We start from the raw sequence: 57,671 nt of genomic DNA, 5'->3' as shown, positions 1-57,671 counted from the left end.
AACCGCCAAGCGGTTTAACTCAGAAACGGAGATAAGTTGATGAGTGAAAAATTACAAAAAATCCTAGCCCAAGTAGGCATAGGTTCCCGTCGTGAGATGGAGCGTTGGATTGAACAAGGTCGCATACAGCTTAACGGTGAAGTGGCTAAGTTGGGTGAGCGCGCTACGGATAAAGACGAAATTCGAGTAGACAATAAAGTCATAGATCACGCACAAAAAGCCCCAAGACGTGTATTGGCTTACAATAAACCAGAAGGGGAAGTGTGCACACGAAATGACCCAGAAGGCCGCCCTACGGTATTTGATAACTTGCCGACATTAAAAGGTGAGCGCTGGATTGCAGTAGGTCGTTTGGATATTAATACAGCGGGTTTGTTGTTATTTACGACAGATGGCGAACTGGCTAATAAATTAATGCACCCGAGCACACAAACGGTAGACCGTGAATATGCCGTTAGGGTTGCTGGTGAAGTGACACCTGAAATTATTGATACCTTAAAGAAAGGGGTGATGTTAGATGACGGAATGGCAAAATTCACCGATGTGCAATTTTTCGATGGCGATGGGTTCAATCAATGGTATCATGTTTGCATAATGGAAGGCCGAAACCGTGAAGTACGTCGCTTATGGGAAAGCCAAGAGCTAAAAGTTTCTCGGCTAAAACGTGTAAGATATGGTTGTGTATTTTTACCAAAAAAAGTATCTGTGGGTCGCTGGGTTGAGTTAAATCAAAAAGATACGGATGAATTAGCGAAGTTGGTTGATTTACCATCAAAGCCTATTGCGATACTAGACCCTAAAGAATTAAAAAAATATGAGCGTGAGGCTAATCGCCAGAGAACACGTCAAAAAGCAGGGCCTAAAAATAAAGGCCCAAAAAGAAAAGTTAGGATTGATTCTTAATTTAAAGAAAAAATAACGAAAGTCAGCAAGGACGCTCTCAAATATAAGACCGCCTTTAGAACATTCGTTCAACTATAAATTCATACAAAGATTTAACACATATTATGAAAATCCTAGTAACCGGTGGTGCAGGCTATATTGGTAGTCATACCTGTGTAGAGTTATTGAACTCTGGCTTTGACGTTGTTGTGCTAGATAACCTAGTAAATAGCAGTCTAGAGTCGCTCAATCGAGTAAAAAAAATTACAGGTAAAAGTGTAGATTTTGTTCAGGGTGATGTACGTGACCGTGAATGCCTGCAAACAATTTTAAAAGAACACACAATTGATGCAGCTATTCATTTTGCAGGATTAAAAGCAGTCGGTGAATCTTGTGAAATGCCATTAAATTATTACGATAATAATGTGTTCGGCTCCATAGTATTAGCACAAGAACTTGAACAAGCTGGCATTAAAAAAATTGTGTTTAGTTCTTCTGCCACCGTTTATGGTGACCCTGAACAGTTACCACTTACAGAAGACATGCCACTTTCTACAACAAACCCATACGGCGCAAGTAAATTAATGGTAGAAAATATTTACCGTGATTTGGAGCAGGCCGATGAATTATCCAAAACTAATAACCCATGGTCAATTTGCTTACTTCGTTATTTTAACCCGGTAGGTGCTCACCAAAGTGGATTAATCGGCGAAGACCCATCAGGTATACCAAATAACCTAATGCCTTATATCTCACAAGTAGCGGTTGGAAAACTAAAACAGTTAAGTGTGTTTGGTAGCGACTATCCAACAATAGATGGCACTGGTGTACGCGATTACATTCATGTTGTTGATTTGGCTAAAGGTCATGTAAAAGCAGTTGAGGCTCTTACGGAAAATGAGATTGAAGGTGTGCAAGCTATAAACCTTGGTACAGGTAATGGCTTGTCAGTTATTCAGCTTGTAAAGGCATTTGAAGAGCAAAATGAAATCAAAGTGCCTTACCAGCTAGTAGATAGAAGACCTGGTGATGTTGCGGCTTGTTATGCCGATGCAACTAAAGCAAAAGAACTGCTTGGTTGGGATGCTGAATTAAATGTGGATGACATGGTGAAAGATACGTGGAATTGGCAGAGTGGTAATCCAGGTGGCTATCAATAATATGAAAAAGATATTAACTGTTTTTGGAACAAGACCCGAAGCTATTAAGATGGCACCGCTTGTTCAGGCGCTTGCTGAAGATGATCGCTTTGAGGCTAAAGTATGCGTAACTGCACAGCATCGTGAAATGCTTGACCAAGTTTTAGAATTGTTTGAAATTACACCCGACTATGACCTAAATCTAATGAAGGCAGGTCAAACTTTAAATGATGTGACCTCTCGTATTCTTTTAGGTTTAAAGCCAGTGTTGCAAGAATTTAAGCCAGATGTTGTTTTGGTGCATGGCGATACAGCAACTACATTTGCAGCAAGTCTAGCAGCTTATTATGAGAAAAAACCAGTGGGGCATGTAGAGGCAGGTTTACGCACGGGAGATATTTATTCCCCTTGGCCAGAAGAGGCAAATCGCAGATTAACGGGTTCTTTAACTAAATATCATTTTGCACCTACAGATACCTCCAAGCAAAACTTATTGAAAGAAAACTACTCTGAAAATGATATTCATATTACTGGCAATACCGTAATTGATGCATTATTAAAGGTAGTTGAAAAAATTGAAGTTGATTTAGAGCTTCAAAAAAGTTTAAAGCAACACTATAGTTTTCTTGAAGAATCAAAAGACTTGGTAGTTATAACTGGACATCGTCGTGAAAACTTTGGCAGTGGTTTTGAAAATATCTGTACAGCCATTGCTGAATCAGCAAGGAATAACCCAGATGTTCAATATGTATATCCAGTGCATTTGAATCCAAATGTGCAAGAGCCTGTTAATAGGCTGTTAAACGGATTGAATAATGTGTATTTAATTGATCCTTTAGAGTATCTACCATTTGTAAATTTGATGCGGCTATCAACCGTTATATTAACCGATTCTGGTGGAATACAAGAAGAGGCACCAAGTTTAGGTAAGCCGGTATTGGTGATGCGTGATACTACCGAAAGACCAGAAGCAGTAGAAGCAGGTACAGTAAAACTAGTAGGTACAAATACAGAAATAATAGTTAAATCATTGGCAGAACTACTAAAAAAAGAAGATGAATATCAAAAAATGAGCAAAGCCCATAACCCATATGGGGATGGCACAGCTTGCGCAAATATTTTAAACGTATTAGATAGATGAAGAATTATAAAATATGGCATTTGAAATAATATCAGTAATTGGCTTGGGTTATATTGGCTTACCAACAGCAGCAATGTTTGCATCTTGCAAAAAGAATGTTATCGGTGTTGATGTAAATGAAAATGCGGTTAATATCATCAATCGCGGTGAAATTCATATAGTAGAGCCTGAATTAGATGTTCTTGTACAAAATGCAGTGCGTGATGGATATTTAAAAGCGACTATAACCCCCGAGCCTGCTGATGCATTTATAATTGCAGTACCAACTCCATTTAAACCATGTCCTCGCGGAGTGATTCCAGAGCCAGATTTAAAATATATAGAGGCAGCAGCAAAAAGTATTGCACCTGTATTGAAAAAAGGTGACTTAGTGATTCTTGAATCAACATCTCCAGTAGGTGCGACGGAACAAATGGCCGAATGGATGGCTGAGGCAAGAAAAGATTTAACCTTTCCTCAGCAAAATGGTGAAAAATCAGATATTCGTATTGCTCATTGTCCTGAACGTGTATTGCCTGGGCATGTGGTAAGGGAGTTGGTTGAAAATGACAGAGTAATAGGTGGGTTGACAGCTAAGTGTTCAGAATTAGCGGTAGAACTCTATAAAATATTTGTAAGAGCAGAGTGTGTCATTACAAATGCTCGCACGGCAGAGATGGCAAAATTAACAGAGAATAGCTGTCGTGATGTTCAAATTGCTTTTGCCAATGAACTTTCGATAATTTGTGATGAGCTTGATATAGATGTGTGGGGGCTTATTAGTCTAGCTAATCGCCATCCTCGAATTAATATTCTACAACCCGGTCCTGGCGTTGGGGGGCATTGTATAGCAGTAGACCCTTGGTTTATCGTTTCAAAAACACCTGAGCAAGCTCAGTTAATACACACAGCCAGAAAAGTAAATGATGCGAAGCCAGAATGGGTTATTAATAAAGTAAAAATTGCTATAGCTGATTTTTTACAGGCGAACCCAGATAAAACTTCTAAAGATGTAACAATAGCTTGTTATGGATTAGCTTTTAAACCAGACATAGATGATTTACGTGAAAGCCCTGCATTAGATATAACGAAAATGATATCTGAATTTCATGCTGGGGAGGTACTAGCGGTTGAACCTAATATTTCTGAATTGCCTCAAAGTTTAAAGGGTGTTCAATTATCAACGTTGAGTGAAGCTTTAAAAGCGGGCGATATACATGTTTTATTACTTGACCATAAAGACTTTAAGCTAGTTCGTCCAGAAAATGGCTTGTTAATTGATACGAAAGGGATATGGAGAAAGAAATGAATTCAATTTTGTCGTTAATTGGTCGTACTCAAGAATTGTTTGCAAATGATATATCAAATCACGAAGAAGAATTATGTCAAATAATAGCTAAATCAACTTTCTTGGTGCTGGGTGGGGCTGGCTCTATCGGTCAAGCAGTGACTAAGGAGATATTTAAGCGAAATCCTGAAAAGTTACATGTTGTGGATATTAGTGAAAATAACATGGTTGAGCTGGTGCGTGATATCCGTAGTTCTTTTGGATATATAGAAGGTGATTTTCAAACGTTTGCGTTGGATATCGGTTCAATGGAATATGATGCTTTTATTAAAGCGGATGGACAATATGATTACGTGCTTAATTTGTCAGCATTAAAGCATGTTCGTAGCGAAAAAGATCCGTTTACTCTAATGCGCATGATTGATGTCAACGTTTTTAATACCGATAAAACGATTCAGCAGTCTATTGTATCGGGGGTCAAAAAGTACTTTTGTGTGTCTACAGATAAAGCTGCAAATCCTGTGAATATGATGGGCGCTTCCAAGCGTATTATGGAAATGTTCTTGATGCGTAAGAGTGAGCAAATAGCTATCTCTACTGCTCGCTTTGCTAATGTTGCATTTTCAGATGGATCATTATTGCATGGGTTTAACCAAAGGATTCAGAAAAATCAACCAATAGTAGCTCCAAATGACATAAAACGTTATTTCGTGACACCACAGGAATCGGGTGAGTTGTGTTTGATGTCCTGTATTTTTGGTGAAAATCGTGACATCTTTTTTCCAAAGCTGAGTGAGGCGCTGCACTTGATTTCGTTTGCAGATATTGCAGTCAAATACCTCATACAGCGTGGTTATGTGCCTTATTTATGTGATAGTGAGGATGAAGCACGTGAATTGGCAAAAACTCTCCCTGCAGAAGGTAAATGGCCGTGCTTATTTACTGCTAGTGATACCACAGGGGAGAAGGATTTTGAAGAGTTCTTTACGGATCAGGAGGTTTTAGATATGGAGCGCTTCGAAAATTTTGGGGTTATCAAAAATGATCCAGAGTATGATTTACAGTTACTTTCACTTTTTGAGAAAAGCATTGCAGAAATAAAAGTTAAAAAGGAGTGGACTAAAGAGCAATTAGTCGATTTGTTTTTCAAGATGATTCCAGGGTTTGCTCATAAAGAAACTGGCAAATATCTAGACTCGAAAATGTAGGTAAAGAATGATTGAAAGCTTTATAGAGTTTGTTCGAGATACTTACAAAATAAGTGATTTAATACCTTTGCACGCTCCAACTTTTAATGGTAATGAGAAGGCTTATTTAAATCAAACAATTGATTCTACATTTGTCTCTAGTGTTGGGAAATTTGTTGATGAATTTGAAAATAAAATTGAAGGCTTTACTGGTGCATCTAAAGCGGTTGCTACTGTAAATGGTACTGCAGCCCTGAATGTAGCTTTACATATGGCTGGAGTTGAAAGGGGAGATTTGGTAATAACGCAAGCCCTTACATTTGTTGCTACATGTAATGCTTTGTACCATATGGGAGTTGAGCCAGTTTTTGTTGATGTTTCAAAGATAAGTTTGGGCTTGTGTCCCGCCTCTTTAGAAGTGTGGTTGAACGATAATGCGGATATAAATGATTCTGGTAAATGCATTCATAAATCAACTGGAAAGAGACTTTCTGCAGTTGTTCCAATGCATACTTTTGGACATCCTGTAGAATTAGATGAATTATTGCTTGTATGTGAAAAATGGAATTTGGTTTTAATTGAAGATGCAGCTGAGAGTTTAGGGTCTTTCTATAAAGGTAGGCATACAGGTACATTTGGCAAATTTTCAGCAATAAGTTTTAATGGGAATAAAGTTATTACTACTGGTGGTGGTGGTATGGTTTTGTGTCGTGATGAGCAAGATGGTAAGCGCGTTAAGCACCTAACAACTACAGCAAAAGTTCCTCATCCTTATGAATTTTATCATGATGAGCCAGGATTCAATTATCGTTTGCCAAATTTAAATGCTGCATTAGGTTGCGCTCAAATGGAAGTGTTGGGTGAATTCTTAGCAAAAAAAAGGTTGCTGGCTGATAGTTATCGATCATTTTTTAATAAATTAGACGCAACATTTGTAGTAGAACCAGAATATGCCAAATCAAATTATTGGTTGAACTCTATAATAATTGAAGATAAATCCGAGCGAGACAGGTTTCTGGAAGTTACAAACTCCAATAATATTATGACTCGGCCAGTTTGGAAATTGATGAATACATTACCAGCATTTTCTAATTGTATTCAGGGTAATTTAGATATGTCAATTTCATTAGAAAAATCACTAATAAATTTACCAAGTACTCCAATTATTAAGGTGTGAATATGATTGTAGGTATATTAGGTGGTGGGGTTATGGCTAGAGGGATTTTTTCCTTGTGCTCGATTAACCCAGATATAGAAAAACTGTATATTTGGATTAGAAATAAAGAAAATATAGAAGTCGTAGCTGACAAAGTTAATGGTGATATTAAAAGACTTAGTAGAAAGAAGGAAGTTGATTATGACAGTATTATATCGAAGCTGGTATTCACAGATAGCTTATTAGAATTAAGAGATGTGGATTTATTTATTGAAGCTGTTTCTGAAGATTATGCAGTAAAGTCCGAAGTGATTTCATGCGTCAATAAAGTTGCGAAAAGTGGCTCGATTTTTTCTTCGAATACATCATCTCTCTCAATTACTGCACTATCTATGAGTTTTAAGTATCCAGAAAACTTTATAGGGATGCATTTTTTTAATCCTGTTTCTATGATGAATCTTGTCGAGATTGTTAAGGGGCTTAACACATCACAAGATGTCATAGACCAAATACTAAATCTTTCTATAAGTTTGGATAAAGCCCCTGTTCTGGTAAATGAATCCCCAGGCTTCATTGTTAATAGAATGCTAATTCCCATGATTAATGAAGCAATATCAATTTTAGCTGAAGGTGTTGCTAAAAAAGAAGACATTGACAAGGCGATGAAGCTAGGAGCAAATCACCCTTTAGGACCTCTTTCGTTAGCTGATTTAATTGGTAATGATGTTTGCTTATCAATTATGGAGTCACTCCATGAAGAAACTGGGGATCCCAAGTATCGTGCGCATCCCTTGTTGAGGCGATATGTTAGAGCTGGTTTTTTAGGGCGGAAAGTTAATAAAGGATTTTACAGTTATGCTAAATAATATAGAAATCTTAGATATTGATTCAGCAGACGAATTATCGAAGTATTGGCCTGAAATTTCTGAGTTATTTTATTTGTCGTTTGATAATGAGTTGGATAAAGACCTATGGGATTGGGCATATTTGGAAAATCCTTTGGGCAATCCTAAAGTTTCTTTGGCATTAAAGAATAAAAAGGTTGTAGGTCACTATGCTGTTATTCCAATTAAATTGGTAAAATCAAATTGTAACTTAGATGGGTATTTATCTATGACGACAATGGTTGCACCTGAATTTAGAAAGTTTAAGCTTTTTCAAATACTTGCAGAAAGAGTTTATGAAAGGATTGAACGAATAGGCAGTCCTTCGGTAGTAGTAGGTTTTCCGAATGCAAATTCTTCACCAGGATTTCGTAAAAGATTGGGCTGGACTATTTTAGAAGAATATTCTGTAGTAAGGCTTAATGATGCTCAAATATTACCGGCAAAAGAAATTTTATTGAGAGAAATTGAAAAAGATTCCTTTAAATTAGATTTATCTGATAAATCGATTAGACAGTGGAGAATGAATAAACCGAATCAGTCCTGGGGGATAAATCAAAATTTAGGTTTAAAGGATGGGCAACATGGGTGTGATTTAATGTACGTGGAAAAATTAGAATACTTTGAAAGTACAGTGAAGAATAAGAACGTGAACCTTATATTGCCTAAATTTGGTAATGATTTTGAAGTGGTTTTTAATTATCAATTTGGTTTTCGAGCATTCAATATGGAGAATGTTCCAAGTTTTATGGTTGAAATGGCAATGTCGGATGTATTTTAATGAATATAATAGCATTCACCTCTATTAGATCAGACTATGACTTGATGTCATCCTTATTTACAAAATTAAATGATGATAATGGTATTGACTTAACATTGATTGTAGGAGGAGCACATAATTCACAATCATTTGGTTATACAGCTCAGGACATTGAGGCAGATGGTTTTAATTTTATTCAGATCGAATCCCTGATAGATGGTGATAATGACACGTCAAGAATTAAAAGTGCCTCTATTTTAATGCAATCGTCAATCGATTTAGTGAAATATCTTGAACCAGATTTGATTTTGTATGCAGGTGATAGAGAAGAGGTACTTGTTGCTGGGATGATTGGAGGATATTTAAATATCCCAACTATTCATTTATTCGGCGGTGATCATGCAGAGGATGGTCATATTGATAACCCTGTTCGGCATGCTGCTTCAAAGTTATCAACATATCACTTCGTTAGTGCTGAGCTTCATAAAAAAAGATTAATATCAATAGGGGAGTCTGAGGATAGGATTTTCAATATTGGATCGATTGCTTTAGATAAATTTATTGAAGTACCAATAGACACAAAAATTTTATCAGAAGTATCAGCCAGAGATGTTTCGAAACCAGGGGCGATTTTAATATTTCATCCTGTTGAAGAAGAGAGAGTTATAGGGTCAAAAATAATTGAACAAACTGTAAATGAATTAATAAACTATGGTTATCATGTGTTTATAGGCAAACCAAATTCAGATCATGGTAATGTAGAAATTAGAAATAAGCTAGAAGAGTTGAGTATTCACGATGATGTCAGTTTTTACGGCAACTTACCAAGAGAAAAATTTATTAGACTGTTTAAAGCTTGCAGTCTTATAATTGGAAATTCTTCAGCAGGTATATTAGAGTCGCCCAGTATTCCGGTAGCGAGTATTAATATTGGAAAGCGCCAAAGCAGTAGGTTAAGTGCTGATAATGTCATATTTGTAAATGCAAGTATCAAAGAAATAAGAGCAGCGATTGCGGAGGTGAACAGTGATGAGTTTCGGAGGAATTTAAAACTTACAGTAAATCCTTACGGTGATGGCCAATCGGTTGATAAAGCCTATGAGCTAATTAAAACCCTAGATTTCCAGAGGAATCTATATAAATCTGAAGATCCACTAAAATTGGAAGTGCAGATAAATGAATAAGGTACTTGTTGTAGCTCCGCATCCAGATGATGAAACATTAGGTTGTGGAGGGACTATTCTAAGGCATATCAATGAAGGTGACGAAGTTTACTGGCTTATAATGACTGAAATTTCAGAGTCTATTGGCTTTAGTAGTCAAAAAGTACAATCTAGGAAATTAGAAATTGATAAGGTCTCAATCGAATATCAATTTTCTGGTGTAGAGATTGCAGGGTTTGATTCTATGTCGTTAGATAGGTATCCCAAAGGGGAATTAGTGGCAGCTGTTTCAAAAGTAATAAAAGCAATTAAGCCAAATATTATTTACCTTCCATATAGGTCAGATGCACATTCTGACCATGCAGCTGTATTTGATGCGGTTGCCTCATGTACCAAGTCATTTAGGTATCCTTTTATCTCATCAATTAGAGCGTATGAAACTTTATCTGAGACAGAATTTGGGTTGCGCCCCGAGGATGGGGGATTTAGGCCGAATTTATTCATTAATATTACAGGCTTTAAGAGTAGAAAAATTCAAATCATGAACCTCTATGAGGGTGAGATGGGTAACCACCCTTTCCCTAGAAGTGTTGAAAGTATTGAAGCTCTTGCAACCTTAAGGGGTAGCACTGCAGGTTGTAATGCAGCAGAAGCATTCATGATATTGAGAGAGATTGTATGAGTAATACATTAATAATTGCAGAAGCAGGTGTTAATCATAATGGTGATGAGGGGCTCGCCTTTAAGTTGATTGATGAAGCTCACAAAGCGGGTGCTGATATTGTAAAATTTCAGACTTTCAAAGCGAAGAACTTAGTAACAGCAGAAGCAGGGCAGGCGGATTACCAAGTTAAAAATACACAAAAAAAAGAAACTCAGCTAGAAATGTTGGAGCGATTGGAGCTTTCCTATGAAACCCATCACAAATTAGTTGATTATTGCGCATCTTTAGGTATTGAATTTTTGTCTACTGCATTTGATTCTGAAAGCCTTGATTTCTTGGTAAATGAATTAGGGTTAAACAAGCTAAAAATTCCATCAGGTGAACTTACAAATGCACCCTTGGTATTAGAACATGCACGTACTGGCTGTGAATTAATTGTATCTACGGGTATGGCAACACTGAGCGAAATTGAGATGGCGTTAGGGGTTATCGCCTTTGGCTATACTGCTTCTGCAGCAACTATGCCTTCAATTTTAGAATTTCAGAAGGCTTATGCTTCGGACGCAGGTCAGCAAGCTTTAAAGGATAAGATAACAATTTTACATTGTACTACCGAATACCCTGCACCTGCAGAAGAAATTAATTTAAGAGCAATGGATACATTAGGCCGTGCTTTTGAATTACCCGCTGGTTATTCGGATCATAGTGAAGGTATTGCTATCCCCATCGCGGCGGTTGCTAGAGGTGCTTTGTTAATTGAGAAACACTTTACGCTTGATAAAAATATGGAGGGGCCTGATCATAAGGCATCACTTGATCCCACGGAATTGGCAGCGATGGTTAAGGCGATACGACAAGTTGAAGTTGCGTTGGGTAGTGCTGTAAAAGCACCTACTATATCGGAAGTTAAGAACAAGGCGGTTGCGAGAAAAAGCTTAGTAGCTTCAAAAGCGATTAAGGTTGGTGAGTATTTCACTTCAGAGAACTTGGTTGTTAAGCGGCCGGGCCAAGGAGTATCTCCTTATAAATATTGGGAGATGAAATCTGTCAAAGCCACAAAAGGTTATAAGGCTGGGGATTTGATCAGTGAGTAATTCAGACCTGTTACCCATTGTCATGATTGGTGGTGGGGGGCATTCGGCTGTTCTTGCTGATATTTTACTTAAACAGCAACGTGAGATAATTGCTGTTATTTCTCTTGGGGATATTTCTAATCGGGCTGTATTTTCAGGAATTACGAAATTGTCTTCTGATGAGGAAATCAAGCAATTTGACTCGACAAGAGTTAAATTAGTCAATGGCATTGGCATGATGCCACGTTCTAAATTGAAACAACAAGTTAATGAAACTTATATAGCGCTAGGTTATGAATTTGAAACAGTGATTTCAAATGAGGCTGTGGTTTCTAAATACGCTGATGTAGGAGTTGGTACGCAGATTTTTCCTGGCGCCATTGTTCAGCCAGGAGTTGTGATCGGACCTCATTCAATTGTTAATACGGGAGCTGTGATTGAACATGATTGTCGGATAGGTGCTTATAATCATATAGCGCCGAGAGCAACATTGTGTGGGCAGGTTCAACTACAAGATAATGTTTATGTTGGAGCAGGTGCAACGATTATACAGAGAATAAGGCTTGCCCAAGGATGTGTGGTTGGGGCAGGCTCTACGATATTAAAGAATGTTGCTAGAAATACATTGGTTTATACAGCAGGTCCAAATAAATCTAAGTTGGTTGAGTATGATAAATAATTGGGAAAAGGTAACTGTTCCACCTGATGCAAAAGTCAAAGATGCATTGATTATTATTGATTCTGGAGCTTTACGCGTTGCCTTAGTTGTAGATAGTAATAATGATCTTCTTGGCACTGTAACTGATGGGGATATTCGTAGAGGCCTATTAAAGGGCGTTGGGCTCAATGATGAGGTTCAAGCTGTTATGATGTCTACTCCGGTTACAGCTGCCTTTGGAACAGCTAAAGGCAAACTTATCGAGATAATGAATGAGCTTGATATTCTTTTTATCCCTTTGGTCGAACAGAAAAAATTAGTTGGGCTCGAAACCTTGCATAGCGCCCTCATGGCAAGGACTCAGTACAATAACCCTGTATTTATAATGGCAGGGGGATTTGGAAAACGCCTCCGGCCACTTACGGACAATTGCCCTAAACCAATGTTGGATGTTGGCGGTAGGCCTATGCTGGAAACGATCATTTTACAATTTAAAAAGTATGGATTTAGCAAATTTTACTTATCAACCCATTACCTTCCTCATGTAATCTCTGATCATTTCGGTGATGGCTCTAAATTAGGCGTCAGTATCGAATATGTATATGAAGATAAGCCTTTAGGAACAGGTGGAGCGCTAGGCCTTCTGCCGGAAAATACACCTAAACTGCCTTTGCTTATGATTAATGGGGATGTTTTGACCGGAATTAATTACTCAAAGCTACTCGAGTTTCATGAGCTTGGTGGCGCTAGTGCAACGATGTGTGTTCGTGAATATGAATATCAAGTTCCATATGGAGTAATTGAGGGGGCCGGTGAAAAAGTTGAAAGTATGGTGGAAAAGCCTATACAGCGCTTTTATATTAATGCGGGTGTTTATGTGCTAGACCCTCAAGTTTTTACACAGGTTCAATCTGGTACGAAAATAGACATGCCAGCGTTATTAGAGAGTGAGATTGAAAAAGGGAGCCTTGTGCATAAATATCCAGTGCATGAATATTGGTTGGATATTGGACAGAAGCAGGATTTTGAACGAGCTCAGATTGAAATAAAATCTATGGGGCTAGTGTAATGGAGTATTGTTTTGCAGTTATTGGTTTGGGTAGTATTGCTAAGCGCCATCGTTCAAATTTAAAAAAACTTTACCCTAGGAGTAAAGTGTTTGCCATATCGTCTAGTGGGAGAGTTCCCCAGGAGGTTGTTATAGATGCTGATATCATTTGTGATTCTTTTGATGATTTAATACAAGCTTCCCCTAATATGGTTATTGTAGCCTCACCAGCTCCATTTCACCTAGAGCATGTCAAAAAACTGCTAATGAAGAATATACCTCTAATTATTGAGAAGCCGATTACAAGTAAAGTTGAAGATGCTCTGGAGCTACAGGAGTTGGTAAATAATGCTGGAGTAAGCGTTATAGTGGGTTATTGTCTTCGTTATTTATCGTCAGCGATAAAAATTAAGCAGCTAATAGATGAGAATGTTTTGGGTACAGTTCATAGTTGCATTGCAAATGTTGGTCAGTACCTCCCTGACTGGCGCCCTCAAATTGATTATAGGGTATCGGTTTCTGCAAGAGAGGAATTGGGTGGTGGTGTTTTGTTGGAGCTCAGCCATGAATTTGATTATATACAATGGCTATTAGGGGATCTAAGTTTTGAGTCTGGAATTCTCCAAACTTCGCCAGCACTTAATACTAGTGTTGAGGTTGTAGCTGATTTGATTTTAAGAACAAGTCAAGATGTTGCCTGTAGTCTTCATTTAGATTTTTTACAGCGCGAACCACATAGAGTGTGTTCATTTATAGGAGAAAAGGGGCGTCTAGACTGGGATTTAATTGCGAATTCTATAGAACTGAGGGATAGCGATGGAATTCAGGTTCTTTTTAATGAACCTGATTGGGACAAAAATCTAATGTACTGTAATATGGTTCAAGATTTCATGAATGAGGCTGGTAAAAAAAAGGTATCAGGGACAACGTTAAGCGAAGCCGTAAAAACGCTTGAATTGATTAATACTATTAAGCAAAGAGCAACTTGGATAGATAAAAAATGATTGTAAATGCTTTTATTTTTGCACGGGGAGGCTCTAAAGGGTTGCCCAGAAAAAATGTAAAAAAACTTAATGGAAAACCTCTGATCGTATATTCAATTGAAAGTGCTAAGGCGACTTCTGAAATAAATGAAATTTTTGTTTCAACGGATGATGCTGAAATTGCTAATATTGCAAAGGACGCGGGTGCAACTATCATTGAACGCCCTAGCGAATTAGCTGGTGATACCAGTTCAGAATGGCTAGCTTGGAGACATGCAATAACGTGGGTTAATGAAAATAGGGGGACGTTCGAGTATTTCGTCAGTCTACCGCCTACAGCTCCCCTTCGGTCGATAGGAGATGTAAGTGATATTATAAAAGAAGTGGTTGGCAATGAGATTGATATAGCTATCACAATTGAGAAAGCTACTCGTAGCCCTTTTTTCAATATGGTTAAAAAGAAAGAAAATGGAATGTTCGAACTTGTGATTAAGCCCGAAGAGACTGTAATTCGTCGCCAAGATGCACCTGAATGTTTTGATATAACAACTGTGGCATATGCAACAACGCCGGAGTTTGTGTTAAAAAATAATGGTATTTTTGATGGGCGAGTCGGTGCGGTAGAGGTCCCTAAGGAAAGAGCGGTTGATATTGACGATATCTATGATTTTATGCTGGCTGAGTCAATTTTAAAGATAAATGTGGGGGCTCAATGTTAGCCGGGAAAAAAATACTGGTTGCTGGTGCTGGTGGACTTCTTGGTTCAAAGTTATGTAAAGCGCTTCTTGAGCAAAATGCTGAAGTTGTTGCGATTGATATTAACCCGGAAGTAGTGCTTAAAAAACTGTCAGAACAATCAATAGATGTAAAAAATAGCAATATTCAGAGTATCGCCTTGGATATGAATGATGAACCAAAAGTTCAAGCTTTTTTTGAAGGCCTTTCAGGTCTTGATGGTGTTGTTAACAGCATGTACCCAAGAAATAAGCAATACGGCTCCCGTTTTGAAGAAGTTAGCTTGGAAAGCTTTAATCAAAATACTTCGCTGAATATTGGCAGTACCTTTCTTTTGTTAAAGAGATGTGTTGCTTATTTTAGGAAGCATCAAAGCCCTATATCGGTAGTCAATATATCATCAATTTATGGTATGGTCGCACCAGATTTCTCAATCTATGATGAAACGAACATGACGATGCCAGTTGAGTACGCTGCAATAAAAGCAGCGCAGCAGCATCTGACTCGATATGTAGTTAACTACGTTAAAAATAGTCGTTTTAGAGTCAACTCAGTATGTCCGGGTGGGTTATACGATGCACAGCCAGAACCATTTCTAGAAGCATACAGAAATAAAACCCATGGCACTGGGATGCTAGACCCTGGTGATATTAATGGTTCTGTTATCTATTTGCTTTCAGATTTATCGAAGTATGTAACAGGACAGCAGATCATTGTTGATGATGGTTTTACACTTTAGCAGGATATTAACGTGGCAAATATTTTAATAGTTGGTGCTGGGCAGTTGGGCAGCAGGCATCTCCAGTCTTTGGCCTCTCTGGATAAACAAAATAATATATTTGTTGTTGATCCTTCTCAAGATGCTTTGGAAGTGGCGAAAAGCAGATATTCGCAGGTATCTTCTGTAGAAAGCCCCGTAGATGTTATTTATCAGTCAGGGTATGAAGGAATACCCTATAAGATTGATGTGTGCATTGTTGCTACAAATGCGGCACACCGTTTTACCGTTATTAAAGAAATCACTAAGTGGTTCGAATTTCGGTTCTTGGTTCTTGAAAAAGTACTTTTTCAGAATACCGAAGAGTTGTATCTAGCTCAGCAACTATTAAAAGAAAATAATATACCTACTTGGGTTAACTGCCCAAGACGAATGTTTTCGGTCTATCAATCACTAAAAACACGTGTGGAAGGAAGTCACCAATTAAAGTTTAGGGTTGAGGGGGCTGAATGGGGTTTAGCTTGTAATTCAATTCATTTTATAGATCTGTGGGCGTTTTTGGTTGCCCAGAGCGATTACAGGATTGACTTAGCTGAATTAGATGAGAAAATTTTTCCTAGTAAGCGGCCAGGGTATTCTGAAGTTTATGGCACTATTTCAGGTGGGATAGAAAATTTTACATTTAGCTTAACTTGCGATTTACTGCAAGAGGGTGGATCTGCTATTCCTCTGGTTATAACTATTGAAACAGATGAAGCTATAATGGAGCTTAATGAAGCAGAACAGCAATTTAAAATACTTGATTTAGATGGAAATCAAGTAGAGGTAATAGACTTCAAAGTAAGGTTTCAAAGTGAAATGTCAAGCGAGGTTGTTGAGATGCTATTAAAAAAAGGCGATTGCAATTTAACGCCGTTTAATGAATCACTTCAACTTCACTCTCCATTTTTAAATGCAATGCTTGAATTCTTTAATAAGCATTCAGATTCTGCACTATCTAAGTGCCCAATCACATAGGTTGTACAATGATTTTTTTAATTGGCACGGGCCAAATGGCTATTGATTACATACATGTACTGCAAGATAAAGAGCTTAATTTTGTTGTTGTAGGAAGAGGGGTGAAGTCAGCGGCTGCATTTCAGGAAAAAACATCTATAGAACCTGTGACTGGTGGTATTGAAAAATTTATACAAGAGACTAGGTTTTCGCAAGGTGATAGTGCCATTATTGCGACAGGTGTTGAACAGCTAAAAACCTGTTGTGATCAATTGATGGCAGCAGGGGTCCAAAAAATATTAGTTGAAAAACCAGCAGGCTTGGATTTAAAAGAAATAGAATCGCTTGCTGAGAATGCATCAAAGGCTGGTTGCAAAATTTATGTTGCTTATAATCGCAGGTTTTACGCAAGTGTATTAAAAGCAATAGAATTGATAGAGGAAGACGGCGGTGTGGAATCGTTTAACTTTGAAATTACTGAATGGGGGCATGTCATTGAACCTCTTGAAAAGTTAAGTGCAGTTAAGCAAAACTGGTTTCTTGGTAACACCTCTCACGTTGTGGATATGGCCTTCTACTTAGGTGGCGCACCTAAAGAACTGTCAGTTTTTTCAAAAGGAGGCCGTGACTGGCATAGCCGATCATATGTTTTTGCAGGTGCCGGTGAGTCTGAAAAAGGGGCTCTGTTCAGTTATCATGGCCATTGGGGGGCGCCGGGTCGTTGGAGTGTTGAGGTTTTAACAAGTAAAAGAAGGTTTATTTTCAGGCCGCTTGAAAAGCTTCAAGTACAGGAACTTGGATCGGTTCAAGTTGACTTTATTGAAATAGATGATGAATTCGATAAAGCGTTCAAGCCTGGATTAAAGAGTCAGGTTGAAGCATTTATTGCAGGTGATAATGCTAATTTGTGCAATATACATGAACATGTTGTAAACAGTAAGTTTTATGCTGAGATGGCCGGATACTCTAGTGTTTAGCCGTTTGTTAAATAAGCTTGGCCCCGGAGCTGCGCTATTTGCCGTAATCACATACTTTGAATTTGCGGTTGTTGCATTAATTAGTCTTTATTATACATACTCTGCATCTGAACATGTGCTTGCAAGCTCTTCTGTTACGTTCTTAATAATATCTTACGGTATGTACCTGGCCCTCGGAATACATAATGGTGTTCTGAGGGATACTGCAATTGAAGGTGATGAACAAAAGCGCGCTCGGCTATTGGCCTTCGAAATACTGTTTTCAGTTTTACTGGCTGCAGTAATGTTTATAAGCTCCTTTATCGTTTCTGATCTTTGGTGGTGTTACGGGTTACTTGTTGCATCTGCAAATCAACTTAAGACAGGGGCTTATACTATTTTTAGAATCAGTAAAAATGATCGTTGGCTTAATGTTGTGAAAGCGGCATGGGTTTTTATGTTTTGTGTGTCTTTCTTTCTCTGTGCTAACTTTAAAGACATAGAAACCGCATTTTTTGCGTCATGGTGCTTCTCATTATATATAGTTATGTTGCCCGCATTATTTTTTGGGTTTTATAAATATAAGAAAGAAATTAAGGTGCCTGTAACAAATACGCAATTGTTATTGATGGCGCCGGGTTTAATTAAATCATCAGGTTATATTTTTCTGGCGATGCTAGGTGTAACTGGCTTTGTTACTTTTGATCGCTTGTGGCTTAATACAATTGATTTAAAGGATGATAAAATATTAGCCCAGTTTCAGTTCTTTGATGTATGGACTAATATTTTTTTTCTGGGAGTTTCAACGATAATTTTTTATTTCACGCCGGACTTGCTAAAAAGCTACTCGCTTGATGAGGGTAGGGGCAAATTATTGGACAGCGTCTCTCGTGCATCAAAAGTTATTACAGTTCTTGCATTGCTTTTTATAGTTTTCTCTTTGCCAGTACTATATCTAATAGAACGATATTCTACATCAGGGATTGTCGTGTTAGCCTCAATGACGGCCTTGAAATCTTTGCTGCTTATTATCGGTTTTTTTGGAAACTATCTTATAGCAAATCACAAAGAGCGCTTAATTGTTATGTTGTACTTTTCTTTTTTACTGCTATTGATGATTGGCGCCAGTTTTTTATTTCCTAGCGTTGAATTGATTTATATTCCTACGTTTGTAGCTGTTTCTCTAATGTTACTGCTGTTTCTTTTTAAATTTTTGTTGGTTAAGGGTAAGTTTTGAGGAAAGTTTTGTTTGTTACTGACTCTCTTGGTTCACCAAGAGTTCACCCAGAAAAGATTACTGATGAAGAGAGTTGGGTCTACAGCGTTATGGACCGCATTGGCTCTGATTGTAAGTTTAGAATATTCATAAAGCCGGGGCTGGATACTAATCAATTAAAAGTTGATGCAGACAGCTACTTAAGTGCATATAAAGAAATTGATGTTGTGATTTTGCAGGTTGGTATTGTTGATTGTTATCCAAGAGCAATTAAAAAAACGGAGCTATCAGTTATTCTGAGGCTGCCAAAATTACTGTCAGGCCTAATTCATAAATTTGTAAGGCGTAATTATCGAACGCTGGTTGAGTACAGAAATATTCGGTATGTGGCAGTTCAGGAATTCGAAGAGAATTTAGTTGCCTTTAAACAATTATTTTCAAATTCAAAATTTTTGGTTGTACCAATAGCTCCAGCGAGTAGTCCTTGGAAAGAGAAAAACCCTAAAGTAGGTCTGTCCATTGATTTATATAACTCAAAATTAAAAAAAGTATTTGGCAGTGATTTTGAAGAAGCTTGTTATCTGAATTGTGATGAGAACGAAATATACCAAAGTGACAATCACCACTTGAACTCAAATGGGCATAATACAGTTTCTGAATATGTGTTAAATAGACTTAGAACTATATTTACAGTTTAAAGAGTGTTTTTTTACTTCTCAATGAAGTTGTAGTGATTCCAAGCTTTGATTGTAAAAACTTGTTATTAGGTAAGGTAGACTTGTGAATAGTAAGGCTATATATCAAGGTGGTGTTATAGGGCTAAATAGAGACGACCTGCTTATAAATGGCGTCGGGTATATTGTTGCATGCTTGTTTCTTATAGTTGCTTTTTTGCTTGGGTTTCCAATTCAGTTCCTTACAATTGCCTTTATGACTTTGACCTACTTGGTTTTCAGACCAAAGCAGTTTTTTCACCCAAATAATGTGGTTTTTGGCTTTTACTTTCTATATGTTGTACTGCCTTCAACGATTGATTACTTTCTAAATGACAATGCGTTATGGGGAGGGGTTGGCTCACAAACACATGGTCATTATTTATTGACGTTCTCTTTATATTTCCTCTTTATAGGCTCAATTACTTGGTTTCTAAAGAAAGCTTTTCCGATTAGTGCGCGCAATGTGGGTGAGTGTGATCAATATTTTAAGAAGCGCTTTAAATACGAAACCACTTTTTTATTAGTGCTTTTACTTTTTTTATATTCACTGATATATGTTTATCTCTATAAAACTGGGGGTTTAAGTAGTTGGATATATGACTATAAAAAGGTGTATCTGTTAGGCCGGAAAGATGTGGGTCATATATCGCTATTGCTATCAGTTTATTCTAATTTTGTAGTATTTGTCCTTGGCTTGGTTTTTGTGTCTAAAAAACGAGGAGTAAGTAGATTGGTGTTTTTCTTGATAATATTTATTTGGGTTATGATACCTGTTGCATTCCTCTTTGGCTTGAAAAGTCGATTGATCGTTTTGTTGATTATTTTCTTTATTCCATTTTTATTGAAAATAGAATTGAGCTTTAGGAAAGGTTTATGGCTATTCGTAACCTTTATTGCTTTGTTTTTCATTGGGAATTACATTCGTAGTGACGGTTATTATTCAGACTTCTCTATGTTTGTAGGATATTTGCCAAGCTACTTTAATTCTTATATTCTCCATGATATGTTAATTAAGGATTTTAGTCCTGACTACTTTACTACTATACAATGGACATTCAAGAAAATATTGGATTTTCTTGATATTGATAATGGATTTGAATTTGCCGCAATGAGTAACTGGCTGACATCCGTTTATTTTCCAAAACAATGGTACGATTTTTCAGCGACTCAACAATGGCCAATAGAGAGTGAGATCTATTTGAATTATGGCGGGACGGTTTTGATGGTAGCCCCGATCTTTATTTATTCATTTTATATTAGTGTTGTGTATTTCTTGGCGTGTGAGCGGAAGTATATCCCACTACTATTTCTTTATACTTACGAATTTTTCAGGTTTTTTGGTTCATTTAGAGGGTCTATGCTGGAGTGGCAGTTATGGGTTTATCTCCCCATGTATCTGTTTCTTGCCTTAATGTTGCTTTTTGTGCTGAAGCGGCGGTGTATATAGATGAAGCTTTTTGAGGTAATAGCAAATGCCTACGAGAATGAGGCATATATGGATATTCAATCTTTGCAATTGATACCTGAAAATAAACGCCCCGATGGCAAGGGAATAATATATAGACCCTTTAAGACTTATCAGTATTCTGGTGTTAAAGGTGCTGTTTTAAGGCTTGGAATATCAACATTCAAATACTTTGGATTCGTACATTCGCTTCTAATTAACACGCTGTTATTCATTCGATCTATACCTGGAAAAAAACATAATGTAAATAAGAATCAGGTGTTTGCATTTCATTCTAATGATCATGGTAAATCTCACTTGTTAATTGAAGGTGCCTTGAAAGATGTCGATATGCATATGAGTACTTCCAGGTCGACAGCTAGCTTATCAGTTGACCAAACACTTTCATTGGTGGAAAAAGTTAAAGCTTACTTTTTGACGATAGCATTCCTTGTTTCATGTCTGCTCTTTCCAAGAAAGCTGTCTAGAGGAGTCATGCTTGTTAACTCGGTAGATGCTTACACGCTGATATGCTTTTATAAATCCCTTATGAAATTAGGAGGTAGTAACGCTAAGCTAATTATGACAAATCACTATGACAGGTGGGTCTATGTTGCCAGTCAGCAGCGTTTGCTAAATGGGTTGGAGCTATCAATTGTGCAGCATGGTTTTTTGAATCAGTATTATAAATTGCCGAATATATGCGGGACGCTAAGTAACTTATATATAATGGACCAAAAATTTAAGCCGCAGTTTGAACGATATTTCTCTGCCATCGCCAATACCAAGGTGTTCAAGTCTCAGTTGGACTTTGTTGAATTAACCAAAGGGCGTAGTATTTTGCTTATCTCTTCAGGGCAAACAATCGATGAAGAGCAGGAAGTTTTAAAAAAATTGTCAAGTCTTGTTTCTGATGATGTGTTGTTGATCTACAAAAGGCATCCACTTTATAAGTATCCACAAATTAAACTTAAAAATTTGGTTTTCTTTGAAGAGCCCAAGGGGGTCCCTTTAGCTGATGTAGTTATATGTGGGGAGTCATTCTTGGGATATGAGTATGCTTCTAATGGTATGGTTGTGTCACCTCTGAAGGAGTATGAGGAAGTAATAAATAGATTGAAGCTTAATGGATAGCTATGAAATATTATACCGGAGAGTTATTGTCAAATGGTGTTGCGAACTTAGGTGCAGCTAAAATGGTCTTCACCAGATGTGTAGATAATGGTGAGCTGAATTCACTTTTGAATTCGGTTTGTTGGTTTTAATACCTGTTTGTGAGTGGCTTAATTTAACTAGTCGTGGTTTTGGCTAGATTTTGTATAAGAAGCTAATTTTTGTATACCCTTATAGTATGGGTTTTATTATTTTATGGTGGCAAGTTATTTCTAAGCTCGATAGTGAGGAGAAGGTTGTGTAAACGAAGCGAGTCTTTTACTTTTGCGTGGGTTATTTATTTATAACTATATTTTTGAGGTAAAGAATTGAACTTATTAAAAGGCTTACTACTCCTTTGGATGTTGCTTCTCGTCGCATGCACGCAATTAGGTGAACTTGAGCGAGCTGAAGAATTAGCTGGTGAAATATTCATTGGAGAGGTTTCAGTAACCGACAAAGATTTTGCAAGAAAGATATCCCCAACTTTATTTGTAGAAGGCGATTATATTGTTATCTGTTGGGAGCAGGGTAATATAGAGTTGGGTCAAAATGCAATTTACTGTGCGGAATCTAGTGATGATGGTTTAAGTTTCTCAACGAAAGGATTGCCAGTTTTCAGTAAGCCTGGATGGAGGTTGTTCCCTAATAAAGTTTGGACTCAAGGTGATCAATTGGTATTGCAGGTTGTTGAAATTGATCTGCAGGTATTTGATCAATATGATGCTACTTTAGGTGAGTTTTTTGGCGATTCAAGTAATGATCATGTGTTTTACCGAAAAATCTATCTTAATAAGAATAGTTTGCAGCTTGAAAAGATTGGTGAAATTGAGTGGCAGGTATTCTATGGGTCACCGATGGTGAATATTGTTACCTCTGATGGCACTCAAATACTCCCTGCTTATGAGTATAATAGAGATTTTAGCTCCAAGAATAAAATTGAAATTTTTATTTATGTGAAAAATAGGGAAGGAGTTGTTAGTAAGATAGAAATACCTAATAGTACAGGTGTTAAATTGGCTGAGCCAAGCGTTGTTGAGATTTCGCCCAATAGATTATGGTGCTTCGCCAGATCGTTTGGAACGGGATATATATACTATTCAGAGTCGTTTGATGGAGGTTCGACATGGTCTGATTTTACTCCGACAAGTATTACCTCGCCTTCATCTATTAGTAAGTTAATTAAAGATGAATATGGTCGCGTCTATTTGATTTACAATAATATCTTTAGTCTCAGTCAGGGACCAAGAAATTCATTGGATTTAGCAAAACTAAATGAAAATATGGAGATAGAGCAGGAAATCAACTTGCTCTACAGTACAGAGGATTTTTTTAGTAATTTTCAGGTCACTGTTAATAGTGATGAATTTTACATAGTATTCCAGCAATTGGATCGTATTCGTGAAGATGGTCTGCAGTTAGATGCGATAAAGCTTTTAAAGCTTAAATAGTTTAAAATACCTGTTACTCCTCATATGAATAGCAATTCATAAAAGCTTTCGGTGTTTATTTACTACATCCGATGCTTTGAGTTGATTTTTTAATAGTGTGTTTTTGGAAGTATGTCTGGGTTGAAAGGGGTAGCAAATTTATGTGCGGGATTTTAGGCGCATTCTCAAAAAATAACCTGGAGGGCTATTTTGGGCAGGCATTGCATGCTATTAACCATCGAGGACCTGATAACCAATCTTGGGAAATGTTAGGCGATGCATATTTAGGGCATACTCGTTTAAGTATAATAGATTTATCTGAATATAGTAATCAGCCTCTGTGGGATGCTACAAAGCGTGCTTGTATTGTTTTCAATGGTGAAATTTATAACTATAAGCAATTGAGAGAGGAGTTGGTATCTAAAGGGTATCATTTTAACTCAGAAGGTGATGCAGAAGTTATTTTAAACCTATACCTTTCTGGGGATACAGAATGGTTAAATAGGCTAGAAGGTATTTTTGCGCTTGCTATATATAGTAAAGAAACGCAGGAAATGATCATTGCACGTGATAAATATGGCGTTAAACCACTTTATTACTCCTCTCAAGATTCGGGTGTCTATTTTTCAAGTGAAATAAAGGCACTCTTTCAGTTTCCTGAAATAGGTAAAACCTTAAACCCTAATGCAATCTACCGAAGCCTAGTTTTTTTGTGGTCTCCGGGGCCTGATACGATTTTAAGTCAGGTACAAAAACTTGAGCCTGCCACAATGCTTAGGTTACATGATAACCAAATTGTAGAGAAAAAGGTATATTGGAGCTGGCCGGCGAATGCTCATGCAGGCAGCGACAATGAAGAAGAGCTGACAAAGCAGGTTATTGCTGCACTGGAAGAAAGTGTTGAGTCTCAGTTAGTGTCAGATGTTCCTGTTGGAGCATTTTTGTCGGGTGGAGTTGACTCAAGTGTAATCACTGCAATTGCCAGGCAGAAGTTAGGCGAATCCTTCAAATGTTTTACAATTGATGCGCATGAGGAAGGAAATGATGGATTTATGGACGATCTGCCTTTTGCTAAAGAAGTTGCCAGTAAGCTGGATGTGGACCTGCATATTACCAAGACTAACTCAGATATAATTAATGAGCTTGCGGTAATGATGTACTACCTGGATGAACCCCAGGCTGACCCCGCTGCATTATCTGTTCTTAAGATTACGAAGAAAGCACGAGAAGAAAACATAAAAGTACTGTTATCCGGTGCAGGTGGTGACGATTTATTCACTGGGTACCGTAGGCACATAGCGCTGAAAAATGAAAAGCTATGGAGTTGGCTGCCAGTATTTGTACGCAAGCTACTACAAAAAGGTGTTGAAAAGTTACCAACCAGGAGTGCAAATTTACGTAGACTAGCAAAACTGTTCAAATATGCATCGTTTGAAGAAAATGACAGGTTGTTATCCTATTTTTTCTGGATTGACCCTGAATTAGTACGAGGTTTGTTTACTGAGTCGATGAAATCAGGCCTGGCTAAAGAACCGCTTAGTAAAATTAAAAGCGAATTGAATGAAATGACTGGACTGAGTCCATTGGAGAAAATGCTTTACCTTGAAAGGCGTTACTTTTTGGTTGATCATAATTTAAACTATACCGATAAGATGAGTATGGCAAATGGCGTTGAGGTTAGAGTGCCATTTCTTGATGAAAGAGTGATAGATTCAGCTGCAAATATCTCAGATAATATCAAACAGAAAGGTAATGTTGGAAAGTATATTCTTAAGAAAGCTGCAGAAAAGTATTTGCCCAAATCAATAATATATAGATCAAAAACAGGATTTGGAGCCCCCTTGAGAGCATGGCTAAACGGGGAGCTTAAGCCGCTTGTAGATGAAATACTATCCGAGAATAGCCTGAAAAAACGTGGAATATTTGATTATAAAAGCGTGTGGGATATTATTGAACAAGACCGTTCAGGCAAGAAAGATTTTAGTTACTCAATATTTGCACTGCTCTGTATTGAAACGTGGTGTAGAGTTTTTATAGATGGTCAAACCCCCGAAGGAATTAATAACGTTGAAACAAATTCTTCAAGATTTAGCTAAAGGCGATACTTCTATCGTTGAGGCGCCAGCACCACGAGTTTCTAGAGGGCGCCTATTGATCGACACATCCGTTTCTCTTATTTCAGCGGGTACGGAGAGGATGTTGGTGGATTTTGGTAAGGCTTCATTTTTAGATAAGGCTCGTCAGCAGCCTGAAAAAGTAAAAATGGTGCTGGAGAAGATTCAGACGGATGGGCTTCTAACTACGATTGAAGCTGTTCAGTCTAAGTTAAGGCAGCCACTTCTTCTTGGTTATTGTAATGTAGGGGTTGTTTCTGCATTAGGGCCTGGTGTTGAAGATTTTGCTGTTGGCGATAGGGTTTTATCAAACGGGCCTCATGCAGACGTAGTTCGAGTTCCAAAGAATCTATGTGCCAAAATCCCTGGTAATGTTAGTGATAGCACCGCATCATTTGCCGTTGTTGCAAGTATTGGTTTGCAGGGGATTCGCCTGGCCAACCCAACTTTGGGAGAGTGTGTCGTTGTAATTGGTGTAGGCCTTATCGGATTACTTACTGTCCAATTATTAAGAGCACAAGGGTGTCGAGTGCTTGCTATTGATTACGATCAGAGCAAACTTGAGTTGGCAAAAAAGTTTGGTGCGGAAATTTGTAACCCCTGTACAGGTGAAGACCCAGTTGCGGCTGGTAACGCCTTTAGCCGTGGAGTTGGTGTAGATGCTGTTCTCGTTACAGCGGCAACCAAGTCAAGTGATCCTGTAACGCAAGCTGCTCGAATGAGCCGGAAACGTGGTCGTATTGTAATGGTAGGCGTCACAGGCCTTGAATTAAATCGCGCTGACTTCTATGAAAAAGAACTATCATTTCAAGTATCTTGTTCATATGGTCCAGGTCGTTACGATACAAATTACGAAGATAAAGGTCTTGATTATCCCCTGGCATTTGTTCGATGGACTGAGCAGCGCAACTTTGAGGCTGTGCTGGATATGATGTCTTCGGGTGCTATCAATGTAGACCTGTTGATCACGCATAAATTTCTATTTGAAGAAGCGCCTAAAGCTTACGAAGTGCTAACCAATGAGAGGTCTGCACTGGGAATTCTTTTAGAGTATTCACATGATATCAGTCAGCGCCACAATCATTTTACACCACTGGTAGCAACTCAAAACGCTTTAACACCCACTGAAAAACCAAGCTTTGGTTTTATTGGGGCTGGCAATTATGCTTCACGTATACTCATTCCGGCGTTTAAAAATGCAGGAGCAGAGCTGCATACCATAAGTACATCTGGTGGTATAAACGGCGTAATTCATGGTAAAAAATCGGCTTTTTTGCATGCCACTACTGATACAGAATCGTTGATTAACAACAATGAAGTAGATGCGCTGGCAATTGTAACTCAACATAATACTCATGCTAATTTTGTCACAAAAGCATTAAAAGCAGGTAAGCACGTTTTTGTTGAAAAACCTCTGGCGCTTTCTCATGCTGAGATTGAGGAGGTGGAGCGAGCGTATTCGGAAACTGGCGGAAAACAGTTATTAATGGTTGGGTTTAATCGCCGGTTCTCTCCACACGTACAGAAAATCAAATCCCTTCTAAGCTCTGTAAACGAACCAAAATCTTTTATTCTAACGATGAATGCCGGCGCTATACCTGCTGATAACTGGATTCAGCAGCTGGAAATTGGAGGAGGTCGCATTATTGGAGAGGCTTGCCATTACATTGACCTTATGAGGTATCTTGCTGATAGTGAGATTGTCTCAATTCAGGCGATAAGAATGGGAAACAATGACGCGCACCAGATAACGGAAGATAAAGCATCAATTACTCTAGGTTTTGCTGATGGATCTCACGGCACCATTCACTACTTTGCTAATGGCCCTCAGAGCTTTCCAAAGGAAAGGGTAGAGGTATTTGCTGCTGGTAGAGCATTACAGCTGGATAACTTCAGAAAGCTGAAAGGTTATGGTTGGCCTGGTTTTAATAAAATGAATCTTTGGCGACAAGATAAAGGGCAGGTCGAATGTTGCAAACGCTTTATTGATGCTATAGAACAGGGCGGTACTGCACCGATTAGTCCTCAAGAAATTTTTGAAGTGGCGAAAGCTACAATTGATGCGGCAAACCAGCTAAGGTCTCAGCAATAGCCTCCAAATAAGCAAAGTCTTATGAAAACTAAGAGCCATTTATGGCTCTTTTTACTATTTTTTCCGAATAAAACTTGATACATGTTTGTGGTAAATTTTAAATGAGTAACGAATTGAAAGTGGTGGTGTTGAGAGGTAGCTCGCCCCGCCATCAATATCTACAGCATATTTTATCTCTAGGAAAAAGTGTTGAAATCCTAGCGCTTGAGCCTAAGCACTTGGGTGTAGATAGGCTAACTACCATGCTTAGAAAGTCACCACTAACGTTCCTTTCAAGGCTGACAAAGCACCTGCTGCTTAAACTAAGGCAGTGGGATAAAAAAGAGCAAGCATTTTTCGATGTTCCACCTCAGCATTCTATTCAGGTAGAAGGCGTAAACAGTCCATCGGTGATAGAGCATATTTCAAAATATAACGCAGACCTTATTGTTGCCTTTGGTGTGTCGATTATAAAGCCAGAAGTGTTTAAATTAGCTAAATATGGCGCACTAAATTTACACGGAGGCATTTCTCCTGAATATAAAGGGGGTAATACTATTTTCTGGCCTTTATATAATGGGGAACCTGAGATGACAGGCGCGACTCTGCATCATATTGTAGAAAAGGTAGATAGTGGGAATATTCTAGTTAAATATTACCCTCAGCTCCAAACAGGTGATGGTGAGCTGGAAGCTTCATGTAAAACCTTTAAAGGTGCAGCTGCAGAAATGCTGAAAGTGGTCGAAGCGGTTGCAGCCCAAAAAGCATTGCCTGCTGGCGTTGTCCAAACGGGTAAATCTCATCTATATCTAGCTAAGCACAGAACGCTTATTAAAGAACTGATGGGTATACTTAAAATCAGCACCAATATGAAATCTGTTGATTTGCCTGAAAGAGTGGAACGGTTTTACTAATGTTACTTTTGTATTTTAGAACAATCAGGCGCTTAACACTGGTACAGTTTATCCATCGAATTAAGTACATACTTAAAAGAAGGAAAACAGAAGCAAACAGTGAGAAGGTGACCAAATCATATCACGATGAAGCATGCCGAAAGTTATCGTGTTTAAAGATTAATAGCGGGCTTTGTGTGCATTATCGAAACTATTATCGCCATAGCCTTAGCGACGTCCTTAGTAATAAAATTACATTTTTGAACCATACGGTAGAGTTTGGTGCAGAAATAGACTGGCATGCCGTAGAGCTAAATCATGGTACTCGCCTATGGAAATTAAACCTGCATTACCACGAATTTTTAATTGATGTCGCCCATTATTATGTTGAAAGCAATGACATTATGTATTTAAACTATCTGGTAAACACAATTAAGCACTGGATAAATGAAAACCCGATTGGGACGCGAGGCTATGGTCAGGACAACTGGAATTCATATGCGTTATCGCTTCGAATAGTCGCCTGGATAAAAATCTATCGACTTCTTGCTAGTGATTTTGATGAGGACTTTAAGCAGCAGTTTCTTATTTCATTGCTTTCTCAAACCAATTTTATGACAGACAATTTAGAACTGGATATTTTAGGTAACCACCTAATTAAAAATTATAAAGCACTTAAGTTTACAGCGGATTTTTTTAATGAACCAGCGTTCAGTCAGACTGCGCAGAAAATATATGACAAATATATTCGCTCTCAAATAACTGCAGACGGTATTCATGAAGAGCTTTCCCCAATGTACACTGGTATTGTATTGGAGGACTTGGGTGAGGTGTACTATTTGAATGTAGAATCCAGCAATTTGAAAGAAGTTCTTACTAAAGGTTTGAGGAGTCTTTCCTGTCTAACCTATGAGGGTGATTATAGCTTTTTTAATGATAGTGTTAATCAAAATGAAGTGTCATACACTCAATTGAAGAAATTTTTAGAATCGATGCTTGGAGAGCAAGCTACCCATAAAGGTGTATTTAATGTTGACGGTTATGTTGGGTCAATCGATGAGGCGCAGCATCTTATAGTAGACTTTGCCCCTGTGATATTTGGGCCGCAACCAGGTCATGTGCATTGTGATGCAGGGAGTTTAGAGTGGTTCGTTGAAGGAAGTAAAATTCTGACTAATTCTGGAGTGTACGAATATAACGATGGTTGGCGCAGGGATTATGCACGTTCAACGAAAGCCCACAATACACTTTCTGTAAGTGATCGTGAGCAATCTGAAATCTGGGGTGCGTTCAGGCTAGGTCGATCTGCTAGGGTTAAGCTAAATGAAGTGAGTACTAATCTTACAGAAGGGTTCAATTGCTCTGGAGAAGTCAGTTATTTTAACGCTGGGCCAGCAATTAAGCACCAACGCTCGGTAAGTCAGCAACAAAACACGCTAACTGTTGTAGATCGCCTTTTAACACCTGATGCTTCGGCTAAGGCTGGAGCCAAGGTCTATTTTCACTTTCACAGTCTTTTTAAGCTGGAAGAGCAAGGGAAGAAAACGGTAACAATGGTTAATCAAAATGGGCAGAAAGTCTGCCTTAACACTACCGCCCAACTAAGTGTTGAAACTACAGAATATTTTCCAGAGTTTGGCATTGCAGAAAAAAAACTAACCGTTGTGATTTCGAATTTCAATGATGGTACAGTGACAACAGAGGTGAAAATCAATGGAAACTAAACCCGTTTACCTGTCTTTTGATATTGAAGTCGTTGTCAGCAAACGATCTAAAAATACAGAATCGATCATTACTGTTGTCGCTGGAGCAATGGAAATTGCACGGCTACTAGAAGATCGGAAGTTAAAGGGAACATTTTTTGTAAGTTTATCCTCTAAAGATAAGTCTATAGATCGTGATGAATATTTAAGTCGTGTAAAGTTTTTAATAAAAAGCCTGAGCCAGTTTCAGCATATAGAGATCCAGCCTCACCTTCATTGTCATAACCTGCCAATGTCATTTGTAAGCGAATCTGATAACTTTAATGACTACACAAGTCAGCAGCAGCTACAAATGCTGACCTGGGCTAAAGATGTAATGGCAGAGTGTGGTGTGTCAGTAACTGGATTTAGAGCAGGTGGCTATAAAACTGATGCAAAATATTATGATGTGTTGAAACAAGCTGGCTATAAATATTCCAGTACATTGGATCAAACGCTCGTGCCGGATATTGACCTGATAACGGGTAACTGTGATAGAAAGCCTGTCGTTAAAGAAATTGATGGTATTAAAGAAGTTAATGTTACTTCAGTTAAAGTTAAGTCGATTAAACCTGGTGTAACTGAGGTGGTAAATTTGAGCCCAGATTTCTTTACTATAGAAAGTGTTCAGCCATATTTTAAAGCGCTTGATTTTATTAATGTGAATTTTCATAGCTTCTCAATGCTCTCTAATCGACTGGCTCGCGAAAATCATAAAAACCAGTTTTCCTTAAATCTACGGTATATGTTATTGGAAAAGCCGTTTAATCAGATAGCTAGAAAACTTGATTTACACACTTATCAACTTAATACAGTTTTTGCAAAAGAGCTAATTAAATGGCTGGATGAATTTCAAAGTTCAGAATATAAAACCTGTTTTTATTGTGAGCAGGTAAATGTTTAGCGTATTCTGGTACGCTAAAACCAGTAAGCAGAATTAATTGATAAAGGCGCTAGAGTGAAGATACTAGTACTCTCATTTTATTTTGAGCCAGACTTGTGTGCTGGCTCTTTTCGTACCACTGCGCTGGTTGAGAAACTGAGCCAACAGCCCGGCGTAGAAATTGAAGTGATTACTACACTTCCTAATCGTTATGCCTCATTTTCGGCAGAAGCACTTGTCCACGAACAGCGTGAAAATACAACGATTCACCGTATAGAGCTGCCATCTCATCAAAGTGGTATGGTAGATCAGGCAAAAACATTTTTCAGTTATCATCAACAAGTAATGAAAATTGTAAATAGCCAATCTTACGATATGGTTTATGCAACTTCATCGCGTTTATTTACGGCTTTGTTAGGTGCTCGCATTGCACGAAAGAAGAAACTTCCGTTGTATTTAGATATCAGAGATATATTTGTAGATACCATTGGTGATGTATTTTCTAAGAAAATAACATGGTTGCTTAAACCAATATTCTCCTTTATAGAGAGTTATGCTTTCTCTACTGCATCTAGAATAAACTTAGTTTCTGAAGGGTTTAAGGGTTATTTTGAATCACGCTACCCAGATATAGAATATAGATGGTTTACTAATGGTATAGATGAAGAATTCTTAACTCCTTTAAAAGTTAATGTTAATAGAAAAAGTGAAATTATTAAAATTTTATATGCTGGTAATATCGGTGAAGGCCAAGGGTTGCACGAAATTCTCCCTAAGCTGTCTACAGCATTACAAGGTAAGGCTGAAATTACCATTATTGGTGATGGAGGAAGAAAGGCTTTATTAGAAGGAAGGTTACTTGGTTCAACGAATGTGATGTTTCTACCACCAGTAGGGCGAAATGAATTAATTGAACTTTATAAAAATGCGGATATATTATTTTTACATTTAAATGATTATCCTGCATTTGAAAAGGTATTACCTTCAAAAATATTTGAATACTCAGCATTGGGTAAACCTATTTTGGCGGGCGTTTCTGGTTACGCTGCGAAGTTCTTATCAGAAGAAGTTGGTAATAGCGCTACTTTTTATCCTGGTGACTCTAAAGGAGCATTGAATGCCTTATCGACACTAGATCTGAATGATTTAGATAGAACGTCTTTTAAGTCTAAGTTTTCACGGAGTGAAATTATGAAGAATATGGCGGTTGACATAGTAGAGTTTGTAAGTAATGACGGTCGCTAAAAAAATATTGTTAACAGGTGCTACTGGTTTTGTTGGTTCTGTTTTGTTAAATAAAATTGAAGCCAGCAACCTTGTGATATTTGGACGTAACTCCCCTGATAACTATGATGGAATATTTCACAAGTATGAAATGGATAGTAATTCTGATTTTGCAACTGCTTTAGATGGTATTGAGGTTATTGTTCATTGTGCAGCTCGAGCACATATTATGAATGATAATGCTCTAGATCCATTGGCTGAGTTCCGTAAGGTTAATGTTGAAGGAACATTAAATCTAGCTAGACAAGCGGCGGCGGCGGGAGTCGTTCGTTTTATTTATATCAGTTCTATAAAAGTATCTGGCGAATCTACTAGTGGCCTTAGATCTTTTGTTGAGGGTGATAGAAACCCTAGTGACCCTTATGGCGTGTCTAAAATGGAAGCTGAGAATGCTTTGCAGAAACTTGCTTTAGTGACCGGTATGGAGGTGGTAATTATTCGACCACCTTTGATTTATGGGCCTGGGGTTAAGGCAAATTTCTTTAATCTTTTAAAATTATCAAATAGTAAATTTCCTCTACCTTTTGCTTGTGTGAATAATAAACGCAGCATGGTTTATGTAGAGAACCTAGTAGATTTTATTATTCGCTGTATCGATCACCCTAAAGCTGCTAATCAAACTTTTCTTGTATCGGACGGTGAAGATTTGTCACTAAAGTCTTTGATTACCTATATTCGAAAGTCCATGGGTAGGTCAGCTTGCTTGTTACCTGTGCCGGTAGGTTTATTTAAACTTGTGGGTAAATTGACAGGAAAAATTGGCGTTGTTGATCGTTTAGTATGTGATTTGCAAGTAGACTCCTCTAAGGCTCGTAAGTTATTAGACTGGACGCCACCGTATAGTGTTGAGCAGGGTATTGCTGCAACCGTTTTAGATTTTAGAAACGTGAAATAGGAAAACTAGCGTGTTAAGAATTTTCGATTTTATATTTTCATTTTTAGGCTTGATTTTCGGTTTTCCTATTCTGGTCATGATTTATGTGATCGGATTATTTGATACAGGCTCACCGTTATTTAATCAGGAGCGGGTAGGTCGAAATAAAAAAATCTTTGTTTTGGTTAAGTTTAGAACTATGTCAGTTGATACTGCATCAGTTGCGAGTCATTTAGCCAGTACAGCTTCTATCACTAAAATGGGTGGTTTTTTACGTAAAACTAAATTGGATGAGCTGCCACAGTTATGGAATGTTTTAAAGGGCGATATGAGTTTAGTTGGGCCTAGGCCAGGTTTGTTTAATCAGGTAGAGTTAACTCAAGCTCGTGAAGCAAAAGGTGTGTTTGATGTTAGGCCAGGTATTACAGGTTTGGCACAGGTTAATGAAATTGATATGTCGACTCCTGAATTATTGGCTGAGACGGATGCTAGGATGATTAGAGAAATGAGTGTTAAGAATTACTTTAGGCTTATTATACAGACGGTTTTAGGTGCTGGTGCTGGTGATAGGGTTAAATAGTTGCACACATTAAATAATATGGCGCTATTTAGCGCCATTCTTTGTGCTTTGGTTAAATACCCAATCTGGGTTATTCCCTTGCTTGTTGAAGGCAGCAGGAGCTTCTAACAACAAGTTAATAACTTCCTCAACTTTGAAGTCATGGCAAGCTTTATCTAACCTGCCTAGTAAGTTATGAGTCTCTGGCCATGTGAGGTGCACCTCATTGGCGGTCATGATTCTTGGGTGATCACTGCCTTCTACGTTATCGCCTATTAGTAATTCTTCATATAGTTTTTCACCTGGACGTAAACCGCTAAATTCAATGGCAATGTCCCCGTTTGGGTTGCTATCTGTTTTTTCTGTCAGGCCAGATAAACGAATCATTTTTTGTGCAAGGCTTACAATTTTAACGGGCTCGCCCATATCTAGAACAAATACATCCCCGCCCTTGCCCATGGCGCCCGCTTGTATAACTAGCTGGCTGGCCTCCGGTATGGTCATAAAGTAGCGGATGATATCCGGGTGAGTTACAGTGATGGGTCCACCATCTTTTATTTGTTTACGGAATAGCGGTACAACGGAGCCTGAGCTACCTAATACATTCCCAAAACGCACCATGCAAAAAAGGGTATCAGTTTGTCGTTTAGACAGTGCTTGCAGTACCAGTTCAGCTAATCGTTTGCTGGTACCCATTACATTGGTGGGTCGTACGGCTTTGTCTGTGCTAATGAGTACAAATCGTTCAACACCAGCTTTTATGGCAGCTTCTGCACAGTACCACGTGCCAAATACGTTATTTCGAACGCCTTCTACCACATTATGCTCTACCATTGGGACATGCTTATAAGCAGCCGCATGGTAAATAGTGTGTACGCCAAATGTACTGAAGATAGTTTCTAGGCGATTTTGCTTTTGCACAGAGCCTAGAATGGAGATAACTTCAGTTGAAGTAAGGCCGTGACTGAGGCAGTAATTAGCTAGTTCTTGCTCAATACTGTAGAGGCTAAATTCATTTAACTCTAATAGTATGAGTTTTCTGGGCTGCTGAGTAATGATTTGACGGCATAACTCAGAGCCGATACTACCTCCAGCCCCTGTTACTAATACAATTCTTTCTTTTATGTTTTCTTTTAGTAGTGTTGAATTGGGAGTGACACTATCACGACCTAATAGGTCATCAATTTCAACTTCTTTCACTTCTTCAATTTTGGCTTTACCGCTGATTATATCTTGTACTGCAGGAGTTGTAAGAATTTCTAGTTGTGTATTTGCTAGATTTTCAATTAATTGTTTGCGTTTTGAAGTGCTGGTGTTTCCCAAGGCTAATAGCACTTTTTTGGCACCAAGGTTCTCTCCTAGTGAGGCGGTATCTTCGGGATCGTGCACTTTTAAACTATGTATAATTGTCTTTTGTTTCTTTTTATTGTCGTCAATAAAGGCAATAGGTCTATATTGATCGCTATTTGTTAGAGCGTTTACAAGAGCAATCCCCTGATTCCCTGCGCCATAAATTATGACAGGCTCGCTTTTGGAGTTATTTAACTGGCTGACTAAGTTTCGTACAAATAGTCGAGGTAATCCTAATAGTGCAAACGCTGTAAACCAGTAAATAATGATGCTAGACCTTGGTAAATTTGCTTGATTAATAAATGAAGAGCTAGCAAGGACAAGAGCAGATAGGGTTATTCCAATGGCAAGTGAGCTAAAGGCTCTTGCTGCCATATACCTTATAACCGCTCGGTAGAGGCCAGTCCGGATAAAAATAGCTGATGAAATTAAGGTGGTACTGACCATGACGAGAATCAGCGAATTGGATATAGGTATTAGCCATTCACCTAGCCTTAAAGCAAGGGCGAAATAGATAGCAATAGGAATTATAAAAATGTCGTATAGGAGAGTAATTATACGTTTAGTTGAACGGGGGGCGTTCAGTAGGAAATTTAGCATGCAGTGGCCTCGTCTCAATCCTGAGACTCAGTATAGCTTATAAAGTGGCTCCTCGAACTGGACTCGAACCAGTGACCAATAGATTAACAGTCTACTGCTCTACCAACTGAGCTATCGAGGAACGACTGAAACTGTATGTTATTGATTTTTAAGTCTTTGTCAAGATTATGTTTGTAATATCATTTGCTTTATGCGTTAACTACTTTAGAGCTTCGCTGGGAAATAGTTATTCTTTGGAGAGAACTTAATCTATATAATGAGCCCAGTTATAATTTGGTTGGATATTTGAGTGTTCTATTTCGAGTTTAATAAAGATAAATGGTTTAAATATATACTGTTAATGTTGTTAGGGGTGTATTTTCTAGGGGCGGTGCTTAACCCTTCTATCGCTGATGCTGCATTTCTTGTTATGTTTGTTTTAGGTGTTTCCACGATAGGTATAAACCGTAAGAATACACACATATATCAAAGCGAATGGTTGCTACTTGTACTGTTTGCTTCATATGGCGTTATCTCTATATTATCATTTTTAATAGTTGAGTCAGGGGAGGCGGCTCGTCATCGTCTTGAAGATGATGGCAAATTTTTATTGCTTATCCCACTTTATTTTCTCTTAAGACGACATCAAATTCGGTCTAGTTATATTGTTTATGCGCTTGCAGTGATTGTTTGTATATTAGGTTTGTCGTCAATGGCTCAAATGTATAGTGTTCACCCGGAGTTTAAGGCGACTACTAGACCGAGTGCGCTAGTTAACCCCATGCGTTATGCTGCATTCAGTTTGATTTTATCGATAAGTGTAATTGCATATCTGTTTTTTAAAAAATCAAGTTTATTTGAGAGGTTGGCTTCAAGTTTGGCTTTTGTCTTGGGTCTTGTAGCTTGTGTTCTTACACAAACTAGAGGGGTTTGGCTTTCTTTACCTATTTTATTGGCTCTGGCTCTTTGGTTTTACTTCAAGCATAGCCATAAAATAGCTTCTGTGACTTTATTGCTCTTTGGGTTACTTCTTTTGCTCAGTGCAAGTCAGTTTGATGTAGTTAAGCAAAGGATAAATGTCACAAGTGCTAATCTTGAAAGGTATCTGGGTGGCGATAGTCAATCTTCTTTAGGGACGCGTTTGGATATGTATAAGGTTTGCGGGAGTTTGTTTAGTGATTCACCATTTTATGGGAATGGATTGAACGCTTATATGACAAAAACTCATGAGTTATGGAAAAGTGGCGAGTTAAATGGCATGTCGAATGAGTTGAGTTTTCGCCGAACCCCTCATAATGAATTCCTTATGGCAGCAGTTGAAAAGGGGGTTATCGGTATAATCTTCGCTATAGCCATGTTTGCGGTGCCATTTGCGATATTTTATAGGGCTTTTTGGCATGGAAATCAAAATGCAAGATGGTATGGTGCGTGCGGTTTGACTATGGTTATCGTTTTGTTTGTCGCAGCGCAAACGGGCACCATCTTTAATCATAATGTCTTCACGCATTTTTATATTATTTGGGTGTTTTTGTTTGTGTCTCAAATTCGGCAGGAATCTCCAGAAGTATTGGATTGGCCGAAAAAGAAGGACGTGGCTTGATGAGCGGTTAATCAAAACTGGCTTATGCAATAGGTAATAAAAAACCCGCTATAAGCGGGTCTTTTATTGTAAAAGTCCAGTTTTAAGGAGTTATTAAGCAGAGGCTGCTTGTAATCTCTCAACTGCCTTTTGTAAGTTACTGTCGCTGGTGGCGAACGAAATACGCATATTACCGGGAGTGCCAAAGGCACTACCAGGAACTAATGCGACACCTGCTTCTAATAGCTTTTCAGCTAAATCAGTATCTGTTGTGCATCCTAGCTTAGCTTGAAGTCCAGAAAAGTCAGGGAATAGGTAAAAAGTACCGTCACCTGCAAGGCATTCAATACCATCAATTTTATTTAGCGCATCGACCATGTAGTCATGGCGCTGTTTGAATACTTTAACCATGTCTGCAACACAACCCTGATCACCATCTAAAGCGGCAGTTGCAGCTACTTGAGCAATGGAACATGGGTTTGAAGTGCTCTGGCTTTGAATTTTCTTCATTGATGCAATGAGGGGTTGCGGGCCTGCTGCATAGCCAATGCGCCAGCCAGTCATGCTGTAAGCTTTTGATACACCATTCAGTACAATTGTACGATCATACAAGTCTGGATTGGCTGTCAGAATGTTGTTAAATGGCTCGTCCGTCCAAAGAATAGGCTCATACATGTCATCAGTGGCAATTAACACGTCAGGGTACTTACGTAATACTGCACCTAAAGACTCAAGCTCGGCTTTGGTGTAAGCCATACCAGACGGGTTTGATGGGCTGTTCAATACCACTAACTTGGTTTTATCTGTAATGGCTGCGTCTAATTGATCTGCTGTAATCTTGAAGCGTGCTTGTGCACTGGTTTCAATTACAACCGGAACACCTTCGGCGATGAGAACCATGTCTGGGTAGCTAACCCAGTAAGGGGCTGGAATTACTACTTCATCGCCTGGGTTTAATAAGGCAAGGCTAAGGTTAAAGAAACTTTGCTTGCCACCCGATGAAACAAGAACTTGATTTGCTTGGTAGTCTAAGTTGTTATCGCGCTTAAACTTGCTAATAATCGCTTTTTTAAGCTCAGGGGTGCCGTCAACGGCTGTGTATTTAGTAAATCCTGAGTTAATAGCATTAATCGCCGCCGTTTTAATATGCTCTGGCGTATCGAAATCCGGTTCGCCGGCACCTAAGCCAATAATATCTTGACCAGCTGCACGCAACTCCGCTGCACGATTGGTAACAGCTAGAGTAGGGGAGGGTTTAATGCTTTGAACGCGATCTGAAAGTTGCAGGTCCAAGGCCATATCCTTAACAAAAGAGGGTTTAAAGTAATGCTTAACCCATGGGTTAAAACGTGTGCATTCTACCGGAAGTTGTGGGTTAATGCGAGAATATGTTGCGTATCCTGTCGTAAAAAAAGGTGCTAAATATGTTATAACTCCTTTGAATATAAGGTGTTTTTCAAAATATTACTGGTTATCCATGTGTGTGGAAATTGAGTTTAATAGCAGCTGTTCGTAAACTGTGCCCTTGAAGAAGTTTTGAGATTGATATGTCGGCTAAAGCGTTTGAAGTAAAAAGTAAATATCAGCCAGCAGGGGATCAACCTAAGGCAATTGAGCAGTTGTTAGACGGCTTAAGCAATGGTTTAGCTCGTCAAACGCTGCTCGGTGTGACGGGCTCTGGTAAAACATTCACCATGGCCAATGTGATTGCGCAATCTCAGCGTCCTGCGATTGTATTGGCTCATAACAAAACACTTGCCGCCCAGTTATATGGTGAGTTCAAAGAGTTCTTTCCTAAAAATTCAGTTGAGTATTTTGTATCGTATTATGATTATTACCAGCCCGAGGCCTATGTGCCATCAAGTGATACATTTATAGAGAAAGACGCATCTGTAAATGAGCACATTGAACAAATGCGACTCTCGGCCACAAAAGCCCTACTTGAACGACGCGATTGTATAATAGTGGCTACGGTTTCAGCCATATATGGCCTCGGTGACCCTGACTCGTACCTAAAAATGGTGCTTCATCTTGATCGTGGGGATGTGATCGATCAAAGAGGGTTGCTGCGACGCTTAGCTGAGCTTCAATATACCCGAAATGATGTGGATTTTTATCGCGCTAACTACCGTGTCAGAGGAGATGTCATTGACATATTCCCCGCTGAATCTGAAAAAGAAGCCATAAGAGTAGAGCTGTTTGATGACGAAATTGAGCAGCTCAGTATATTTGACCCACTAACTGGTGAGGTCTTGAAAAAAGTCCCCCGAGTTACTGTTTTTCCTAAAAGTCATTATGTAACACCTAGAGAAACCCTAGTTAGTATGATTGATGAGGTAAAAGCCGAGCTGACCCCTCGTTTAGAGCAGCTTCGTGAGCATGGTAAATTGGTTGAGGCGCAACGTTTAGAGCAGCGTACAGTATACGATTTAGAGATGATCCAGCAGCTTGGCTATTGTAATGGTATAGAGAACTATTCACGTTATTTGTCGGGCCGAGACTCGGGTTTACCACCGCCTACATTATTTGATTATCTCCCTGATGATGCTTTGATGTTCATTGACGAAAGTCACGTTACTATTCCTCAATTTGGGGCCATGTACAAAGGTGACCGCTCTCGTAAAGAAACCTTAGTTGAGTTTGGTTTTCGTTTACCGTCAGCTTTAGATAACCGCCCCATGAAATTTGAAGAATGGGAAGCCATTTCACCGCAAACCATATTCGTATCTGCAACCCCTGGTAAATATGAAGCGGCCCATCAAGATGCTGTGATTGAGCAAGTGGTACGCCCAACAGGCCTTGTAGACCCAATTGTTGAGATCAGGCCAGCAACAACGCAAGTGGATGATGTCTTGGGAGAAATACGCGAGCGCACAACAAAAGGTGAGCGCATTCTGATTACCGTGTTAACAAAGAGAATGGCGGAGGACTTAACAGATTTCCTTGCTGAGCATGATGTTCGCGTTCGGTATTTGCATAGTGATATTGATACTGTAGAGCGTATTGAAATTATTCGAGACTTAAGGCTAGGGGAGTTCGATGTATTAGTGGGTATAAACTTACTACGGGAAGGCTTGGATATTCCTGAGGTGGGTTTGGTTGCGATTTTTGATGCAGATAAAGAAGGCTTTTTGCGTTCGGATCGTTCACTTATTCAAACAATTGGGCGTGCCGCTCGTAATGTTAATGGCCGAGCTATTTTGTACGCTGAGCGCATTACTGACTCTATGAAGAGGGCCATGGACGAAACCTTACGTCGTCGAGAAAAGCAAACAGCATATAATTTAGAGCATGGAATAACGCCTCAAACGATACGCAAAAGCGTTGAAGATATATTAGAAGGCGCGGTGACACCGGGTAAAAAAGTGGGCAATAAAAAACGAGGAAAATCGGATGCTCATAATCATGACTTAGATATAGCAGGGCTTTCACCCAAAGAGTTAGATCAGCGAATTACTATTGTAGAAGATGCAATGCTTGCAGCGGCCCGTGACCTTAAGTTTGAAGAAGCCGCACGCTATAGAGATGAAGTAGAAGAGTTAAAAATGCAATTGATTAAAAATAGTTGATTGTAGTTATTTTTATGGGCAGTGATTGTATGTTGAATATATGATCGCTGTTTGTTACTTCAAATAATATTTACGCGTTTGGAAATCCTTCCTTATAAATTTTTAACTTTTCTAGTGTCATTAACCTTAAAAAACTGTCTGACCAGTTGGTTAATTGTATTTTGAAATAAAAATTTATTTATTTTGTGAATTTTTAGAATGTTTTTATAAATTGAAATTCAAGTGGGCAATAAGCGACTAATAGGTATTTTGTTGCGCTGAATGTCTGGCTTTGATTTATAAAAATTTATTTGGTTATTAAAAATTTACTAAGGCTGTGAGGTTAATATTTAAACTTAAAAAAGAAATAGTTAGTACTTCAGTACTAAAAGTTTATAAAAGTAGCATAATTTAAGGAGATAACATTCTAATGAGTAACTTGTGTTACAGGTCGGTAGTTTTTATCCCCTTAGTATCTTACTTACACATCTAGTGACTTAAATGTGCTGAGACAAAACAATAAAAATAAATCTTCCCCGGATATTCAATATGAAATTATTTAATAGCACAAAGCTAGCTCTAGCAGCTGGAGTACTTTTGGCGTCTTCATCGTTATTTGCATCAACTGGTGGTGGCGGCACTGGCGGTGGTGGTGGTAGCGCAAACGTACCTTGTAATGATTGTTCAAATGGTTTTCAGCGTGGCTCTGTGCCTTCGGTTTCTCAATTAGAATCTGTTAGTGGCCCATACTCAGTTAGTACCATTAATGTATCTAACTATGCAGCCAGTGGTTTCGGTGGCGGTACGATTCACTACTCTACTGAATCTGGTGGTGAGCAAGGTGTGATTGCGGTTATCCCTGGATATGTATCCTACGAAAGCAGCATCGAATGGTGGGGCGAGTTGTTAGCGGCTTGGGGCTTTACGGTAATTACAATTGATACAAACAGTATTTATGATCAGCCAGATAGCCGTGCAGACCAATTAAGTGCTGCACTTGATCATGTAATTGATGAAGCGGCGGATAGTTCTTCTCCAATTTATGGGCTTGTTGATGCTAGCCGTGTAGGTGTAATTGGTTGGTCTATGGGTGGCGGTGGCACACTTAAGTTAGCCACTGAGCGCGATATTGATGCGATCATTCCACAAGCTCCTTATTATTTTGGCTTTAATGATTTTGACGAAATTACCACGCCAACATTCATCCTAGCTTGTGAAAACGATGCTATTGCACCTGTTAATCAACACGCTGATGACTTCTATAATGATATTCCAAACTCTACGCCTAAAGCGTTTATGGAAATCAACGGTGGTGATCACTATTGTGGTAACTCAGGAAACGCGGATGACGACATCATTGGTCGTAACGGCGTTGCTTGGATGAAACGCTTCATAGATAACGATACTCGTTATAGTCAGTTCTTATGCGGGCCTGATTTCGAGTCTGATTATGATATCTCTGAATACCGTGATACTTGTAACTACTAATATTCAATTAACGAATTATTAGTAGGTAAAAAATGGAACCGCCTCTATTAAATAGTTGGCGGTTTTTTTGTTTTAGTGGTCAGATTTTTAATCATTAGTTAATTAGTAAGAAACACGCACTGAAATATAATTTTATAAAATTATTCAAGATTATTGGTACATTTAATATATGCAGATAGCTGTTTTTTTAAGCCTTTTTAATATGCATTTTGAATATGGTTAAAGGAACGGCGGCGTCTCTAATGTTCGAAAAAGAGATTAGATTATGTCTTTTTTATCAAACTATTATTAGTGATAATGGAAGTCTGGTTTAAAAATTTTTTTTTTTAATAGTCTCTATACTATATGTTTAATTATAATTTCATTACTTTCTATATGGATTAATTTCATTATTTTGCACTTATTTTTTTGAAACGAAAAATTATATGAGCTTAAAATTTAGTATGGATTTGGTGCGTTAAAAGACGAATGGGTAGTATGTATTAGCTATAAAAGGTCAAAAAACTTGTAATGTAACTTTTGTCTAAAGAAATCCAATTTAACAGGAGTTTATTGTCACGACAGTGACAAATAAATAGAGCCTGTATTAATAAAATCCTTTGCGTATCTTATTGATACAAGAAAATTAATTAATTCTCAGAATTAATTGAAATTATTATAATAAAGGTCTAAAAACATGAAACACGGTTCTGTCTTTAAAACAGCTGTTTTAGCTTCTTCACTAGGTATGTCTTTTATGGCAAATGCATCTACTCCAGATCCTGATCCTACTCCTGATCCAAGTGGTACATGTGTTGATAGTAGCTACATCACAAGCTCTAACCTTTCAAATACTGGTGAAAGTGGTCCGTATAGCGTTTCAACTAAAAACGTAAGCAGCTGGTCTGCTGATGGTTTTGGTGATGGTACCATCTGGTACTCTCAAGAAGCCTACGAAGATTGTGGTCGTATGCCTGGTATTGCGGTAATTCCTGGTTATGTTTCTGGAGAGAACTCCATCGTATGGTGGGGCGAGCGTTTAGCGTCTTGGGGTTTTGTTGTAATCACTACTAACACAGAGAGCGGCCTTGATCAGCCAATCAGCCGCGCTGGTCAATTAAGCGATGCGCTTGATCACATCATCGACGACAGCACTGTTGGTAGCATGGTTGACGAAGACACTTTAGGTGCAATCGGTTGGTCTATGGGTGGCGGCGGCTCAATTTACTTGGGTAACACTCGTAGCGAAGTTAAAGCGATCATTCCTCAAGCACCATGGTTCGCTTCTACCATTGGTTCAGATAAGCCAGTTCTATTCATTGGTTGTGAAAACGATGCGATTGCACCAACTTATGCACACGTAAACGATTTCTATGACGAGACAGGTAGTGGTTGGTTTGCTCCTGCTGTACCTAAAGCAAAAATCGAAATCAACAACGGTTCTCACTACTGTGCAAACTCCGGCTATAGCGATGAAGACCTTATTGGTAAAGCCGGTATTGCTTGGATGAAGCGTTTCTTATCTAACGATACCCGTTTCAACGAGTTTACTTGTGGACAAGAGAACTACGGTAGCGATTACAACGTATCTGATTACGATTACGATGATTGCTAATCACTCTTAATTTGATGACTAACATTTTGTTAGTTAGATAATTAGAAGAATCCTCACAATTTATTGTGGGGATTTTTTTATGCCTCTGGTTTTATTTCCCTTGTGGTGCATACCCATAATAATTTTCACCTTCATTAGTCTAAGTGATTATTATCACGAAAGGTTGTTTTGTCGTATGAAGAGTTAATACTAAAATATTTGAGGAGTAACGTAGAAGGAGTTTGTTGAATGCCAATATCGGATTAGCTATCGACCTAAAAATAAGCAGAGTTAATCTATGCATGTTTAGTGTGCGCCAATTGTTGAGCACACTAAATATTGGGTGGAGAGGCTGGTTGACAACGGTTATCGTAATTTAAAGTTCGCTTTATGTAGGGTTTGTAATTCATCAATTGAGAAGTGCTCAATTTGAAGGTTTCTGAGTGCATTTTTTAATTCATCACCCTTAAGTTGCGGATTACCTTTAATGCTTTTTGAGGCTTCCTCATAAGCTTGATAACGTGACTCCCACTGATTAATAACTGAAGCGACATATTCATCTTTTAGTTTTAGCTGGGCTTGTCTTTTCTCATCTGGTGTTAATTGCTTGTTGACCGCAATTTCATGAGTTTCAAGCATGTATTCTGTTTTTTTATCTTCCTGATGAAATAGTTGAGTGGTGAGTTCTTCACCAAAATACTGTTCCCTTAATGCCTGAGTATGGGTCAGAATTTCCTCGCGGTTTTCATGGTTGAATTTAATATCTCCATAGATACTTGCTATTTCATTGTGGGCTTTGGCGTATTCGAAGTATTTTTGAATGATATCAGCGGCTTGTTCTCCTGCAGGGGCGGGAAGGCCATCTTTAATGATATTAAGTAACTCTTCAATCATTTCTGGAGAGTGATTTAATCGAGAAGAGGGGAAAGCCATGCGTAGAGCTTTTAGTGCAATATCATCAGCGATCACATTACCGTCTGAGGTTAGGCGTATTTTTCCTATCTCATCGTGAATTAATGAATAATTCAAAGTATAGCTAGTTTGCTTTTCTTCTGCATTTTCTGAACGGTCTGGGTTTTGTATGTTGTTATCAGTATTGCTGGTTTCTCCTTGCCATACATCGGCAACAGTTATAGGTTTTAAGTGACTAGGTTCTAGTGACGATTGTGTATTTGATATGACGGTGATATTTGAGCCTGTATCTATAAATGAGGCTCCAGCAATAATGACAGCCAAAGCTCCTGCTGAAATAATGAACTTTTTATTCCCAAGTTTGTTTTCGCTCATGTGATACTACCTAATATTTTATTGTTGTTATTTGTAAAAGTGGTAATTATGCAGCGGCAATGTTGTGGGCTCTTGCTTGGCCTACGAGGTAATCCCTTTAATTTTCTAAAACTCAAGCCGTTACATTAATCATGTGATTTAATTATTTTTATCGTTCTATAGTGTAGTGCGATAAGACGTTAGTTTAATATTGTTTAGAAGGTTTTTTAACTCTCTAAAGTTTATAGTGAATATTTCAATTTCATGAGTTTGGCGGATTTTTACTCTGTATTCAGGTTTTAATCAGTCAACACTTTTCCGCTTTCAATATTGTAACTGGCCATTTTAGGTCTGTCTCCAAACATATCTTTAGCGGCTTGTTCACCAAAGTATTTTTTTTGTAGGTCAAATTCATATTGTAAAGCCTGTGTTACTTTTATTGAACTTTTCTCTTGTTTTTGTTTTTTGTTGAATTCATATTTGGCTGCTACATAGTCTCGATAGTTTAACGTTAGTTCACTTAGTTGTTGGTTATTCACATAAGGGTGCATGCGATTAATTAGCATTGTAAATCGCTCTAATTCACGTGGAGTGGCATCAATTGGAATGTGGCTGAAAGCACTCTCGAGCGCGTGGGCTGTATTGGTGTCAAGTACTAAGCTGCCATCATCTTTTAATTTAATGTTGTTATATGCCTTTTCTACAGAATTAAATCGAATTCTATAATTATCTGATGAAATTAACTCTTTGTTATTTACTAAAGACGGTTGTTCCCACGTAAGGTTTTGTGGGCTTGTTTTAAATGCCCACTTATGGGAGTACACAAACATAGCGATTATCAATCCATACACAAGGATGATAATGAATGACATAAAATAAATTTTGACAGAGTTACTTGGGTTCATAATGTTTATCTATAAAAACGTGACGGTTAACGATGGTATCGTGTTTATTTTTGTCAAAATGTTTAACTGTTCAATTTCTTGGTTTACTAGTTTGGCCGTTAAGGTTTTTTTGCCTCTCCATGGAGATGCAGTGATCAGGGGGTTATACAGTCCTGCATTTAAAAGTGATGCTCTGTTCTTAAATATCAGATTTTTATTTGATATGGCTTGTACTTTAGACATAGAACAACCTATTTTTAATTATTATTGGGCTTGAGTGCATTTGATTTTAACAAGCGAGCAATAGGAAGTTTCATTAAAATAGCAAACAATAAAATGCCATAAATAATGCTCAGAGTGATCCAAGGGTGACGGCTAAATAAGGAGCCGCCACTATGTTCAGAATAGGGTAAATCAACTAAGTAACCGCCTGCTTGATGGTAAGGTGACATGAATAGGAAGCGGCCATTGGGTAAAACAGCAACAGATGGCCCGTTGTTAAGGGCGTGAATCATTGGTGTGCGATTCTCAATAGCTCGTAACGAGGCAGAGTAAACGTGTTGATAGGGTTGAACGGATTTTCCAAACCAACCATTACTGGATAACCCCACTAAAATACTGCCGCGAGCATCTTGTGGAACGGCATTGGCTACAAATTCAGGGAACATGGTTTCGTAACAAATTAAGGGTATGAGTTTTTTTTCTGCCGCAGTGAAGATTACTGGGCCTGAGCCTTTTCCAATTTCGTTTAAGAAATTTCCGAAAAAATCTTCAACCCACATACGCAGGGCAGGTATATCACTAACCAAAGGCACATATTCACCAAAGGCCACACGTTTTTGTTTGCGGTATAGAGGTTGCTGTTTTCCATATTTATCAATCATCACCGCGGCATTGTATTTTTGTGTGATCAATTTTCCGTGAGTAGAGGATTGTTGTGTCTCCATATCTTGGAAAATCAAATCAACATTCAACTGACGAATGTTGTGAAGATAGGCTTTTTTAACCAGTTCATTGTTAATGTAATCTTTGTATTTTGCTTCTGGCCAAACAATTAATTCAGCCCCAGCTTCCACAAGCCGCTCTGTCATATCTAATTCTGGAGGGTAGGTGCGACTATAACCGGTGATAATATCATTGGCTTGAATGGTTGGAATTTCATTGGGTTGAACAAAACCCACAGCAGTGGTATTCCAAGTGGCCATTGTTTCTTCCCATGCTTGTTTTGAATAAGCACCGTAACCAAACCATATTACGAATACACTTCCTGTAATGGCTAATTGTTGCTTGTTATGTTCACCCTTTAATAAGTTGAAAAGAGTTATTGAAAATAAGGCCATGATCATATCTAAACCATAGACGCCGGTGAACTCTATGGCTTGCAAGGCAGTAGTAAATTGGCTTTGAGTTTCCCCAAGTTGTGCTGAAAATAAAACAGGGAAGCAGGCAAAATAAAAAGCGGTTACGGTTGGAAATAATACAACATTTGGGATAGGGCTGTTTCGACTTAACCATTGATAGGTAAGAGCTAAACAGGCGGGCATTTGCGAGCAATAAATCCAAAACAGCGACGAAAAAATGTAATTTTTTGCGCCTGCATAACTTTTGAATAAATATAAAAAGTCTACAATCCAAAAGGCCCCAACGGTGTAGAGACCAAGGCCAAAAACAAAGCCAAGAAAATAAGATTCCTTTAATGTTGTGCCTTTGATTGCAATTAATAATGGTAAAAGTGCAACCCATGCCAGTATAAAGAGGTCACTATTGATATGTGACAGCCCTAGCAGTAGACCCCCAACTAATGCCAGCAGGGTACGCAACCAAAAATTAAGAGGGGGTAAAAACGTTTGCCAGTTTTTGGATGCAGCAGTCATTCAGGTATACCTGTTTTTTTAACCTATAGGAGGTTAACTTTTTTATTATTCAGATAGTCAAGATTTGGTTAAATCTATACGGCTCTATTTTACGGCTAATTATCGATTAATTACATACTGAATACGTTGCCTAGGGTGACAAATAAAATGGAAAGTGGATTTGAAACCTCCCTCTATATTATTGATTTTTTGTAAGTAAGGGTTGGGGGCGACATTCTAGATAGTCGCGGAAGGGTAGGTAAGGGGTAGAGTGGTGATTATTCTAACTTATATGTAGTTATAAATTATTTTTTTCACTTATTAATGGACCAGCGCACATTAAGCTTATGGACCTTTAAATAACGAAAAGGAATAAATGGTTGAGGAGTTATAGGTTAAGTGTAATTAAAATAAGGCCTTATAGCTATTTGGTCTAGCACTAATGCATTAGATAAGGTGAAAATGTCACCTATGTGACAGTTTTGAGCCGGTGAATTTCATAGTATTTGTAGTGTATCGAAATGGTACAAAACAATAACAATAACAACTCTCGGATATAAATATGAAACTACTTAATAAATCAAGTTTGGCCCTCGCTACAGGTGCTCTTCTGCTTTCGACTTCTGTATTCGCTTCTACTGGTGGTGGTACAGGTGGTGGCACAGGTGGTGGTAGTTCAAGTATTCCTTGTAATGATTGTTCGAATGGTTTCGAACGTGGTTCTGTACCATCTACTTCTCAACTAGAGGCAAACAGCGGCCCATACTCAGTGAGAACAATCAATGTTTCTAACTATGCAGCAAGCGGTTTTGGTGGTGGTACCATCCATTACTCAACTGAATCAGGTGGTCAACAAGGTGTTATTGCAGTTATTCCTGGTTATGTATCTTATGAAAGCAGTATTAAATGGTGGGGACCGCGTTTAGCGTCTTGGGGTTTTACCGTTATTACTATTGATACAAACAGCATTTATGATCAACCAAATAGCCGTGCCGATCAGTTAAGTGCTGCACTGGATCATGTTATTGACGAAGGCAATGACAGCTCTTCTCCAATTTACGGACTTGTTGATGCAGATCGTGTTGGTGTAATCGGTTGGTCTATGGGTGGCGGTGGTACGCTTAAACTAGCTACTGAGCGCGATATTGATGCAATCATCCCTCAAGCGCCTTATTATTCTGGCTTTAATAGCTTTGATGAAATTACTACACCTACTTTTATCATTGCTTGTGAAAGCGATGCAGTAGCCGCAGTTGGTATTCACGCTTCTCCTTTCTATTACGATATTCCGAACTCTACCCCTAAAGCGTTCTTGGAGATCAACAACGGTAGTCACTACTGTGCAAACTCTGGTTACTCTGATGAAGATATCCTAGGGCGTAACGGTATCGCTTGGATGAAACGCTTTATTGATAAAGACACTCGTTATAGCCAGTTCCTATGTGGCCCTAACTTCGAGTCTGATTACAATATCTCTGAGTACCGCGATAACTGTAACTACTAATACATTGTAAAGTGAAAGGTCTGACTTTGGGGTAAACACTTAAAGTTAAACAATGAAAGCCGCTACTATCCGATAGTAAGCGGCTTTTTTTATGCAGATTAATTGTTCACTTGAATTGTGTTTTGTAATTCTGAGAGTTTGTTTTCTTTTTGTTCGGGAGTAAGGGTGCTGTCGGTTATGATTTTTCTCCGGTTTATAATGTAAAACGCCATGGCATGTTTGTCTTTGAATAGTAATTCAGTAATTTCCTTGCCTAAATACTGCTCCTTGAGTGCTATTTGGGCTTTGAGAGCTTGTTCGGAATCGTCCAGTGTTTTGAGAATTGTTCCCTTATCTAATACCTCTTGAGCTATTAGGTAGTCACGATAGTTAAGTGCTATTTCTGGTAGGTTGTTGTGGTGCCGACTAGGAAATATTTTATCAAGTAAAAACTCGATTCTCTCTAGCTGATCTTTGTTTGATTGCTTCGACATATACCCAATTGCTCTTTCTAAAGCACCTGCGGTTTCAGTATTTAAGACTATTTGATTTTTGGATGTGAATTGAACTTCACCTAGGGATCGTTCAATTCTCTCGAATTGAACATCGTAATTTTCAGGTGAAATCCACGGTTGTCTGGTACTAATTGTGGGTTGTTTCCATGTGAGGCTGGTATCACTGGTCTCGAATTCCCAATCATGAGTATATACAAGACCTGCGATAACCATTGCATATCCACATACAATGGAGACCGAAGGGATTACAGTGTTTTTGGTTGTGGATGGGAGTTTCATAGTTAAAAATCTAGAGATATATTAGATTTAGAAATGGTCTCAATTTCGTCTTTATTAAAGTGTTTTTCCTGTAAATCGTTAATAGCTGCTTTTTTATCTTCTTTTTCAAGGTCCGCTAAATTAATGCTTTTTAATTCAGCTCGATAGGCGCTGTATCGATTTTCCCAGTTATTAACGTCAGGCTTAATGAATTCCTTGTTTAATTGAGCACGCTTTTCGATTTTTTCTTCCGGAGTTAAGCTTTGGTCGTTAGCAATTTTAATGGAGCGAAGCATGATTTCAGCATTTCTATCTTCGGTGCCAAATAGTTGTTCTGCTACTTCTTTACCTAAGTATAATTCCCTTAGGATTTTCATCTCAGCAAGTTTTTCCTCATGACCACCACTTGCAATATTGATGTCCCGGTAGACTTGTTCCATTTCTTTTTTTGCCTGCTGGAAATCAAAAAAGTTTTTAACAATCTCCGAGGCCTGTTCGCCGGCAGATCCTGGTAGACCTTTAAGTATAATGTTTTGAAGCTCTTCGATCATTTCAGGGGTATGGTTTAAGCGGTTTCGAGGAAAGGCCTTACGTAGAGCCTTTAGTGCAATGTCATCAACGATGACATTGCCGTCTTCAGTTAAGCGGATTTTGCCAATTTCTTCATGGATTAAGCTGTAATCTAGGGTGATTTCAGATTCCTGTGGTGTATCTTCTTCAGCTTGTTTGGTTATTTTTTCAACTTTTTCTAAGTTGCGGCTGTTCTTTGTTTTAACTTCTCCTTGCCATACATCAGCTAAGGTGAGTGGTTCATACTTACTCAATGATGTTTCTTGATTTTCAATCAGGGTGATCTCCGACCCTGTATTTAGAAAAGAAACGCCTGAAATAACAATCACAGTGGCAAGTCCAGCGAGTATGAGCTTTTTATTGTTCATAATTAAATCCTATTTATTATTATTCTTTTAATATAGATGATGAATTTGTTTTTGCTTTAAGTTTTATGCTTACTGTGACGAGTAAAATCCCATAGATTAAAAATAATACAACCCAAGGGTATCGGCTGAAAAAAGAGCCGCCACTGTCTTTAGAAAATGGCATATCTACGATGTATCCGCCTGCTTGATGGTAATCTGATATAAATACAAAGCGGCCATTGGGAAGCACAACAACAGAAGGTCCATTATTTAATGCATGAATCATAGGGCTTCTGTTTTCTATTGCCCTTAAAGAGGCAGAATAAACATGCTGATAAGGTTGAACAGAATTACCAAACCAGCCATTACTTGAGAGGCCAACAAGAATGCTGCCGCTTGAATTTTCGGGCATTGCTTTCGCCACAAAGTCAGGGAACATGGTTTCATAGCAAATTAATGGGATAAGTTTCATGGGCCCGGATATAAAAGTTACAGGGCCAGGGCCTTTAGCGATCTCATTCAAAAAGCTGCCTAAAAAACTTTCAACCCACATGCGAAGTACAGGAATGTCACTAATAAAAGGAACGTATTCACCAAAGGCGACCCGTTTTTGTTTACGATAAAGAGGCTGTTGTTTGGCGTTTTTATCAATCATCACTGCGGCATTGTATTTTTGAAAAACTTCACGATTGTTGAGTGTTAACTGATATTCCTCCATGTCTTGGAAGATAAGGTCTATGTTTAATTCTTTTAGATTATGCAGGTAAGCATCTTTAACAAATGCACTGTTTATATACCCTTTGTATTTTGCTTCTGGCCATACAACCAGCTGGGCTCCTGCCTCTACCAATCGTTCTGTCATATCCATTTCAGGGGGGTAAGTACGACTGTACCCCGGAAACACCTTGTTGGTTTTGATATCAGGGGTTTCGTTGGGTTGCACAATACCTACGGGAATTGTGTCCCACTGAGCCATGGTTTCATCCCATGAGTGTTTTGCATAGCTACCATAGCCAAACCAAAGCACCATTGTGCTGGCAATGACGGCAATTTGTTTTCCCGAGTAGGTGTCGCGTAACACATTAAAGATTGTGATGGTGAAAAGCGCCATAATGAAATCTAAACCATATACCCCAAAAAACTCAATGGGCTGTAAAGCTGTGGTAAATTGGCTCTGTGTTTCACCAAGTTGAGCTGAAAATAAAACAGGGAAGCAAGCAAAGTAAAAAACCGTGACCGCTGGAAACAATAAAGTTGTAGGGATGACGTGTTGTCTTTTCAGCCATTGATAGGTAATAGCTAAACAAGCAGGCATTTGTGCGCAGTAAAGCCAGAATAAAGAAGAAAACGCATAATTTTGTGCACCTTCATAGCTTTTAAATAGGTGCAGAAAGTCCACAATCCAAAAAGCACCCACAGTGTAAAGGCCTAAGCCATATACAAACCCTAAAAAGTAGGTTTGTTTTAAATTGGTATTTTCAATGGCAATTAGAAGTGGAATCAGTGCAATCCAAGAGATTAAATATAACTCAGCTTGTATATGCGGTAGCCCCAATAGAAGGCCGCCAAATAATGCTAGAGTGGTGCGTTGCCAAAAATGCACAGGTTGGATGATTGCTCGCCAGTTTGTTGATACTGCAGTCATTAGCGATTGCCTACCTATTAGCTATTGTAGAGCTAATTTTATTATTATCGTTTTATTATATCGGGCGTCTGCTTTTGAATTACACAAATAAAAGCATTGTTATTTTACGTGTATTTATAACGAAATAATAGACTATGTTAATTAGGAAAATGTAAAGCAGAGGGAATTTGGTAGTCGCGACTAGATTCGAACTAGCGACCCCCACCATGTCAAGGTGGTGCTCTAACCAACTGAGCTACGCGACTATAAATTGGTTAAGATCACCAATATGCGGCGAATTTTACGTATTTCTTATGCCTTTGCAAGCTAAGTAACTCATATGCTTGACTTTTTTTTCGATAAATCAGTCAAAATATTCCCCTAAAAGAGATATTCTGCTTTAATGTGCGGCTTTATTTTTGATACCTGTGTGTTTTCACTGGGCGATGTAGTGGGCGGTACTTGGTAGGTACAACTGCAACTGCAAAGCAAGTGAAGTCGGCATATAGGTAAAATACCATGTGTGGCTCTGTAGGCCCCACCACTGATATAGGATATACCATGCCTGTTATAACACTTCCCGATGGCTCTAAGCGAGAGTTTGATTCTGCAGTTTCTGTAATGGATGTAGCTGCTGATATTGGCAGTGGTCTAGCTAAAGCCACCATTGCTGGAGCGGTTAATGGCCAGCTTGTTGATGCTTGTGAATTAATCGAAAGTGATGCGGATTTACGTATTATCACCGCTAAAGACAATGAAGGTTTAGAGATACTTCGCCATTCATGTGCGCACTTGTTAGGTCATGCTATTAAACAGCTGTGGCCAAATGTGAAAATGGCCATTGGCCCAACCATAGACAATGGTTTTTACTATGATATTGATGCTGATTTCCCAATCAATGAAGACGAATTAAAGCAACTTGAAAAGCGCATGACTCAGTTGGCAAAGACTAACTATCAAGTTGTTAAAAAGGTAGGGTCTTGGCAGACAGCTCGCGACACATTTGAAGCACGTGGCGAGACCTACAAGATGGAAATTTTGGACGAAAACATCGCCAAAGATGACCAGCCAGCGTTATATCACCACGAAGAATACATCGATATGTGTCGTGGACCTCACGTACCTAGCATGAAATTCTGCCAAAACTTCAAACTAATGAAGGTGGCAGGGGCATACTGGCGCGGTAATTCTGATAATAAGATGCTACAGCGTGTTTACGGTACCGCATGGGCGGATAAAAAAGCTCTCAAGGCTTATCTAACCCTATTGGAAGAGGCTGAAAAGCGTGATCACCGTAAACTCGGTAAAACACTGGATTTATTTCATTGGCAAGAAGAAGCCCCTGGAATGGTGTTTTGGCACGGTAAAGGTTGGACCATTTACACTGAGCTTGAAAAATTTGTTCGTCAAAAATTGTCCGAATACGGCTATGACGAAGTAAAAGCGCCCATGGTAATGGACCGCTCGTTATGGGAGCGCTCGGGTCACTGGGATAAGTTCCAAGATGCTATGTTCACCACAGAATCTGAAAAGCGTGAATATGCAATCAAACCAATGAACTGTCCGGGCCATATCCAGATCTTTAACCAAGGGTTGAAGTCTTATCGTGATTTGCCATTGCGTTTGGCTGAATTTGGCTGCTGTCACCGTAATGAGCCATCAGGTGCTTTGCATGGTTTGATGCGTGTTCGTTCATTCACTCAAGATGATGCGCACATCTTCTGTACCCCTGAGCAAATCCTAGAAGAAGTAAATAGCTGTATCGCTATGATTTTAGATACATACAAGACTTTCGGTTTTAACGATGTGGCAGTGAAGCTGTCCACACGTCCTGAGCAACGAATCGGCAGTGAAGAAATCTGGGATAACGCAGAAAAAGCATTGGCAGACGCATTAAAAGCCAGTGATCTTGAATTCACTTATCAGCCGGGCGAAGGGGCGTTTTATGGTCCTAAGATCGAATTCGCTTTAACGGATTGTCTGGGTCGTGAATGGCAGTGCGGAACAATCCAGTTAGACTTCTCTATGCCGGGTCGTTTAGGGGCTCAATATGTGGATAAAAATGGTGATCGTCAGACGCCAGTTATGATCCATCGCGCGATTTTGGGGTCACTTGAGCGCTTTATTGGTATTTTGATCGAGCAATTTGCAGGTAGTTTGCCAACATGGTTAACGCCAGTTCAGGCTGTTTTGCTCAATATTACCGATAATCAGGGTGAATATATCAAAGAAGTTGCGAAAATATTGGCTCAAAAGGGTATTAGAGTGCAATCGGACTTGAGAAACGAGAAGATCGGCTTTAAAATTCGTGAGCACACTTTACAGAAAGTCCCTTATTTATTAGTTGCAGGGGACAAAGAAGTGGCTTCTAATGCTGTCGCCGTACGTACACGTACTGGTGAAGACCTCGGATCAATGAGTATCGATGACTTCGCCAAGCTGCTACAAGACGATGTAGCCAAGCGCGGACAGTAGATTTTAATAAAACGGAGTAATAACAATTAGACGCGATAATAGAAATAGCCGAGCTCGTCCTGAAAAGGCATCTATCAACGAAAACATCAAAGCTCGGGAATGCCGACTAATTAGTGCTGATGCTGAGCAATTAGGTGTAGTACCTATGAGCGAAGCTCTTCAGCTTGCTCAAGAAGCCGAACTGGATTTAGTACAAATTGCAGATGGTGACCCGATCGTTTGTAAGATCATGGATTTTGGTAAAAAGCTCTATGAAGAGAAAAAAGCCAAAGCCGCTGCAAAGAAAAAGCAAGTTCAAACTCAGGTGAAGGAAATTAAATTCCGCCCTGGTACTGAAGACGGAGACTATCAGGTCAAACTTCGCAACCTGACTAAGTTTCTAGAACATGGGGACAAAGCCAAGATTACACTACGTTTTCGCGGCCGAGAGATGGCTCACCAAGAATTGGGTATGCAACTACTTAAGCGTGTTGAGGATGACCTCAGCGAAATCGCTAACGTAGAACTGCGTCCTAAGATGGAAGGTCGTCAGCTAACCATGGTGTTAGCACCCATTAAGAAGAAATAGTTGAGTCTGTATCAAGTGTTTCGTTAGGGTCCGAGTTTACTTGGGCCTTTATGTAAACCACTCACTATTGTAGATAAACCCAATGCGAGTTGAGAACTAGACAATGTCTAACAAAATCAAAAGTCATAGTGGTGCTGCAAAGCGCTTCAAAAAGACTGGTAACGGCTTTAAACACCGTCAAGCACACCGTGCTCACATCTTGACCAAAAAAAGCACCAAGCGTAAGCGTCAATTACGTTCTCAGTTGCAAGTTCATGCATCTGATGTACCGCTAATCAAGCGTATGCTACCTGGCGTTTAATAATTTATTTGGTTTAAGAGGAGTTTAATATGGCTCGTGTAAAACGTGGTGTGGTAGCACGCCGTCGTCATAAAAAAGTTTTAAAGCAAGCTAAAGGTTACTATGGTGCACGTTCACGTGTATTCCGCGTAGCTAAGCAAGCGGTTATCAAAGCTGGTCAATATGCATACCGTGACCGTCGTCAGCGTAAGCGTCAATTCCGTGCTCTATGGATTGCTCGTATCAACGCTGGTGCGCGTATCAACGGTTTGTCTTACAGCCGCTTTATTAACGGTCTGAAAAATGCCTCTATCGAGATCGATCGTAAGGTGTTAGCTGATTTAGCCGTTAATGAAAAAGGCGCTTTTGCGGCATTAGTTGAAAAAGCTAAAGCCTCTCTGTAAGCCCAGCTAACAGGCCGAGCGTTTGACGTTCGGCAGCACAAGAAATTTATTTATAAATTGTCTTGTCTCGAATAGGGGAAGTGCCATTTTGGCTCTTTCCCTATTTTTGTTTTAAAAATGAAAAATAAAACAATGACAATATAGGCATAAACCAAGCCGAGTTGTGGCTTGAGTGTCAGTCTCACATGTTTTTTATTTGTATCGCCATCAATATTGTCATTGTTTGGCAGTGGCTAAGGCCTAAATACATAGCTTAGTAAATACTGGGCTAATTGGAGCAGGAAAATTGGAAAACCTACAGCATTTGGTAACCGAAGCACTGGCGAAAGTGGAACAAGCCCAAGACGTACAGTTGCTTGATCAAGTACGTGTTGATTACTTAGGTAAAAAAGGCGCTATCACTGCGCTTTTAAAAACGTTAGGCAAATTAAGTAATGAAGAGCGCCCAGCAGCCGGTGCCAAAATTAATGAAGCCAAGCAAAAAGTTGAAGACGCCATTCGTGCTAAAAAAGCCAACTTAGAAAATGCAGCATTAGCCGAAAAACTAAAATCAGAAAGCATTGATGTGACCTTACCCGGTCGTGGTCAAAAATCAGGTGGTTTACACCCTGTAACACGCACGCTTCAGCGTATTGAGAATTTCTTCAAGCATGCAGGTTATAATGTGGCGGTAGGCCCAGAAGTGGAAGATAATTTCCATAACTTTGATGCATTGAACATTCCTGCTCATCATCCTGCTCGTGCCATGCATGACACATTCTATTTTGATGCACAGCAGTTATTGCGTACTCATACCTCCCCTGTACAAATTCGCACCATGGAAGCACAAAATCCGCCAATTCGTATTATTTGCCCTGGCCGCGTCTATCGTTGTGATTCCGATCAAACTCACACGCCTATGTTCCATCAGGTAGAAGGTTTGCTAGTGGATAAAAAAGTCAGTTTTGCTGATTTAAAAGGTACCGTTGAACAATTTCTACGTACCTTCTTTGAAGACGAGAACCTAAGTGTACGCTTCCGTCCGTCTTATTTTCCATTTACTGAGCCTTCTGCTGAGTTTGATATTCAATGGGCATCAAGCAAAACCGGTTGGTTAGAAGTAGGTGGTTGCGGCATGGTACATCCAAATGTATTACAAGCCAGTGGTGTCGACCCAGAGCAATACATGGGCTTTGCGTTTGGTTTAGGGGTAGAGCGCCTTGCCATGCTGCGTTACGGCGTAAACGATTTACGTTTGTT

General features: G+C 38.8%; 50 protein-coding genes and 2 tRNA genes (1 of these 52 only partly in view). 41 read left to right on the top strand and 11 right to left on the bottom strand.

Annotated features, from left to right (window positions below; translation table 11 throughout):
* Positions 1–39 precede the first annotated feature (39 nt).
* The 31 genes from rluB (at position 40) to ABWV45_RS02825 (ending at position 33,809) form a co-directional block, all read left to right on the top strand.
* Positions 40–903, top strand: coding sequence for a 23S rRNA pseudouridine(2605) synthase RluB (gene rluB, locus ABWV45_RS02975; protein WP_353348516.1), 864 nt, complete (start codon positions 40–42; stop codon positions 901–903).
* 104 nt (positions 904–1,007) lie between these two features.
* Entirely contained in the window at positions 1,008–2,042 is a 1,035-nt protein-coding gene (galE, locus tag ABWV45_RS02970) for a UDP-glucose 4-epimerase GalE (RefSeq protein ID WP_353348514.1), read from the top strand.
* Position 2,043: 1 nt separating this feature from the next.
* Positions 2,044–3,162: a non-hydrolyzing UDP-N-acetylglucosamine 2-epimerase gene (wecB, locus tag ABWV45_RS02965; RefSeq protein WP_353348512.1), complete on the top strand. Its 1,119-nt coding sequence runs from the start codon at positions 2,044–2,046 to the stop codon at positions 3,160–3,162.
* Positions 3,163–3,175: 13 nt separating this feature from the next.
* Positions 3,176–4,450, top strand: coding sequence for a UDP-N-acetyl-D-mannosamine dehydrogenase (gene wecC / locus ABWV45_RS02960; protein WP_353348510.1), 1,275 nt, complete (start codon positions 3,176–3,178; stop codon positions 4,448–4,450).
* On the top strand, positions 4,447–5,637 hold the full coding sequence (locus ABWV45_RS02955) for a UDP-N-acetylglucosamine 4,6-dehydratase (protein WP_353348508.1): 1,191 nt from the start codon (positions 4,447–4,449) through the stop codon (positions 5,635–5,637). Before wecC ends, ABWV45_RS02955 begins: the two co-directional genes overlap by 4 nt.
* A gap of 7 nt (positions 5,638–5,644) precedes the next feature.
* On the top strand, positions 5,645–6,793 hold the full coding sequence (locus ABWV45_RS02950; protein ID WP_353348506.1) for a LegC family aminotransferase: 1,149 nt from the start codon (positions 5,645–5,647) through the stop codon (positions 6,791–6,793).
* Positions 6,794–6,795: 2 nt separating this feature from the next.
* The gene (locus ABWV45_RS02945) at positions 6,796–7,638 is read left to right on the top strand and encodes a 3-hydroxyacyl-CoA dehydrogenase NAD-binding domain-containing protein (protein ID WP_353348504.1); all 843 of its coding nucleotides are present in this window, start codon (positions 6,796–6,798) and stop codon (positions 7,636–7,638) included.
* A complete protein-coding gene (locus ABWV45_RS02940) occupies positions 7,628–8,437 on the top strand; it encodes a GNAT family N-acetyltransferase (protein WP_353348502.1) in 810 nt (269 codons plus the stop codon). Before ABWV45_RS02945 ends, ABWV45_RS02940 begins: the two co-directional genes overlap by 11 nt.
* Positions 8,437–9,600, top strand: coding sequence for a UDP-N-acetylglucosamine 2-epimerase (gene neuC, locus ABWV45_RS02935; RefSeq protein WP_353348500.1), 1,164 nt, complete (start codon positions 8,437–8,439; stop codon positions 9,598–9,600). Before ABWV45_RS02940 ends, neuC begins: the two co-directional genes overlap by 1 nt.
* On the top strand, positions 9,593–10,261 hold the full coding sequence (locus tag ABWV45_RS02930; protein ID WP_353348498.1) for a PIG-L deacetylase family protein: 669 nt from the start codon (positions 9,593–9,595) through the stop codon (positions 10,259–10,261). Before neuC ends, ABWV45_RS02930 begins: the two co-directional genes overlap by 8 nt.
* Positions 10,258–11,337, top strand: coding sequence for an N-acetylneuraminate synthase (gene neuB, locus ABWV45_RS02925; protein ID WP_353348496.1), 1,080 nt, complete (start codon positions 10,258–10,260; stop codon positions 11,335–11,337). The genes ABWV45_RS02930 and neuB overlap by 4 nt, the downstream gene beginning before the upstream one ends.
* On the top strand, positions 11,330–11,995 hold the full coding sequence (locus ABWV45_RS02920; RefSeq protein ID WP_353348494.1) for an acetyltransferase: 666 nt from the start codon (positions 11,330–11,332) through the stop codon (positions 11,993–11,995). Before neuB ends, ABWV45_RS02920 begins: the two co-directional genes overlap by 8 nt.
* Positions 11,985–13,043: a nucleotidyltransferase family protein gene (locus ABWV45_RS02915; protein ID WP_353348492.1), complete on the top strand. Its 1,059-nt coding sequence runs from the start codon at positions 11,985–11,987 to the stop codon at positions 13,041–13,043. The genes ABWV45_RS02920 and ABWV45_RS02915 overlap by 11 nt, the downstream gene beginning before the upstream one ends.
* The gene (locus ABWV45_RS02910; RefSeq protein WP_353348490.1) at positions 13,043–14,026 is read left to right on the top strand and encodes a Gfo/Idh/MocA family protein; all 984 of its coding nucleotides are present in this window, start codon (positions 13,043–13,045) and stop codon (positions 14,024–14,026) included. Before ABWV45_RS02915 ends, ABWV45_RS02910 begins: the two co-directional genes overlap by 1 nt.
* Positions 14,023–14,724, top strand: a complete 702-nt coding sequence (locus ABWV45_RS02905) for an acylneuraminate cytidylyltransferase family protein (RefSeq protein WP_353348488.1) — start codon at positions 14,023–14,025, stop codon at positions 14,722–14,724. The genes ABWV45_RS02910 and ABWV45_RS02905 overlap by 4 nt, the downstream gene beginning before the upstream one ends.
* A complete protein-coding gene (locus ABWV45_RS02900) occupies positions 14,718–15,479 on the top strand; it encodes an oxidoreductase (RefSeq protein ID WP_353348486.1) in 762 nt (253 codons plus the stop codon). Before ABWV45_RS02905 ends, ABWV45_RS02900 begins: the two co-directional genes overlap by 7 nt.
* Positions 15,480–15,491: 12 nt before the next feature.
* Complete coding sequence (locus ABWV45_RS02895; protein ID WP_353348484.1) at positions 15,492–16,475, top strand: Gfo/Idh/MocA family oxidoreductase; 984 nt, start codon at positions 15,492–15,494, stop codon at positions 16,473–16,475.
* Between the two features lie 8 nt (positions 16,476–16,483).
* The gene (locus tag ABWV45_RS02890) at positions 16,484–17,431 is read left to right on the top strand and encodes a Gfo/Idh/MocA family protein (RefSeq protein ID WP_353348482.1); all 948 of its coding nucleotides are present in this window, start codon (positions 16,484–16,486) and stop codon (positions 17,429–17,431) included.
* Positions 17,424–18,647, top strand: coding sequence for a hypothetical protein (locus ABWV45_RS02885; protein WP_353348480.1), 1,224 nt, complete (start codon positions 17,424–17,426; stop codon positions 18,645–18,647). The genes ABWV45_RS02890 and ABWV45_RS02885 overlap by 8 nt, the downstream gene beginning before the upstream one ends.
* 8 nt (positions 18,648–18,655) lie before the next feature.
* Positions 18,656–19,324, top strand: a complete 669-nt coding sequence (locus tag ABWV45_RS02880; RefSeq protein WP_353348478.1) for a hypothetical protein — start codon at positions 18,656–18,658, stop codon at positions 19,322–19,324.
* Between the two features lie 82 nt (positions 19,325–19,406).
* Positions 19,407–20,789, top strand: coding sequence for a hypothetical protein (locus tag ABWV45_RS02875; RefSeq protein ID WP_353348476.1), 1,383 nt, complete (start codon positions 19,407–19,409; stop codon positions 20,787–20,789).
* 48 nt (positions 20,790–20,837) lie between these two features.
* Complete coding sequence (locus tag ABWV45_RS02870) at positions 20,838–21,920, top strand: hypothetical protein (RefSeq protein ID WP_353348474.1); 1,083 nt, start codon at positions 20,838–20,840, stop codon at positions 21,918–21,920.
* 347 nt (positions 21,921–22,267) lie between these two features.
* Positions 22,268–23,389 (top strand): sialidase family protein, encoded by a 1,122-nt coding sequence (locus ABWV45_RS02865; RefSeq protein WP_353348472.1) that lies wholly within the window; start codon positions 22,268–22,270, stop codon positions 23,387–23,389.
* A 140-nt stretch (positions 23,390–23,529) separates the two neighbouring features.
* A complete protein-coding gene (gene asnB / locus ABWV45_RS02860) occupies positions 23,530–25,464 on the top strand; it encodes an asparagine synthase (glutamine-hydrolyzing) (protein ID WP_353348470.1) in 1,935 nt (644 codons plus the stop codon).
* A complete protein-coding gene (locus tag ABWV45_RS02855) occupies positions 25,436–27,574 on the top strand; it encodes a bi-domain-containing oxidoreductase (protein WP_353348468.1) in 2,139 nt (712 codons plus the stop codon). The genes asnB and ABWV45_RS02855 overlap by 29 nt, the downstream gene beginning before the upstream one ends.
* A 101-nt stretch (positions 27,575–27,675) precedes the next feature.
* Positions 27,676–28,467, top strand: a complete 792-nt coding sequence (locus tag ABWV45_RS02850; RefSeq protein WP_353348466.1) for a formyl transferase — start codon at positions 27,676–27,678, stop codon at positions 28,465–28,467.
* Between the two features lie 239 nt (positions 28,468–28,706).
* Entirely contained in the window at positions 28,707–30,170 is a 1,464-nt protein-coding gene (locus ABWV45_RS02845) for a heparinase II/III domain-containing protein (protein ID WP_353348464.1), read from the top strand.
* Positions 30,160–31,092 (top strand): polysaccharide deacetylase family protein, encoded by a 933-nt coding sequence (locus ABWV45_RS02840; protein ID WP_353348462.1) that lies wholly within the window; start codon positions 30,160–30,162, stop codon positions 31,090–31,092. The genes ABWV45_RS02845 and ABWV45_RS02840 overlap by 11 nt, the downstream gene beginning before the upstream one ends.
* 54 nt (positions 31,093–31,146) lie before the next feature.
* Positions 31,147–32,316, top strand: a complete 1,170-nt coding sequence (locus ABWV45_RS02835; RefSeq protein ID WP_353348460.1) for a glycosyltransferase family 4 protein — start codon at positions 31,147–31,149, stop codon at positions 32,314–32,316.
* On the top strand, positions 32,303–33,250 hold the full coding sequence (locus ABWV45_RS02830; RefSeq protein ID WP_353348458.1) for a UDP-glucose 4-epimerase family protein: 948 nt from the start codon (positions 32,303–32,305) through the stop codon (positions 33,248–33,250). Before ABWV45_RS02835 ends, ABWV45_RS02830 begins: the two co-directional genes overlap by 14 nt.
* Before the next feature lie 10 nt (positions 33,251–33,260).
* Positions 33,261–33,809, top strand: coding sequence for a sugar transferase (locus ABWV45_RS02825; RefSeq protein ID WP_353348456.1), 549 nt, complete (start codon positions 33,261–33,263; stop codon positions 33,807–33,809).
* Positions 33,810–33,833: 24 nt separating this feature from the next.
* Here the strand turns inward: ABWV45_RS02825 and ABWV45_RS02820 are convergent, their stop codons facing one another.
* Positions 33,834–35,738, bottom strand: a complete 1,905-nt coding sequence (locus ABWV45_RS02820) for a polysaccharide biosynthesis protein (protein WP_353348454.1) — start codon at positions 35,736–35,738, stop codon at positions 33,834–33,836.
* 45 nt (positions 35,739–35,783) lie between these two features.
* Positions 35,784–35,859: transfer RNA gene (locus ABWV45_RS02815), tRNA-Asn, on the bottom strand.
* Between the two features lie 168 nt (positions 35,860–36,027).
* Between ABWV45_RS02815 and ABWV45_RS02810 the strand changes: the two genes are divergently transcribed.
* Positions 36,028–37,317, top strand: a complete 1,290-nt coding sequence (locus tag ABWV45_RS02810; RefSeq protein WP_353348452.1) for an O-antigen ligase family protein — start codon at positions 36,028–36,030, stop codon at positions 37,315–37,317.
* Positions 37,318–37,410: 93 nt separating this feature from the next.
* Here the strand turns inward: ABWV45_RS02810 and ABWV45_RS02805 are convergent, their stop codons facing one another.
* Positions 37,411–38,595, bottom strand: a complete 1,185-nt coding sequence (locus ABWV45_RS02805; RefSeq protein ID WP_353348450.1) for a pyridoxal phosphate-dependent aminotransferase — start codon at positions 38,593–38,595, stop codon at positions 37,411–37,413.
* A 248-nt stretch (positions 38,596–38,843) separates the two neighbouring features.
* On the opposite strand from ABWV45_RS02805, the gene uvrB reads away from it, so the two are divergent.
* The 3 genes from uvrB to ABWV45_RS02790 all read left to right on the top strand — a co-directional run bounded on the left by uvrB (position 38,844) and on the right by ABWV45_RS02790 (position 43,926).
* Complete coding sequence (uvrB, locus tag ABWV45_RS02800) at positions 38,844–40,865, top strand: excinuclease ABC subunit UvrB (protein WP_353348448.1); 2,022 nt, start codon at positions 38,844–38,846, stop codon at positions 40,863–40,865.
* Between the two features lie 528 nt (positions 40,866–41,393).
* Positions 41,394–42,332 (top strand): alpha/beta hydrolase family protein, encoded by a 939-nt coding sequence (locus ABWV45_RS02795; protein ID WP_353348446.1) that lies wholly within the window; start codon positions 41,394–41,396, stop codon positions 42,330–42,332.
* Between the two features lie 676 nt (positions 42,333–43,008).
* Positions 43,009–43,926, top strand: a complete 918-nt coding sequence (locus tag ABWV45_RS02790) for a poly(ethylene terephthalate) hydrolase family protein (protein ID WP_353348444.1) — start codon at positions 43,009–43,011, stop codon at positions 43,924–43,926.
* Positions 43,927–44,271: 345 nt separating this feature from the next.
* On the opposite strand, the gene ABWV45_RS02785 is transcribed toward ABWV45_RS02790, so the two are convergent.
* The 4 genes from ABWV45_RS02785 to lnt (ABWV45_RS02770) form a co-directional block, all read right to left on the bottom strand.
* Complete coding sequence (locus ABWV45_RS02785) at positions 44,272–45,192, bottom strand: lipase secretion chaperone (protein ID WP_353348442.1); 921 nt, start codon at positions 45,190–45,192, stop codon at positions 44,272–44,274.
* Positions 45,193–45,470: 278 nt separating this feature from the next.
* Positions 45,471–46,043: a hypothetical protein gene (locus tag ABWV45_RS02780; RefSeq protein ID WP_353348440.1), complete on the bottom strand. Its 573-nt coding sequence runs from the start codon at positions 46,041–46,043 to the stop codon at positions 45,471–45,473.
* A gap of 42 nt (positions 46,044–46,085) precedes the next feature.
* Positions 46,086–46,298 (bottom strand): hypothetical protein, encoded by a 213-nt coding sequence (locus ABWV45_RS02775; RefSeq protein ID WP_353348438.1) that lies wholly within the window; start codon positions 46,296–46,298, stop codon positions 46,086–46,088.
* Positions 46,299–46,312: 14 nt separating this feature from the next.
* Positions 46,313–47,929 (bottom strand): apolipoprotein N-acyltransferase, encoded by a 1,617-nt coding sequence (gene lnt, locus ABWV45_RS02770; RefSeq protein WP_353348436.1) that lies wholly within the window; start codon positions 47,927–47,929, stop codon positions 46,313–46,315.
* A gap of 541 nt (positions 47,930–48,470) precedes the next feature.
* Here lnt (ABWV45_RS02770) and ABWV45_RS02765 point away from each other — a divergent pair.
* Positions 48,471–49,412, top strand: a complete 942-nt coding sequence (locus tag ABWV45_RS02765) for an alpha/beta hydrolase family protein (RefSeq protein WP_353348434.1) — start codon at positions 48,471–48,473, stop codon at positions 49,410–49,412.
* 98 nt (positions 49,413–49,510) lie between these two features.
* Here the strand turns inward: ABWV45_RS02765 and ABWV45_RS02760 are convergent, their stop codons facing one another.
* From ABWV45_RS02760 to ABWV45_RS02745, 4 genes are all read right to left on the bottom strand, one after another.
* A complete protein-coding gene (locus ABWV45_RS02760; RefSeq protein ID WP_353348433.1) occupies positions 49,511–50,119 on the bottom strand; it encodes a lipase secretion chaperone in 609 nt (202 codons plus the stop codon).
* A 68-nt stretch (positions 50,120–50,187) separates the two neighbouring features.
* Positions 50,188–51,102 carry a lipase secretion chaperone gene (locus tag ABWV45_RS02755; protein ID WP_353348431.1) on the bottom strand — a complete coding sequence of 305 codons (915 nt, stop codon included), beginning with the start codon at positions 51,100–51,102 and terminating at the stop codon, positions 50,188–50,190.
* A gap of 19 nt (positions 51,103–51,121) precedes the next feature.
* A complete protein-coding gene (gene lnt, locus ABWV45_RS02750; RefSeq protein ID WP_353348429.1) occupies positions 51,122–52,726 on the bottom strand; it encodes an apolipoprotein N-acyltransferase in 1,605 nt (534 codons plus the stop codon).
* A 168-nt stretch (positions 52,727–52,894) separates the two neighbouring features.
* Positions 52,895–52,971: transfer RNA gene (locus tag ABWV45_RS02745), tRNA-Val, on the bottom strand.
* 295 nt (positions 52,972–53,266) lie between these two features.
* On the opposite strand from ABWV45_RS02745, the gene thrS reads away from it, so the two are divergent.
* From thrS to pheS, 5 genes are all read left to right on the top strand, one after another.
* Positions 53,267–55,180, top strand: a complete 1,914-nt coding sequence (thrS, locus tag ABWV45_RS02740) for a threonine--tRNA ligase (RefSeq protein WP_353348427.1) — start codon at positions 53,267–53,269, stop codon at positions 55,178–55,180.
* Between the two features lie 19 nt (positions 55,181–55,199).
* A complete protein-coding gene (infC, locus tag ABWV45_RS02735; RefSeq protein WP_502914654.1) occupies positions 55,200–55,748 on the top strand; it encodes a translation initiation factor IF-3 in 549 nt (182 codons plus the stop codon).
* Between the two features lie 103 nt (positions 55,749–55,851).
* Positions 55,852–56,049 carry a 50S ribosomal protein L35 gene (rpmI, locus tag ABWV45_RS02730; protein WP_283786862.1) on the top strand — a complete coding sequence of 66 codons (198 nt, stop codon included), beginning with the start codon at positions 55,852–55,854 and terminating at the stop codon, positions 56,047–56,049.
* A gap of 29 nt (positions 56,050–56,078) precedes the next feature.
* The gene (gene rplT, locus ABWV45_RS02725; RefSeq protein ID WP_283786860.1) at positions 56,079–56,432 is read left to right on the top strand and encodes a 50S ribosomal protein L20; all 354 of its coding nucleotides are present in this window, start codon (positions 56,079–56,081) and stop codon (positions 56,430–56,432) included.
* 286 nt (positions 56,433–56,718) lie between these two features.
* Positions 56,719–57,671: the 5' portion of a phenylalanine--tRNA ligase subunit alpha gene (pheS, locus tag ABWV45_RS02720; RefSeq protein ID WP_353348424.1), read on the top strand. 40 nt of this gene lie beyond the right edge of the window; only the first 953 of its 993 coding nucleotides appear in the window; the start codon lies at positions 56,719–56,721; the stop codon falls past the right edge of the window.

The sequence above is a fragment of the Oceaniserpentilla sp. 4NH20-0058 genome (assembly GCF_040371755.1).
In the GTDB taxonomy this organism is placed as follows: domain Bacteria; phylum Pseudomonadota; class Gammaproteobacteria; order Pseudomonadales; family Oceanobacteraceae; genus Bermanella.
Note: the sequence above shows the minus strand (reverse complement) of the source record. Positions and strands in the feature narration are given on the sequence as shown.

Bases quoted from the DNA above. Each gene is read 5' to 3' on its own strand.
- rluB (WP_353348516.1), top strand. From the start codon at position 40: ATGAGTGAAAAATTACAAAAAATCCTAGCCCAAGTAGGCATAGGTTCC.
- galE (WP_353348514.1), top strand. From the start codon at position 1,008: ATGAAAATCCTAGTAACCGGTGGTGCAGGCTATATTGGTAGTCATACC.
- wecB (WP_353348512.1), top strand. From the start codon at position 2,044: ATGAAAAAGATATTAACTGTTTTTGGAACAAGACCCGAAGCTATTAAG.
- wecC (WP_353348510.1), top strand. From the start codon at position 3,176: ATGGCATTTGAAATAATATCAGTAATTGGCTTGGGTTATATTGGCTTA.
- ABWV45_RS02955 (WP_353348508.1), top strand. From the start codon at position 4,447: ATGAATTCAATTTTGTCGTTAATTGGTCGTACTCAAGAATTGTTTGCA.
- ABWV45_RS02950 (WP_353348506.1), top strand. From the start codon at position 5,645: ATGATTGAAAGCTTTATAGAGTTTGTTCGAGATACTTACAAAATAAGT.
- ABWV45_RS02945 (WP_353348504.1), top strand. From the start codon at position 6,796: ATGATTGTAGGTATATTAGGTGGTGGGGTTATGGCTAGAGGGATTTTT.
- ABWV45_RS02940 (WP_353348502.1), top strand. From the start codon at position 7,628: ATGCTAAATAATATAGAAATCTTAGATATTGATTCAGCAGACGAATTA.
- neuC (WP_353348500.1), top strand. From the start codon at position 8,437: ATGAATATAATAGCATTCACCTCTATTAGATCAGACTATGACTTGATG.
- ABWV45_RS02930 (WP_353348498.1), top strand. From the start codon at position 9,593: ATGAATAAGGTACTTGTTGTAGCTCCGCATCCAGATGATGAAACATTA.
- neuB (WP_353348496.1), top strand. From the start codon at position 10,258: ATGAGTAATACATTAATAATTGCAGAAGCAGGTGTTAATCATAATGGT.
- ABWV45_RS02915 (WP_353348492.1), top strand. From the start codon at position 11,985: ATGATAAATAATTGGGAAAAGGTAACTGTTCCACCTGATGCAAAAGTC.
- ABWV45_RS02910 (WP_353348490.1), top strand. From the start codon at position 13,043: ATGGAGTATTGTTTTGCAGTTATTGGTTTGGGTAGTATTGCTAAGCGC.
- ABWV45_RS02905 (WP_353348488.1), top strand. From the start codon at position 14,023: ATGATTGTAAATGCTTTTATTTTTGCACGGGGAGGCTCTAAAGGGTTG.
- ABWV45_RS02900 (WP_353348486.1), top strand. From the start codon at position 14,718: ATGTTAGCCGGGAAAAAAATACTGGTTGCTGGTGCTGGTGGACTTCTT.
- ABWV45_RS02890 (WP_353348482.1), top strand. From the start codon at position 16,484: ATGATTTTTTTAATTGGCACGGGCCAAATGGCTATTGATTACATACAT.
- ABWV45_RS02870 (WP_353348474.1), top strand. From the start codon at position 20,838: ATGGATATTCAATCTTTGCAATTGATACCTGAAAATAAACGCCCCGAT.
- asnB (WP_353348470.1), top strand. From the start codon at position 23,530: ATGTGCGGGATTTTAGGCGCATTCTCAAAAAATAACCTGGAGGGCTAT.
- ABWV45_RS02850 (WP_353348466.1), top strand. From the start codon at position 27,676: ATGAGTAACGAATTGAAAGTGGTGGTGTTGAGAGGTAGCTCGCCCCGC.
- ABWV45_RS02840 (WP_353348462.1), top strand. From the start codon at position 30,160: ATGGAAACTAAACCCGTTTACCTGTCTTTTGATATTGAAGTCGTTGTC.
- ABWV45_RS02830 (WP_353348458.1), top strand. From the start codon at position 32,303: ATGACGGTCGCTAAAAAAATATTGTTAACAGGTGCTACTGGTTTTGTT.
- ABWV45_RS02820 (WP_353348454.1), bottom strand. From the start codon at position 35,738: ATGCTAAATTTCCTACTGAACGCCCCCCGTTCAACTAAACGTATAATT.
- ABWV45_RS02805 (WP_353348450.1), bottom strand. From the start codon at position 38,595: ATGGCCTTGGACCTGCAACTTTCAGATCGCGTTCAAAGCATTAAACCC.
- uvrB (WP_353348448.1), top strand. From the start codon at position 38,844: ATGTCGGCTAAAGCGTTTGAAGTAAAAAGTAAATATCAGCCAGCAGGG.
- ABWV45_RS02795 (WP_353348446.1), top strand. From the start codon at position 41,394: ATGAAATTATTTAATAGCACAAAGCTAGCTCTAGCAGCTGGAGTACTT.
- ABWV45_RS02790 (WP_353348444.1), top strand. From the start codon at position 43,009: ATGAAACACGGTTCTGTCTTTAAAACAGCTGTTTTAGCTTCTTCACTA.
- ABWV45_RS02785 (WP_353348442.1), bottom strand. From the start codon at position 45,192: ATGAGCGAAAACAAACTTGGGAATAAAAAGTTCATTATTTCAGCAGGA.
- ABWV45_RS02780 (WP_353348440.1), bottom strand. From the start codon at position 46,043: ATGTCATTCATTATCATCCTTGTGTATGGATTGATAATCGCTATGTTT.
- ABWV45_RS02775 (WP_353348438.1), bottom strand. From the start codon at position 46,298: ATGTCTAAAGTACAAGCCATATCAAATAAAAATCTGATATTTAAGAAC.
- lnt (WP_353348436.1), bottom strand. From the start codon at position 47,929: ATGACTGCTGCATCCAAAAACTGGCAAACGTTTTTACCCCCTCTTAAT.
- ABWV45_RS02765 (WP_353348434.1), top strand. From the start codon at position 48,471: ATGAAACTACTTAATAAATCAAGTTTGGCCCTCGCTACAGGTGCTCTT.
- ABWV45_RS02760 (WP_353348433.1), bottom strand. From the start codon at position 50,119: ATGGTTATCGCAGGTCTTGTATATACTCATGATTGGGAATTCGAGACC.
- ABWV45_RS02755 (WP_353348431.1), bottom strand. From the start codon at position 51,102: ATGAACAATAAAAAGCTCATACTCGCTGGACTTGCCACTGTGATTGTT.
- lnt (WP_353348429.1), bottom strand. From the start codon at position 52,726: ATGACTGCAGTATCAACAAACTGGCGAGCAATCATCCAACCTGTGCAT.
- thrS (WP_353348427.1), top strand. From the start codon at position 53,267: ATGCCTGTTATAACACTTCCCGATGGCTCTAAGCGAGAGTTTGATTCT.
- rpmI (WP_283786862.1), top strand. From the start codon at position 55,852: ATGTCTAACAAAATCAAAAGTCATAGTGGTGCTGCAAAGCGCTTCAAA.
- rplT (WP_283786860.1), top strand. From the start codon at position 56,079: ATGGCTCGTGTAAAACGTGGTGTGGTAGCACGCCGTCGTCATAAAAAA.